We start from the raw sequence: 57,671 nt of genomic DNA, 5'->3' as shown, positions 1-57,671 counted from the left end.
CGGCGGAAATGGCAAACCAAACCGTAACAAAGCGGGCAATGGTCAAGGTGGCAAACCTGCAAGTAACGGCAAGAACCGCCAGCGCGCAGCACAACGCTAATATCGCGAACCGATTGACTTCGCTATCGTAAAAACAAAAGCGCAGCTATTTAGCTGCGCTTTTTTGTGTCTGTTACAAGATAGCCTAACGAGCAAACACCCAATACTGACTAAGCAAATAGTTACTGACCATGCCCACCAAGATGCCAACCGCCATTGCGATAAACACTGCCCCAGTAAATGCAGGCAGCAATTCAGTCATCAACTTAAAGCACAGCAAATTAGGTATCGCCGATATTGATGCAGAGAACATGAACTTTTGCCATTGAATCAGCTTTTCGGACCAATTCCCCTGCCCTTTGAATTCAAAGGTCAACACTCGATTTCCAAACCAGGTTGTCGTTGCTGCAACGATGAAAGAGCCAATTCGAGCACTCATTAACGGCAGCCCAATAACGTAATGCAGCAACGCAAACACGGCACAATCGACAACAAAGCCACCCGACCCCACCATAGCGAATTTAATCATCTTATGATGAGGTTGTAGTTTTTGGTTTAGCACGTCGAACTTGTGGCTAAACAGTCTCGATGACGAGTTAAAATAGAACATCGCCATCACTTCGAATATGGCTCAACGATAGATTTGAGATTTGGTTTGATGTTTTGGCTATGACAACTAAATAGAGCGCGCTTGATCTTCACCGTCGGCTCTAAAATACAGGTCAACGCATTGTCTTTAATCTTGGTTTCCACTTCCGCTCTTTTACCAATCAGATAGAACTTGTCGATACCATCTAACTGTTTAACATCAAGTAGCTTTTTCGCTTGTCCATGACTGTAAAATTGCCCAGAGAACGGTCGTTTACCGATGTAAAAGCTCGGCGCTTCATCCGTGATCTGCTCGAAGATAATACGGTCACTTTTCTCGTTCGCTTTGCCTAGGTTGAGGTAGACCATCGCAATCATTAACAGCACAGGTAGCACCAAAGCCACACTCGAGAACCACTTCTTATCTTTTTCTACCACAAGCGTTGCCACCAGCAAGCCAAGGGCTGGAATACCCGGTAGGACGTAAGCTGGAAGAATATTACCCGCCATAGTGAAAAGAATTAGAGGAGAGACCAACCAACACACAAGGAATGAAAACAACCCACTATGTTCAGCGTTAACTTCTGCGATTTTCTTACGACGGGCGAAAGTCAAAATAGGCAACACAATCGACCACGGCGCAGCCGCTTGAATCCAGAAAATCCAAATCATGCCTCTTGCTTGGTCATGGGCAGAACCGTATAAATCGCCCTCCCAACCACTCACAACAAAACGCTTAAAGTGCTCGCCAACAATAAAGTAATCAATAAAACCCGGTGTTGCCATTTCAGCCATGATGTACCACGGCAAAGCAATCGCTAGCATCACGCCTAAGCCTGACAACAGTGGAAAGCGTTGCCATAACACTTTAAAAGCGCCAAAAAATCCATGTTGCAATACTAACCAAGGGAAAACGGCGATACCCATAATCACAATCGCTACCGGCCCTTTTGCCAGCAAGCCTAGTGCTAAGCCAATGAAACCGACATAGCCCCAAGACCGATTAGTCTTCGCGCTCCCTTCTCCCTTCGAACCCTCTCCTCCTAACCAACATAGGTAGAAACCTAACATGGCTATGGTCATCGCTAACGTTAATGCCATGTCAGTCATAACAGCACCCGCCGCGATAGAGAAAATCCCACATGTCGCCAATACCACGGCCGCCACCAAGGCACTTTGTCCGGTGCGCTTAGCCATGTACGCAACCAACAAAATCGTCGCAAAACCTGCTAACCAGTGTGGCGCACGCACAGCAAACTCACTCAAACCAAACAGCTCAATGCCAATCGCGCTCATCCAGGTAAACATCGGAGGCTTACCCCAGAAAGGGATGCCGTAATCAAATTGAGGGGTTAACCAATTGCCGGTTTCTACCATCAAGCGAGCCATCTCACCGTAGCGCGCTTCCGTAGTGTCCATTAAAGGGTATGTCGCCAGAGATAAGAGCCTTAGAACCAATGCAAAAGCCAACAAATACCATAGGTGCGTTCGGTTCAGGCTCATGCTGACTCCTCTAATTTAAAATGCGTTTTTAATGCAGGGGTATCGACCACCGATTGGATCAGATACAAAGGACGGTTCTTGGTTTCGATGAAAATACGACCTATGTATTCCCCCATTAAACCAATACTCAGAAGTTGAATGCCGCCAAGGGCAAGTTGAACCACCATCATTGACGGGTAGCCCGTAATAGGCTCACCAAACATCATGGTTTTGAACACGATGAAGACGCCATACACGAAAGCAGTAAGCGCCACTAATCCACCAACGGCCGTCGCAATACGCAGTGGGCGGATAGAAAATGATGTGATGCCATCCATCGCCAATCCGATGAGTTTCAGGTAGTTCCACTTGGTCTCGCCACAGAAGCGAGCGTCGCGCTTAAACTGAATCGTTGCTTGTCTAAAACCTGGCCATGAAAAGATGCCTTTCATGTAACGGTTACGTTCAGGCAGTTGGTTGATATGGTCGACAACCTCTCGGCTTAACAGTCGGAAATCACCCACATTTTCTGGAACATCGATCTTCGCTGCCACGTTCATGACTTTGTAAAAGCTTGCTGCTGAAAACTTCTTAAACCACGTTTCACCATCACGTTGGCTACGCTGCATATTGACGACGTCATAACCTTCGCGCCATTTGGCAATCATTTGAGGAATCAGCTCGGGTGGGTCTTGTAGATCGGCATCGAGCAAGATCACAGCTTGTCCTCGGCAGTGTTCGAGGCCAGCACTCATCGCTGATTCTTTACCAAAGTTACGGCTTAAACCGATCACAGAAATTGAGCTATTGATTGAAGTGAATGAACTCACCAAATCCAAGCTGTTGTCTTTGCTGCCATCATCGACATAAACAATTTCACTGGTGATGGGTAAGCTATCCAGTACCTTGGTTAAGCGAGAATGAAACTCTTCTAACACCTCTTGTTCATCGTAAAACGGCACAATGATCGATAGTGAAACGGCGGGATTGATCCGTGATGTGGAGACTTTAGGTCGGCTAATATGAAGTTCAGACATAATACGTTCTTCTATTTTTTAATCTGAATCCAATCTACCCCCTCATAAGTGAAAGTTATGTTATTGACATATTTTTCACGCTCACTCAGGATAATGTTACCGTCTATTTCTGTATGAGAATCAAAATGAAACGAGTTCTATTAGTCGAAGATAACCGTGAAATCGCAGGCGTATTATTTGATTATTTTGAGTGCATTGGGATGGAGCTCGATTACGCGGACAACGGTGAGCTTGGCTTGCAACTCGCGATGGATAACTCTTTTGATATCATCATATTAGATCTGATGCTGCCAAGAATGGACGGCCTAACGGTTTGTAACAAGCTAAGAGACCAAGGCAACACAACCCCGATCCTGATGCTTACCGCGCTTGATAGCCGTGAAGACATGTTGAAAGGGTTTGACCACGGTGCCGATGATTACCTAACCAAGCCTTTCGATTTGGATATTTTAGAAGCGAGAATGAACGCACTGGTTCGTCGTTACCGCGGAAAAGTCGCCTCTTCAAAACTTCAGTTCGATGAACTCACCATCGACCAAAAAACCCGTAAAGCTTACCGCCAAGATAAACTACTAGCGCTCAACCCAACCACTTACACCATACTTGAGATGCTGTGCCAAAGCGCACCTGAAGTAGTCACTCGTGAAGCTATTTCCTACAAGTTATGGGAAGAAAACGAGCCCAACAATGATGTGTTGCGCAGTCACATTTATCAGTTACGTAATCAACTCGACAAGCCTTTCGACACTCAGATGTTAATTACGGTGCCTAAAGTTGGCTTCCGATTGGAGCCATCGAATTGATTTCAAATGTTCTTACAAGCACAAAAACCCTAACGGGCCGCTTAGCGGTTTTCTTTGGGTTAATGGCCGTAATTGTGTCGGCATTTGTCTATGTGGTATTTATCACAGCCCTGTACTTGTCGGAAGACCGCGTGGGTGAAAGACGCATCCTAATTGACCGCAACTATGCAGTCGGGTTATTCCAGTCAGGTGAAAGTGGAGAGCTTCGTATTGATGACCTGACTATCGCTTACAACGATCTTTCCTATCTACCGAAAAAGTATTTAAAGTATATTGAAGGCAAAGAAAATTTCATTGGTGAGGTCGGTGAAGATCCAGAATCTCGCATGGTCTATGTAGGCGAGTATACTCATGAAGGTAGAACTCACCCTATTGTTCTGCTTTCTGAAATAGACCGTGTCGAGCTTAGTGTCTTTGAGCTCGTTTATGCCACCACATTTGTATTAGCCCTTCTCTCTATTCTAATATTCAGCTTCGGAGCTCTGCTCTATCGGTTGTCTAAACGGCTGATTGAGCCCTTCAACTCCCTGTCTGAACAGCTTGAATCCAATAAGCTCAATCTAAACGAAGAATTTGGAGTGAATGGCGATGCGGCGGTGGAGTTTCGTCAGTTGACGGATCAACTCAATCAATACAGAAGAGAAATCAATTCTCTAGTAAAACGCGAGCAAGCTTTCGCACGCTACTCAAGTCATGAACTAAGAACTCCGTTGACTGTTGCTCGTGGTGCCAACAAACTGTTACTGAGAAGCGAAACAACCGAATTTCAATCTCGTCAGGTTGAACGTATTGATGAAGCCATTGTTCAAATGTCTGAAATGGTCGATGCACTGCTTGGTCTCGTTCGCTATGAAAGAAACAGTGACGATGCACCGCTACGTTTATTCAGCCAGCAAGAGCTAGAGACTATCGTTTCTAAAAATTCGTTGCAGGCTGACGAGAAGGAAGTCGCGATAACCTTACAAGTTCAATCAGAACCCACAATTCAAGCCACCAGCGCGATAATGAACATGTTGGTCGGAAACTTGTTGAGAAATGCCATTGCAGCGACCAATAGTGGCACCGTAACGGTCACTCTGTCCCACGAGAGTGTTGTGATTGAAGACCAAGGAGAAGGCCTCCAAGAACAATACAATCCAAATGGGCATGGGTTAGGTTTATTGATTGTCGAGGACTTATGTCAACGCTTCCAATGGGGCTTTGAATTGGTCAATCGCAGCTGTGGTGGATGTACCGCTAAGATCACCTTTCAAACCGATCTATCCGCATCCACCCCAGAGTAAATGAGTTCATAGTTCGAAGCTCAATATCGAACGAAAACTTGATTTAGTTGGTTTACAGCGGTCCCTAGCTACTAGATACTCGTCAGTCCTATTTGAACTATAAATGCTGGCTCTGAGTCAGCATTTTGTCTAAGTGCGATGAAACTAAATAATAGCCCTGTAACTCAACATCAATACAACGAGCACACCTTTTTCTTAAAGCGTGACGATCAGCTTCACTCCCACTTTTGCGGCAACAAAGCCAGAAAGTTCATGAAGCTACTGGAAGACGATAGCCCAAACACCACCACTCTAATAAGCTATGGTTCCGCTCAGGCTAACTCCTTGTTCTCACTCGCCGCACTTGCGAAAATCAAAGGCTGGACGCTTGAGTTTTACGTCGACCACCTGCCTCAATGGCTACAAGAACGCCCACTCGGCAACTACCGTGGCGCTATCGATCTCGGGGCTAAGGTTATTTCAGTCAAAGAAACAGGCTCTGAGCTTCATCCACAAGAGTATATTGAGCAAGTAAGACAACCTGACTCACAATGCATTGTGTTACCAGAAGGTGGACGCTCTCAGCTTTCTGAATACGGCGTGAAGCAACTGGCGATTGAAATACTCAGCTGGACGCGTTTCGAAAACAAACACGATTTCGTGGTAGCACTTCCAGCAGGCACAGGCAGCACAGCTCTGTATCTGCATAAGCATTTAAAAATGCACAACATCCCAGTGTTAACTTGCGCTTGTGTTGGCGGCAGTGATTACCTAACACAGCAGTTCAATGAACTCGGCGAAACCGATCACCCGCAGATATTACCACTTAAAGCCAAACACCACTTTGGTAAGCTTTACCAGCAGGACTATCAAACTTGGTTGGATCTGCAAGAACAGACGGATATTGAATTCGACCTGCTCTACGACCCATTGATGTGGCAATGCCTAGAGCAATGGCAAGAAGAGAACCCAACAAAAACCGTCATCTATATCCACCAAGGCGGCATCTTAGGTAATGAGTCGATGTTGCCGCGCTATCAACGTAAGTACCCAGAACTTCGAAGTAGTCACACCGCTGATAACGCTACTTGGTAGTAATCCGTTCTTTTCTACTCTAATACCCCCCGCGTTTCTGCGGACCTGAGAATTTCTCAGCACATCATGAACAGCCATCGCACTCCCTTTCGATGGCTGTTTATCAGTAATCGCCACCTGCTATCCCTGCCATACATTTCAAGTTAGAGACATAAATCTGGCGAGAATCATCGCGTTATCTATACTTTCGATTGGAACGTCAATTGTCATCGAAAGGAATTACGCATGCGAAAACTCACTACGCTCGGCCTGTTTTCAGTTTTACTGCCCTTCTCTGCGATATCAGGAGAAAACGTCACTTACCAAGTCGATGGGATGGATTACGAAGGTTATTGGAGTGAAGCCAGTGACCAAGCGCCTTTGGTACTGCTAATACACGATTGGGATGGCTTAACCGATTACGAGAAGAAACGTTCTGAGATGCTCAACGAACTAGGTTACAACGTGTTCGCCATCGACCTATTTGGTAAAGGCATTCGCCCTACCGAAGTGAAAGATAAAAAGCAACATACAGGCGAGCTGTATAAAGACAGAGAAAAAATGCGTACGTTGCTCAACGCTGGTGCCATGGAAGCGAAAAGACTTGGCGGCAACTTAGATAACAACGTAATGATGGGATACTGTTTCGGCGGAGCCGCTGTATTGGAAGCCGCTCGTGCGGGCATTCCTTCGAAGGCTTATGTCACCTTCCATGGCGGTTTATCAACACCAAAAGGCCAAGACTACTCGCAGACTAAAGCTCCCGTAGTCGTGTTCCACGGCACGGCTGATGCCATGATTTCAATGCACGACTTTGGAAGCCTCGCCGCTCAACTTGAATCAACCAAAGTTCCGCATGAGATGATCACTTATAGTGGTGCGCCACACGCCTTCACAGTATTCGGATCGAATAACTATCAACATGAAGCTGACCAAAAATCTTGGGATAGATTTACCCATGTGCTAGAAACCACGACCAGATAATCTTCTCCCTCAGAACCCACAACCCCATTCGAAAACTTAAGAATGGGGTTGTTTAATTATCACTGCATCATCTCGCTACAAATAGCGGTGGATACTTAAGTCATCAGTTTTAATATCACTAGCTGAGCCACTGACCACGCTTGCCAAGATCTTTCCTGAGCCACATGCCATTGTCCAACCTAATGTCCCATGTCCAGTATTTGTAAATAGGTTCTTGATAGGCGTCTTACCGATAATAGGCGTACCATCCGGCGTCATTGGTCTTAACCCAGTCCAGTATTCAGCCTTAGAAAAGTCACCCGCTTGTGGGAAAAGATCTTTAATCACCATATCAATCGTGGCTTTGCGTTTTTCAGGGATAAGGTAATTAAACCCCGCAAGTTCTGCCGTCCCTGCAATGCGAATACGATCATCAAATCGCGTCATCGCTACCTTGTAAGTTTCATCCATCACAGTCGAGGTTGGTGACTTATCTGCATTCACGATCGGCAGTGTTAGCGAATAGCCTTTCACTGGATAAACCGGGATCGACAAATCGACTTGCTTCAACAGTTCTCGAGAATAGCTTCCTGAAGCGACCACGTAAGCATCCGCTTTGAACTCGCCTTGAGTCGTTGTAATACTCTCAATGGTTTGATTCTGATGATTGAGCCTAACCACTTCGGTATTAAACACGAACTGAACGCCGAGTTGCTTGGCTTTTTCGGTCAAGGTTAAACAGAACTGATGACAATCACCGGTTTCATCGTGTGGTAAATACAGGCCGCCCACCAGCTTGTCTTTAACGTCTGCTAAACCAGACTCCACTGACAGACACTGTTCAACATCAAACAGCGAGTGTTCGATTCCACTCTCTGTTAATAGCTTCATATCCTGCTGAATAGCGTCCAATTGTTTTTCGCTTCTGAATACTTGCAAGGTGCCTTTCTGCCGGCCCTCATAAGCCAGTTGTTCACTGGTTCTTAGATGAGTGAGACACTCTCGGCTGTAGTTAGCGACTCGCAACATGCGCGATTTGTTTTGTGCGTATTTGGCTTCATTGCAGTTGGCGAGCATCTTAGTCGCCCAAGAAACCAATTCAGGAGAAAGTGAAGGCTTAACTTTTAAAGGGGCATGCTCTTGGGTTAACCATTTCATCGCTTTCAATGGAATACCAGGCGCCGCCCATGGTGAAGAATAACCGTAAGAGATTTGCCCAGCATTCGCAAAACTGGTTTCTTTGCCACTGCTATCTTGACGATCAATAACCGTGACCGAGTGACCTTCTTTTGCCAAGTACCATGCGCTGGTCAATCCAATAACACCACTGCCAATTACAATAACTTCCATTCTCTTCCCCTAATGCCTGACAAAGCCAAATCTGTCGAACACAGCTGTCAGTCTAAAACTCGTTTCGTTAATAATTTGTAACTTATTCCGCATGTGTTGACTTAACAATAGAGAGAGCGTTGACAAAAACTCAATTCGACTTAAAAACGAATTCGGCAGTTTGAAAGTGTGATATTGGCGGTATTTGAAAGCTTAGGTAGGAGTCGCTAAGTAAATCAACTAAGCCTAGATATTGTAAGCGTCATGGCTTAAGAAAGTGGCGTTCTCGAGTAAGAAATCCAACAAGGTTTCGGCTTGTAGCGTAAGTGCACGGCCTTTCAAAGATTGAACCTTAACCGTCGCCTTCGATAGCATCTCCAACTCGGTCGCAACCACTTCAATCTGCCCTGACTTTATTTCATCGATCACAGTGAGCTTAGGCATAAAGGTGACGCCCAACCCTGCTGAAACGAAGTTAGTCAGTGCCGTGACTGAGTTAGTTTGAAGTTTTGGCTGCAAGGTAAGATGGGAAATTTGTTCAGCCTGCTTTACTAGCCTCCCCATACCGGTCGAGTTATCGATCAAGGCGAGAGAAGCGTCTTGAATATCTTGCATTACCACTGGTGCTTCTTTCATCGTAAGGAAGTGCCCCTTCGGAGCAATCAATTCGAGCGGATGGCTGCGTTCAACGTGGGAGTGCAGTTTAGGGTGCGGTGCAGACGCATAGGTTATCGCAAAGTCTATCTGTTGATCTTCCAACATCTTGACTGCATCCAATGCCCCAGCGATCTCAATAGAAAGATTGATATCAGGATAACGAGTCATGAAGGTTTGCATCGGTTTAGAGACCAAGTTGGTGATGAACCCTTCCCCAATCGCGATGCTAACATTACCGCCCTTGAGGTTTTTAAGCTTGGTTAGTCGAGCAAGCACTGCCGCCTCTCCACGAACAATGGAGCGATAGTAGTTCAACAGTTCGTTCCCCGCCTCAGTCAGCAGAGATTGGCGGTTGTTGCGCTCCCATACTTTCATTTCCGCTTGCGCTTCTAACTGTGTCAGCATTCGACTCATCGCGGCAGGGTCAACGTTCATCATCTTAGATGCCTTACGTAACGACCTGTATTTTGATAACGCGTTTAAGTACTCGAGAGCACGGATATTAAAGTGGTGCATTCAACTTCCTTGTAATTCAACTGACACTTAATCAAGCGTCTCACAAATTTGCTGCGAACATATATCCCAATTTATCAAGATCGTAATTGCTCTTACTAACTTGTGCACCGAGTCACTTCAAGGCATTACATCAAAGGTTGATATACGTGTATTTTTTGCTGTAGATAACACAAAGGCGACAACTTTCGTCATCGCCTTTGTGGTCATTATCCCGATGTAAACCTCAAGCAGTCAATAACTGGTCACTTCACTACAGACCAACAAAGAAACTGATCACCAATGCGTTGATCAAATCAACAAAGAAACCACATACTAATGGCACCACAATGAATGCTTGTGGGCTTGCGCCATATCGATGAGTTACTGCGGTCATGTTCACAATTGCTGTTGCGGTCGAGCCTAGAGTGATACCACCGAAGCCTGAACATATCACCACAGAATCGTAGTTTCTTCCCATCAAGTAATAAACGACAAACACAGTAAACAACAGGGAAAGCAAGATCTGGATACTCATGACAACAGAGATATAGCCAAACAGTCCATCGAGATCCCAGATACGCAACCCCATCAATGCCATGGTCAAGAACATGCCTAAACAAATATCAGAGATCATCGCTAAGCCTTTGCGGCCTTGAGCGATTTTCTCTTGTGTACGACGTTTCTTAAACAGTGCGCGACCAACGTTTCCGATTAGGATACCTGCGATCAAACAGCTAACGAATAACGGCAGTTTCAAACCCATTGAGTCGATAACTTCACTCAAGCTGTAACCCAGCATCAGTGTTAAGTTAAGAATCAACCATGCCCACAGAACGCCGTAGTGGCTTAGCTCTGTTTTTGTTTCACTCTCTTGGAATGCACCAACCGTAACCTCTTCTTCATTAGAAGGGCTTACTTTGTGTTTATTGAGCAGGTAGTTGGCAATCGGGCCACCAATCACACACGCTGCAATTAAACCAACCGTGTTTGAAGCGACACCAAGTTCGAGCGCGTTAGCAATACCAAACTCTTCCACAAACATTGGTGCCCACGCTAACGTTGTTCCTACGCCGCCTATCAAACTAACAGACCCAGATAGCAAGCCTGCTTTAGGATCCATTCCAAAGCCAGAAGCGACTGCCATTCCGACTACGTTTTGCAACACGATAAAAATGGCAGCAAGACACAGTAGGATGAACAACGGTCGCCCACCTTTAATCAGTGTTTTAATATCCGCTTGTAGCCCGATGCCAGCAAAAAAGTAGAGAAGCAAAAAGTCTCTGACATCTAGGCTAAAGGTGATTTGGATTTCAAAAATATAGTAAAGCGCCGCTACGGTCGCTGCGCAGACAAAGCCACCAATCACAGGCTCTGGCAGTGAATACTTTCTTAATACTTCAGATCGCTCAATCAAACCTTTACCGATAAACAGTAATGAAATCGCGATCGTAAAAGAGAGCATTGGAGAAACTAGGGTTTCTGTCATGAGGCTATGGGTTCCTAATAGTTAGATTATTCATAATATTGCGTACTATTAATAATCTAGATTCAGGCCAAAAAATCAAGCGATTATCGATGATAAAAACATCTAATATGGTTAATTCTGCGACGGTATTAATAGAGGTAATAACTATAAAGAAATGATTAAAGGAACGGATACTAGGGAGATATACAGATGAGGTGGAATATAGGGGCTCTAAAACGAGAAAACCCCAGCATTTCTGCTAGGGTTTTGAATAGTGGTGGAAGGATGGGGATTTGAACCCCAGATACGCTATAAACGTATACTCGCTTTCCAGGCGAGCGCCTTAAGCCACTCAGCCATCCTTCCACTAATTGTGTGTTGAGCATGTCACTCAACGAGGCGCTACTTTATTGATTCTGCTTGCTTTGGTCAAGGGGCATTCTCAAAAAAAGTGCCTTTTTCGGTTTGTTCGATTACAAATTAACTCATTAGATCAAAAACAAACCAAATTTCATTCTTTCGCTGCACTTACGCTTGTTGCTTTTCTTAAGCTTGTTGATAGTAGCCAGGAACTCGAAACCATTTACGACACATATCGAGGAAGTAGCCGTAAAGTACGCCCATACCGCACGAGATAACTGCATTACTGGTGACAGCCGTAACGATCTGGTCGCCTGAAGCACCCACTGCCAACAAAATACCCGCATACACTGGAGACTGGAATAACACGTATGCCATCAAATCAGACAAGTTTTTCATCAATGAGCTTTCTGAAAGTTTTGCACCATTGCGTAAGAACCAATCACGAAAAACGCCATAAGGCCAAGCGATAGCAATGTTTACAGGAATAGATAACGTTCGAGAAGCAAGAGATTGCTCAAACGTCATACCAGAAATAAACACTTCTACGATCATGCCAGAAATAAAACAGAAAACGACCATAGCAAATGTATCCGCAGCTGCGTTTCGAATACAAAATGGACCACGAGACTTCATTGACGACAAACCTAAAATATATCACTGCTTAATTAGTGATTTAGTAACATATAAACAAGGCACATTTGCACCTCACCAGATAATGTCGCTATTAAATCACAAGATTAGTAGTCATACACTCCAAATTAAAAATCAAGTTGTAAATTAACAACCAAAAACCACTTTAAAAGCAGTCACTTTCACCAAAAAATCCAACCAAGGTCAAATATTGGACAGTTCGTCATTTACTTACCGTAATTAAACAACATTTAAGCCATAGGTAGATTTACAGTAATGATATTAATGACATCTTGTGTAGGTGGTGATCCTAAAGCAACCTGCTCTAACGCTTTATCGACTTGTTCAGTAAGTTCCGCGTTGTTCATAGCTTCAACGTGGACACGTAGGCTCTCTAGTGCAAATTGAATCAGTTCTAGGTTGTTGTCTTCTAGCGCCACATACAACGTCACTAACAGCTCTTCAGTGTTATCTTTGTTGCGAAGATCAGGTTTAGGCAGTGACTCGCTTTTACTTTTCGAATCGTGTGGTTTTACGTCTTGGCTTTCGAGCTCATCCGCTTTTACTTCATGGTATTGATAAAGCTTATTTGAATAGCGGAACAAGGCATCATCCAGTTCACGCTCGTCAATCGGCTTAGCAATAATATAATCCACACCTGCCCCCAACATACGCTCACGAGTCTCTTTAAAGACATCAGCCGTACAACCAAACACCAATACCGATGACACATCGCCTATCAAAGCACGAATAGCAGTGGTTGATTCAACGCCATCCATCACAGGCATATGGTTATCCATGAGCACCAAATCAAAGCGCTCAGCAACCACGGCTTGTATCGCAAGTTCACCGTTTTCGACGCTCTTACAGGTAAAGCCTTTACTGCTCATGAAGGCTTCAATGATCACCGTGTTAGTTCGGTTGTCCTCGACGATCAGTACCTTTAAGCCAGAGTAGTCCAACTTCTTATGTGGCAAACTCTCGATTTCTCCTGGCTGACATGGCTGAATCTTCAAGCGAACATCAAAACTCGTGCCTATCCCTTCTTCACTGGTGACGGTAATACTGCCATCCATCAACTGGGCAATTTTCTTCACAATCGCGAGGCCAAGGCCAGTTCCGCCAAAACGCCTTGTGGTCGAAGACTCCGCTTGTTCAAACGGTTTAAAAATACGCTTCTGAGCTTCTTTAGAAATACCAATTCCGGTATCACGAACTCGAATGCTCAGATAGGTGTCACTCCCCTCTACAACTTCTTTCAGGTACACCTCAACAAAGCCTCTGGAGGTGAACTTCACCGCGTTGTTCAATAGATTAAACAAAATTTGGCGAAGGCGAGCTTTATCTGAGAAGTACCAACGACCCGAAGTCACCTCAGAGTACACTTTGAATTGAAGCCCTTTCTCGGAAGACAATGTGTAGTAAACACTGTTAATACTGCCGATGATCGAATCAAGCGGGAAACGCGTTTCATCAAGATCCAACCTGCCCTGCTCGATCTTCGAGAAGTCTAAGATCTCGTTGAGTAGAGTCATCATATGATCGCCGGACTCATACAAGCTCTTAAGATGCTTCTCTTGTTCAGAATTTAGAGGCGTTTTTAATAGGATTTGAGCGGTACCCAATACCCCATTCATCGGAGTGCGAATTTCATGTGACAAGGTCGCAAGGAAAGCGGTTTTTGCATTGGTGGATGCCTGAGCTTTAACCTTTTCCGCTTCGAGATAAATGGTCTTTTCGTTGAAGGTTTTAATCAAATGGCCGATTTCGTCATCACTCGGGTAATCCACATCAATGATTTCGCCGGCTTTCGAGCTATCAACCTGTGCTGCAATCCTTGTGATTGGACTAATCAAATAACGGTTCAATAAGTAATACCCCGCCATGACACAAAGTAGCAATAGCGGAACAATACCGCCTTCGATGCTCATCACCTGACGAAACACTTCGTCTTCTACTCGTGATTTGGAGTTCACCACATCCACTTGCCAGCCGAAATCACCAAATTGATTGCTACTGATGTAAATGCCTTCAACGAGATTAAAGTTATGCGAAACCAACACTTGGTTAAGCTTATCTCTGAGCGTAATGCCAAGGTTGTATTCTTCGGCGTGGTTCTTGATAAAACCAAGCAGCTCTTCGAGCGAGAGATCCACCGTGGCAACACCGGCAAAAGTACCGTCGTAATAATAAGGGGAAGACGCCGTAATCATTCGAACGTGTGTGTATGGGTCGATATACACATCGCTCCAAGAGATCGTTCCTTGTTTTTTGTTGACGACAGAGGTGTACCAATACTCTTCTTGATAAGGGGCATTTTTGGGGTTGTTGTAAGAATATATCTGATCGATTCTTCCATCGTCGGCTTTATTAAAAAAGTAACTGTTGAGAAGCTTTTTAGAATCGAGCGCATAAGGTTCAGGCCAAATACCGGCACTGACAATTGTATCGTCGCTCGCCGCCAACATGGACTTAAATAGCGGAATAACATCATCACCGTTACGATGCGCTTGAGCAAACCCAACGAGACTGTCTACGAAGCCTCGAGAACTACTGAGTGGCTCTGTAATCAATGCGGATAACAGTTGCGTACGCAAGTCGAGGTTTTGTTGTAATTTGGCGCGCACAGGGGATTCTACGACGTAATACGTCACACTACCGACAATGGCAATAAACATCGCAAGGTATAATCCAAGCGCTACCATGCTTTTTTTCTTTAAAGACGACCGTATCTGCATAATTCTTTTATTGTTTTCTTTTCTGTTAAACCTAGTGTTTATCATCCATGACATCAAGCCTTTTTAGATTGAAGCTTGATTGGCACAAGTTCATTGGTACTATAAGCGCAAATATGTTCCCTTTTACGGTACCTCACTTTGACTTTACAAGATATTCTTGCGCTTCCAGAGTTGGAAGGAAAGCTAATCACAGAACACAAAACAATGGGCTTTGTCACTGCAATGGCAGCGGCACCGAATGTGTTAACCCCGCATGAGTGGCTACCGTTCTTATGGGGTGGCGAAGAAGTCGCACCTTTTACGGATGGTGAACAGCTAGAAAGCTACATTGAAGTTATCATCGAGCTTTGGAATAAAACCCGCCCAGAACTGATTGAAGGGACTTGGGTTTGGCCTGAAGCTTGTCAATTAGACGACGAAGAAGTGGTGAACACTGCCGCTCGTGATTTTTGTGAAGGCTTTCTTCAAGGCTGGCAGATTGCTCGCGACGATTGGGAAACACTAATGCCTGAAGAGAGCGAAGATAACGCACTCGTTGGCGGTGTCCTGCTGTCACTGAGCATGCTTTACGATCCAGAAACGTCAATTGCTACGATTGCAGAGCAAGGCATCGAAGGCCTAGAGCAGTTCGAAGAGATCTTTAACGCTGTTCCTGTGATGCTTTGCGGACTAACGCAGCGTGGCATTGCACTGGCTGAAGCTCAATAACAGTTAGCTTTATACAAGCCAAAAGGCCTCATTATGAGGCCTTTTTTAGTTTTCAGACGAAATAAAATAGTCGCTTTAGAAGCCTTTCCAATCGAAGTCATCAATTCGCTCATCAGCAATATAAAACAGCTTAGTGCCACTGCTGACCACTTGATCTAACTCTGGGTTGAGTTCAATACCGCTCCCCGTATCAATGGCGATCAGAGTTGCTTGATACTTCTCTTTAAACACTGAGAAAATAGGCGCGACGGTGACAGACTCAGCGTCTTCAGGGAAATACGTTGAATACTGTGTCATGCCTCTTGTTGAGCTCAATAATTCTTGGTGAAGCGCACTGGAACCTGGGTCTACCGCAGCCTTTGCTAGCATCTCAGCACCCACCGCTGGAATACATTCTGAGTTAGGGCAATGCTTGTGTAACAAATCGCTCAGCGCTTCATCTTTAAAGTAAACAAGAAGGTGCGCTTTAGGGTTTCGGTTGGCACAGTAAAGCGCCGCAGATAACGTAATGTCGTCTTCTGGGTTATCAATCAGGATGCAACTTGCAGACTCAATGCCCGTTTTCTCCATCTCTTTGCCATCGGTGTAGCTGTTTACTTTGACGAAATTGATTTCACCGGGTAACGGGTTCTCGATATCTGAACGCGTACATAGCACGATTGGTCGTTTACCCGTTTCTTCGTGTTGTAGCATGCGGATGAGATGAATGGTTCTTTGCTCATTCCACCCCAACATCAAAATGTGGTTGTCCACTCTAACTCTCCTTTTTCCTAGCAAGCCCGCTCGCCAATATTCAACACCTTCTGTCGCCACTTTACCGAGCAACGCGGCAAAAAGGCTCAACCCGCCTGGAATCACAAATAGAATAACGATCCACTGCCCCGCTACCGTGGTCGGTGATAAATCACCATAACCAACCGTAGAAGCCGTCACCACCAAGTAGTAAGCGAATACGGTAACCGAACTGGTTAAATCTGTTTCACCCGCCAAATACAGCATCGACCACGATAAAGCGATGTAGCCAAGAAAAGTGAACAGTAAGTTTTTGCCATTCAAAACAAAGATGTTTGCTTTGATCCAGCGTTTGAGTTGTAACCAGATTATCATTCGAGCCTCTAATCTTTTCCTCTTACTTACATGCTAGAAAAAATACGCGATATCAACAAGATGTATCATCAGAAAAAGATACATGACCACAAGATTGATATTGGCGGCCTATACGCAGATGCAAAAAAACCAGCACTATTGGCTGGTTTTTTTATTGGTTAGATAAAAGAACGACTTACGCGTTACCTTTTACCTGCACATTTAACTGCTCTGCAAAATCTAGCATGCGGTTCAATGGAATAAGAGACTTCACGCGTAATTCGTCAGAAACGAAGATTTCGTGTTGCTCACCACCATTCTCAAGCGCGTTTTCAATCGCTTCAAGGCCGTTCATTGCCATCCAAGGACAGTGTGCGCAGCTACGACACGTTGCACCAGCACCCGCTGTCGGCGCTTCAATCAGCTCTTTTTCAGGAACCAATTGCTGCATCTTGAAGAAGATGCCTTTGTCTGTCGCAACAATCATCTGTGGATGAGGCAGCTCTTTTGCTTTCTTGATCAGTTGGCTTGTTGAGCCTACAGCATCAGCCAGTTCAACCACGCTTGCTGGTGATTCTGGGTGAACCAAGATAGCCGCTTCTGGGTATACCGATTTCATTTTCTTCAAAGCATCAGCTGAGAACTCATCATGAACGATACACTCACCTTGCCAAAGCAACATGTCAGCGCCAGTTTGATTTGCGATGTAAGAACCTAGGTGACGGTCTGGCCCCCAAATAATGGATTTGCCTTCAGCGTCTAGGCTTTCAACGATTTCTAAAGCGATGCTCGACGTAACTACCCAGTCTGCACGAGCTTTAACAGCTGCAGAGGTGTTCGCGTATACAACCACAGTGTGGTCAGGGTGAGCATCACAAAATTCTGTAAATTTGTCAGCTGGGCAGCCAAGATCAAGCGAACATTCAGCTTCAAGTGTTGGCATTAAAATGCGTTTTTCAGGAGTAAGAATCTTTGCAGACTCACCCATGAAACGAACACCAGCGATGATCAAAGTGCTTGCTGAGTGACGGTTACCGAACTTAGCCATCTCTAATGAATCGCCAACGAAACCACCAGTTTCTTCTGCCAGAGCCTGAATTTCAGGATCGGTGTAGTAGTGTGCAATTAGAACTGCATCTTTTTCTTGAAGTAGTTTTTTGATGTTTGCGATGTGGGCCTGTTTCTGAGCGTCGCTCAATGGAACTGGCTTAGGCGGAAACGGGTAAACTGTATCGATTTTATCTAGTATATGACTCATTGCTCTTGCTCTACGCAACTTCTTCCGAGAATCCGAGTATTCTACACAGGACAGCGATTGGGATCAAAAAGGATTGGTTGCAAGCGGTGACTAGCTAATGCTTAAAACGCATAAACAAGGCGATGTGTTGTCATCACTAGCAAGAGAAGTAAACACTAAACGGAAGTGAACAGGTATAAAAAAGAGGCGCCTAAGCACCCCTATTTTGGTTATAAGTGGGTTTTGGCCACTTTAGCCGAAGCACTGTTTGGGTGCTCGGTTACGACTTGTTGGTAATATTTCTTAGCTTGCGTCGCGTTGTTGTTGCGCGCTGCTATGTCACCAAGCTTAACCAGTGCATCTGCTCGCTTATTTGAGTCTTTGTAAGATACAACAGCGGCAAAACTTTTCACGGCTTCTTTATCTTGCTTCTTAGCAAAATAAAGCTGACCTAACCAGTAATGAGAATTAGGCGTGAAGGTAGAATCTGGGAAGTCTTTTTGAAACTTTTGGAATGCAGCGATAGCACCCGTGTAGTCTCGTTGCTTTAGAATCATATCTACAGCATTTTGATAAGCAGTTTGCTCATCCACATCAGTACTGAACGTACCAGAAGCGTCTTTAGAGCCTTCGCTCGCCGCCACTGCTACCGTTGCTGTTCCTGCTGCTTTCACCTCGCCTCTTACGCGATCCAGTTCAATGAACAGTTCACGCTGACGCTCTAGCATTTGCTTCATATCGTAGCTGTTTCGTTCCAGCTCACCACGAAGTTCACTGATCTCCAGTGCCATGTCGTCGATTTGCTGTTGCATTTGAAGCTGAACGAGATTGCGATTTTGAAGCAGGCGCTCTAAACGCTCAATATCTGATTCGTTAGATGCTGATCGAGAGGAAGATGATGAATTGGTTGCGGTGCTATTGAGATCGGATACTGGAGCTGGTGCAGCGAACGCGGTGTTCGCTGCACTTGCCAGTAACGAAAGCAAAATGACTCGCTTTGTGTTACTGAACATGAGGCAATTCCTCAATTATATAGTCTACTAAAATTAGTAAACTAGTACTGCGCGACGGTTTTTAGCGTACACATCTTCAGATTGACCTAGAAGAAGTGGCTTCTCTTCACCGTAGCTTACGATAGAGATTTGGTCAGCTTGAACACCTAGAGCTTGTAGGTATTTCGCTACAGCTTGTGCACGACGCTCGCCAAGTGCGATGTTGTACTCAGGAGTACCGCGCTCATCAGCGTGACCTTCGATAGTAACGTTCATGTCAACGTTCTTAACTAGGTATGCTGCGTGAGCTGCTAGCATTTCTTCGTAATCGCCAGCGATAGTAGAGTTATCGAATGCGAAGTAGATTGTTTGAGTTTCACGTAGCGCTTGCTCTTTAAGCTCTTGCTCAGACAGTTGACCGCTAGCGTCAATTGGCGTTACAACAGTTGTGTCTACATTGCCTTCTGAACCTGAAGTTGTTTGGTTGCTTTCAGTACCAGATGTTGCAGATGTTGCTTCATCAGTTGAGCTACATGCCGTTACTGCCATCACTGGTAGTGCAATCATCAAGCCTTTAAGAACTTTGTTAAGTTGCATCTTTTTTTCCTTACGTTATCAAACTTAGTTTCTACAGCGACTAAGAGTGCTATAGATAGTTAAATGCCACAATAGTTAACACTATCAATAGCTAAAAGAATATGTAATTTTCCCTAGAGGAACGGTGACCATGCAGGCGCTCTTACGCGTCCGTTAGTTGCCGGTAATCTAGCTTTAAAACGTCCATCGATAGAAACCATCGATAGTACATTTGTTTTGTTGTAAATAGAGCTATAGATAACCATACCTCCATTCGGTGCAATACTTGGAGACTCATCTAACAATGTTTTTGTTAGTACCTGAACCGCACCGGTTTCCAAATCTTGCTTAGCCAAGTTAAAACCTGAGTTGCTGCGATTCACCATGATCATGAATCGACCATCAGGAGTGATCTGGCCACCTAAGTTTTGGCTACCTTGCCAAGTAATACGAGAAGTCGAATTATTGGACAAATTTACATTATAAATCTGTGGTTTACCACCACGATCCGATGTGAAAATAAGAGACTTGCCATCTGGGTGCCAGAATGGTTCAGTATTATTCGAACGGCCGCGGGTAATTTGAGTCAGCTTACGGCTAGCAAGGTCAAGTGTGTACACCTGAAGGCTGCCCGTTTTCGACAATACCAATGCCAATGTTTTACCATCTGGCGAGAATCTTGGCGCACCATTGTGACGAGGGTATGACGTCACTTTCTCACGTTCACCCGTGTAAATATTCATGATGAATATTTCAGCTTGGCCATTCTGGAAGCTCACATAAGCTAGCTTTTTGCCGTCTGGTGACCATGCTGGAGACATGAGAGGCTGCTTAGAACGAAGTACTAAACGCTCGTTAAAGCCATCGTAGTCAGCAACACGAAGTTGATACGGGTACTTGTCTTTATCGTTCACTACCACGTAAGAGATACGAGTTAAGAACGCGCCTTTCTCACCAGTTAGCTCTTCATACACTAGGTCTGAGATACGGTGTGCGTACTCTCTCAAGCGATTACCAGGAACCGTAGCCTTCTTATTGAATAGAACGTGATCTTTAGAAAGCACTAATTGGCCTTCATCACTCAGCGCACGACTTTGTCCTTTGGTCAGTTGACCACGAACAATATCGATCAATTGGTAATTCACCACATACTGCCCTTCGGCATTTTTAGTGATACTACCGGTAAGCAATGAGTCAACACCTAGGTTAGTCCAAGCATCAAAGTTAACCTCAGTTTCGCTGTAAGGCGTTTGAGGCATTTTGCTTGTCGCAACTGGGCTGAATTTACCACTGCGCTGTAAGTCAGAAGCGATAACCGCTGATACATCGTGTGGCAATGGCTCTGAGCCTTCCCAACGGAAAGGTACAATAGCGATAGGTCTTGCAGAGTTAATACCGTCTGTAATAACCAGCTCCAGCGCTGCATGTGCAAACTGGCTGCTTGTAGCTATTAAGAAAACAAAACTCAGTAATAGTTTCTTTAACACAAGTTCGTCCTTTTACTCTGGTGATACAGTTAAGTTAATGTCTTTCAGTGAGTTCACAATGTCTGGGTCTTTAGGCAACGGGTAAGATTGTACTTGTGCCACCGCACGCTTGGTTGCTGCACATAAACGGCTATCGCCATCTAAGATACTCAAACTACCCAATATCGCGTTAGAGCCCGTTGGAATCAGCTTAAGGTTCACTCGACATGAGCGTCCTCGATAGCTGTCTTCTAACAACAGGTTCTGTTGAATCAGTTGGGTATAGATAGCCCCGTAACGTTGCGCTTCATCAGTGATAAATTGTTGTCTTGCTGAAGAGTTTTGAGTCGCTTCAGTTTCAAGCCCAGCAAAGATATCGTTCAATGCGGCTTCTTGTTGTTTACGCTCTTTTTCTGCTTTTGCTGCAGCTTCTTTTGCCTTACGGGCTTTCTCTGCTGCGGCTGCCGCTTCTTTCTCTTTCGCTATGCGTTGCTTTTCCGCGAGTTCAGCGGCTTCTTTCTCTTTACGAGCTTTGTCTGCTGCCTCTTTCGCTGCTTTTTCTTTTGCCACGCGTTCTTGTTCAGCTTTTGCGATTGCCGCTTCTTTGGCTTTACGCTCGTTCTCGGCTTTCACTAACGCAGCTTCTTTTAGCTTACGGTCAGCTTCGGCTTTAGCGGCTTTCTTTTGCTCTTGCTGTAAACGCGCTTCTTCAGCTTTGCGTTGTTTCTCTTTCTCAACTCGACGCTTTTCAGCTTCACGAGTTGCTTTAGCTTCTTTCGCTTGCTGTTCTTTTAGCTTGCGAATATTTTCTTCTTCAGCTTTACGATTCTTTTCAAGTCGTTCGCTTTCACGTCTGAGTTTGTCAAGACGCTCTTGCTCTTTCTTGCTTGCCGCTTCTCTTTGTTGACGAATCTGTTGAGCTTGCTGGCGAACCAACTGAGGATCAATCACCACTGCTTGAACCATCTGCCCTGTAGGCTTTGGCTCTGACATCGTGAAATCCGCCCCCCAAATGAGCGCAACGAATAAAATGACGTGCAGCCCAAGAGAAATAAGAAGCGGTGATCTGAAATTATTGGATTTTTTATTATTCGCTTTCATGAATGCTACGGAGCTATTCCCTTATATCCGTTAAAAGGCCAACCTTTGGCACACCTGCACGGCTTAATTCATCAAGTAATAAAACCACTTCAGCGTATGGCGTTGCGGCATCACCACCAACCGCCACTGGAGAGTTTGGCTTCAGAGACAACTCGGCTTTCACACGGACGATAATATCTTCCATTGATAAGCCACGCTGTACTTCTTCGTCATTAACGCTCAAGCCAAGTTCACCGTCTTTGTTCACTTCAACGATGATGAAACTTGCGTTGTCGTCACCCAGTAGGTCTTGTGCCGATTTAGCCGTTGAAGCCTGAGGCAATTCAACGTCAACGCCTTGAGTAACAAACGGCGAAGTCACCATAAAAATGATCAGCAAAACAAGCATAACGTCGATGTAAGGTACAACGTTAATCTCTGCTGTCATTTTGCGTTTTTTAGGTTGGTATCCAGCCATCTATTATTCCCTGCCAGCCATCGCTTGACGGTGAAGAATACTGTGAAACTCTTCAGAGAAAGTCGCGTAGTTGTGTTCTAGCTTGCCTACTCGGCTGCTGAAGCGGTTGTACGCCATTACCGCTGGAATCGCAGCGAATAGACCCATTGCTGTTGCGATCAGTGCTTCTGCAATACCAGGAGCAACCATTGCGAGCGTCGCTTGCTTCACTTCACCTAATGCGATGAATGAGTGCATGATGCCCCAAACCGTACCAAATAGGCCGATGTAAGGACTGATAGAACCGACTGTCGCTAAGAAAGGTAAGTTCGTTTCAAGTTCGTCTACTTCGCGAGCTACTGCAACGCGCATTGCACGGCCAGTACCTTCCATGATGAAGTCAGGAGACGTTGCGTTTGATTTACGAAGGCGAGCAAATTCAGTGAAGCCTGCATAGAAAATCTCTTCGGTACCAGAAAGCTCATCTTTGCGCTTATTGCTCTCTTGGTACAATTTAGCCAGATCAACACCAGACCAGAACTTATCTTCAAACACTTCAGTTTGTTTAGAAGCTTGAGATAACACTTTACTTCTTTTTATGATCATCGCCCAAGACACAACAGACATGCCCATAAGAGTCAGCATGACCATCTTCACTAGTAAACTAGCTTCTAAAATTAGGCCTAAGATTGAGATTTCAGCAGTCACTATTCGTTAGCTCCGTAAGAATAAATGTTGGCATTGCCTTTGGTTTCATTTTTTGATTGTCGATACATGCTACCTTAACCATTGCTTTACACAATGCTTTGCCATCAGGATTTACGATCTCTTGACAGAAGACCAAGGTAGCTCGCTTCAACTCGTAAATATTTGTAATGACTTGTAAAGAATCATCAAGGCGCGCGCCTTGAATAAAATCTATGTCCATATGTCGGACTACAAAACCGATGTTTTGTTCTAATAATATCTGCTGAGAAACGCCAATTGAGCGCAACATCTCAGTTCGAGCGCGTTCAAAAAACTTGAGATAGTTAGAATGGTACACCACGCCACCGGCATCGGTGTCTTCGTAATATACGGTTACTGGCCACGTAAACGGCTTAGATAATCCCTGCAAATTGATTCCACAACCCTAAAACGGTAAAGAGATTACTATAACCTAACTCCTTATCATTAATAGTATATCGCTGTGAATTTTTTGAGTTTGGAGACGAAAAAAAAGGCCATCTGTATAAGATGACCTCTTTTTGACTAAAAACCCAACAGTTACTCAGGTTTACTTTGTTATAAACCTAATTCACAACCTTATTTAGATAAGGCGCAACACCGTTAGGTAGAGCAAAATTGTGAGCGAAACGTACGGGCTAAACAGCAGCTGCCACATCCAAGCTCTTGGCTTAAATCCGATACCGTAAACCATGCTTGAGCATACTGCCCAGATAAACATTGGCCCGATGATCGCGTTAAAGCCACCGATGCTTGTCGCATACGCTTCAGGATCCCACATTACCAAACCGACATGCATGAAACCCAATATTAAGGATAAAGCTCTTAACAGAGTCTTATCCATTGGTTGATGCAGCTTAGCAACTTGCTCTGCGAGATTACTCACTGTCTTTGTCCATCATTTCAGAATGCTCAAGCCATAGAGCATTGATGATGCCGAATGCACATGCTAGAAGTACACCCAAAATCCATGCGAAATACCACATAAAATTTCTCCTAAGTTATTTCACTTCTAGCTTAGTAAGCTGAAACGTCGTTATCTTCGATGTGTTTCTTATCTAGACGACCGAACATTTTGTAGTATGTCCAAGTTGTGTAGCCAAGAATCACAGGAACCATTACCGCCGCAACGACAGTCATAAGACCAAGCGTTAGCTCACTCGCTGTTGAATCCCACATAGTCAAACTATGGTCAGGGTTCAGGCTTGATGGCATTACGAATGGGAACATTGCAAAACCAGCCGTTAAAATCACACCAGCGTTAGATAGGCTCGAGAATAAGAAAGCGAAACCACCGCGCTCAAGACGAGATGCAATCACAGCGAATAGTGGCATAACCACACCAAGAATCGGTGCTGCCCACATTGCTGGGTACGTCTCGAAGTTTGTCATCCACGCGCCAACTTGAAGTGATACTTCTTTGTTTAGCGGGTTAGAGTCTGCGAACGTGTCAATCGTGCTTGTAATGACATAGCCTTCGATAGATTGAACCCAGAACCCACCAATAACAAACAGAACAATTGAGATTAGGCCTGTGATCTGAGCAACGTTACGAGCACGAGCGTGCAGCGCTTCTGTTGTCTTCATTTGTAGCCATGTTGCGCCTTGCGTCACGAACAACATCAGAGCCAACACACCACATAGCAATGCAAACGGATTTAGCAGAGCGAAGAATGTGCCGTGGTACTTAGACATCATTAGATCGTTAAGGTCAAATGGAACACCTTGTAGTAGGTTACCAAATGCTACACCGAAGATGATTGGCGGAACTGTGCCACTAAAGCAAAGTGCGTAGTCCCACGTTTTACGCCATTTTGGGTCTTCGATTTTAGAACGGTAATCAAGTGCAAGTGGTCGTAACCAAAGCGCTGCTAACGTCGCGTACATTGCGAAGTAGAAGCCAGAAAACGACGTTGCGTAAACCAGTGGCCAAGCTGCGAACAGTGCACCACCCGCAGTGATAAGCCAAACTTGGTTACCATCCCAGTGAGGGGCAATCGTATTCAGCATGATACGACGTTCAGTGTCACTCTTACCGATAACCGGTGAAAGTGCTGCAACACCCATATCAAAGCCATCTGTTACTGCGAAACCTACCAGTAATACACCAATTAGGATCCACCAGATGAGTCGTAAGCTTTCGTAATCAAACATTAATATTCCCTCACTTATACTTCAACTGAACGGCTAACTTTGTCTTCAACAGAGTTATCGTTTTGTTCGAAGTGGTAACGGCCTGTCTTCAAGCTACTTGGACCTTTACGTGCGAATTTCAGCATTAGGTAAACTTCTGCAATCAGGAACACTGTGTACAGTGCCAGGATAGCGAATAGAGAAGTCCATAGCTGTTCAATAGTTAGTGCTGATGCAGCAACGTTAACCGGTAGGATTTCACCAACCGCCCATGGTTGACGACCAAACTCAGCAACGAACCAACCTGCTTCAATCGCAATCCAAGGTAGTGGGATTGAGAATAGTGCTGCTTTAAGTACCCATGGTTTCTGTTCGATCTTCTGACGACACGTTTGAACAAACGCCGCACCGAATACAAACAGCATGATGAAGCCACAAGCAACCATCAGACGGAATGACCAGAATAGAGGCCAAACTGTTGGGATAGAATCATCCGCAGCCATTTGGATTTGATCTTCTGTTGCGTCAACAACGTTGTCTGTGTAGCGCTTAAGAAGTAGACCGTAACCTAGGTCACCTTTCACTTCGTCGAACGCTGCCATGTTTTCTTCAGACTTATCGCCTGCACGTAGTTTTTCTAGAAGTTCGTAAGCGTACATACCAGTACGGATACGATCAACGTGATCATCACGTAGGTCACGCAAGCCCGTTACTTCTTTATCAAGAGAACGCGTCGCAATGATACCCATTACGTAAGGGATCTTAATTGCGTAGTCAGTATCCATTGTTTCTTGGTTAGGAATACCAAAAACAGTAAATGCTGCTGGTGCTTCTTCCGTGTGCCACTCTGCTTCTACCGCAGCGAGCTTCACTTTCTGAACTTCACCAAGCTCGTAACCAGATTCATCACCTAGTACGATTACTGACAAGATCGCCGCCATACCGAAAGACGCTGCAATCGCGAAAGAACGACGAGCAAAGGCAAGGTCACGACCTTTAAGAATGTAGTATGAGCTGATACCAAGGATGAACATCGCACCCGTTGTGTAACCAGACGCTACTGTGTGTACGAATTTAACTTGCGCTACTGGGTTTAGTACAACTTCAGCGAAGCTCACCATTTCCATACGCATGGTTTCAAAGTTAAATTCCGCACCCACTGGGTTTTGCATCCAGCCGTTTGCTACCAAGATCCAAAGCGCAGAGAAGTTAGAGCCTAGTGCTACTAACCAAGTTACCGCTAAGTGTTGACGCTTTGACAGTCTGTCCCAACCGAAGAAGAAAAGGCCAACAAAAGTAGACTCTAGGAAGAATGCAACAAGCGCTTCGATAGCTAGCGGAGCACCAAAGATGTCGCCAACATAGTGAGAATAGTACGACCAGTTAGTACCAAACTGGAACTCCATGGTTAAGCCTGTCGCTACACCAAGAGCAAAGTTAATACCAAACAATTTACCCCAGAACTTGGTCATGTCCTTGTAAATTTGCTTGCCAGTCATTACATAAACAGACTCCATGATGGCAAGTAGAAATGCCATACCTAAAGTCAGTGGAACAAATAGGAAGTGATACATCGCTGTAAATGCAAACTGCAATCGCGACAGATCAACAACATCAATCATGGTAACTCCTTTGTGTCGGCTGAATGACACTTGTGTGATTATTCACCTCAAAAATCCATGTTAAAACAATTTGTAGAATTGTTATTACAACTTGAAATTTGTAGCAAAAACGTACCGTTATAGTTAGATTATTGTTAAGCATGAGCTAATATAGCTGGCGCTAATATTACTGGTAAAATCAGTATGTTTCAAAAGGTTTATGGGAGAACCCTGCGTTGATTTGTATCAAATTTATTCGTGCAAAATAGGGTTAATTTTGTACAATTATGATTAAAATCACACCAATTCGGCTTGTCTTAATAACACTGCATGATAGCTGTGACAAAACCTCAGCACACCATCAACATTCAAGTCACAACTACCCATAAAGTATTAACAAGAAATATGACAACTTATTTCAATTTTTGTTAGCCAAATCAAACCTGAAATCAAAGTTTTCATTTTTGAACAGCCCTATTTGAGTTTTATAGCGACTCGCGCAAAGAGTTGTTATTCAGTAAAATGCAAAAACCCCAGTGCTTATGCAACTGGGATCTTTAAAAATGAATAAATTAGCGATTGGAGGGTTTATCTATTCCAAAGTGTAAATACGCTCTGTCAGTGGTGATTCGACCTCTTGGCGTTCTTTGTAGATAACCTTGCTGTATCAAATAAGGCTCTAACACATCTTCAATGGTGTCTCTCTCTTCACCAATCGCGGCTGCCATGTTATCGATACCCACTGGACCGCCACCAAACTTCTCCATAATTGCGAGTAGAAGCTTTCTATCCATGTAGTCGAAACCTTTAGCATCGACATCCAACATGTTTAGCGCTTTGTCAGCAACCTCCGGACAAATATGCCCGTCGCCTTTTACTTCCGCATAATCACGAACACGGCGCAGTAGACGGTTAGCAATACGTGGCGTACCACGAGCTCGGCGAGCAACTTCTAGCGCCCCTTCGGACTCCATAGAAAGACCAAGGCAATCTGCACTGCGCTGAACGATGTTTTGTAGATCTTCAACCTTGTAGTACTCAAGACGCTGAGTAATACCAAAACGGTCACGTAACGGCGATGTCAGTGAGCCAGCACGAGTGGTTGCGCCAATCAAAGTAAAAGGAGGAAGGTCAATCTTGATAGAGCGTGCCGCTGGGCCTTCACCAATCATGATATCTAATTGGTAGTCTTCCATTGCAGGGTACAACACCTCTTCAACCACAGGGCTTAAACGGTGAATCTCATCAATGAACAGGACATCATTTTCTTCGAGATTGGTCAGTAACGCCGCTAGGTCGCCTGCTTTTTCTAGAACAGGGCCTGAAGTCGTACGAATGTTGACATCCATCTCATTGGCAACAATGTTCGCCAACGTGGTTTTACCCAAGCCTGGAGGGCCAAATATCAACAGATGGTCGAGCGCCTCGTTACGCAGTTGTGCCGCTTTGATGAAAATCTCCATCTGGCCACGAACGTGATCCTGACCTTGATAGTCAGCCAGTGCTTTAGGGCGTATTGCACGATCAATGACATCTTCATCTTTGAATACTGGGTTATCCGGTGCAATAAGGCGATCGGCTTCAATCATAAATTCTGCTATTCCTAACTATGCTCTTGTTGACTCTGCGCTTCTTGACTCTGTGTAAAGGCAAAGTGAATGAGTCTATTTTGTCGAACAAGTATATTGGGTATTAAACCATCGATTTCAGAGCTTCGCGAATCAACTGTTCGCTGGTCATGCCATCTTTAGCCACTTGAGAAACCACCTTGGAAGCTTGAGTCGGCTTGTAGCCTAATGCAAGTAGCGCACTTACCGCTTCTTCTTCCGCGTCGTGAACGGTTGGCATAGAATCAATCGGAGCTGCATCTGTCGCTGGAGTAAACAAGTCACCCGCGCCCCACCCTTTCAGGCGGTCTTTCATTTCAACAACCAGACGTTCAGCGGTTTTCTTACCCACACCCGGAAGTTTAACCAGCGTCGAGATGTCTTCACGTTCAACACTTTGAACAAACTGGCTAGCCGTCATGCCTGAAAGAATGCCAAGGCCTAGCTTAGGGCCCACACCGTTCGCTTTGATCACTTCACGGAACAGCGCACGCTCTTTAACCGTGTTAAAACCATAAAGTAGCTGCGCATCTTCACGTACAACAAAGTGCGTGTAGATGATTGCCTCTTCGCCCACGTTTGGTAATTCGTAAAAACAGCTCATTGGCATTTGAACTTCATAGCCAACGCCACTCACTTCGATTAGTAATTCTGGTGGCTGTTTTTCTATTAATGTACCGCGTAGACGTCCGATCACAATTCACTCTCTTGATGGAATATAATTTGAGGGACAGAATATAAAAGAACTGGATGCTTATCCAGTTCTTTGTGTTTATTAGGATGATTTATTTAAGCTTGCTTAGCTTGGGAAACCACGCTGTTTAAGCTTTCGACCAGTTCTTTTACTGAGGTGACATGCCCGGTCAGTTCAGAACCATAATTAGCGACTAAACTTGACACGGATTTGGTTTCTGCAACGCTCTGCGCCACTTCTGAACTGGCGAGATCGAGTTCTTTCAATGAGCTCATCTGCATCGCCATAATATTGGTGAGCTGATTAACATCGGTCGAGATGGTTTGCACCTCAGAGATAATGCCGTTCATTTCATTGGCCGTAGTTTCAATGATGGCTCTGCCATGTTCCACTTCTTCTTTACTTCGGTCTAATAAGGTTCGAATTTCTATCGCGGAATGGCTGCTTTTCGCCGATAGCTCTCTCACTTGGTCTGCAACTACCGCAAAACCTCGTCCTTGCTCACCGGCACGAGCCGCTTCTATAGCTGCATTGAGTGCTAATAGGTTGGTTTGCTCGGCAACCGAGGTAATCAAATCAGCGACTTTCATGATTTCTTGATTACTTTGAATGATCTGGCTGATTGCACTGGTTGAGGCTTCTAGTGATTCTGAGCTCTTTTGCGCTTTCATTCCGACCGCTTCGCTGCGCTCTTTTAGCTCACCCACAAATGAATTAGATTCTTCGATGCCTTGAGTCATTTGATGCAGTTGTTGGCTCATCTGTTCTGCTGCACTCGCCTGAGATTCGCAATTGATGTTCAACACTTCAACTTGAGCATGCAGGTCTTGAGACTGCTGATCTAAATGGACAGATACGCCCTGTAAGCTTTCAGAGTTTGAGTTAGCTTGGTCTAGGACAATAGAAAGTCGACCTTCACTTTGCGTCGCTTGATTGGCAATCTGTTGGCTTTCCGAGATCGCATCTTCTGCCATTTCAATCGCCACCTCTTTTTGCTTAGCGGTAAACGCTTGAGCAATGCAAATCACCACCAGCGGCATGATCACACCAGACCATGTTTCAACCACCACCGCTTCCGGAGTAAGTACTAACTGCGGAAATTCAAAGCCATCAAGATGAGCTGAAGTCATCACCAAAGAAACGCCAATCACTAACCCACTCCATACAAGGGCGACAATTCGAGTTCCCGACAAGAAAAAAGCGACCACTAACAAAGGCACCCAATAAGCCTGTGTTGACGCCACCACACCACCGCTTTGGTAGATGATGTTCAACGCGTGTACTGCCATCCCGACAAAACCAAAGCTAAGTGCAAGGCTGGGTTTACTGGTAACACGCAACAGCAGTGCGGAGATCAGTTCAAACACGATAAGGAATACAGATGTGGTGATCAGAAGTTGCTCTTCGTGCTTTGTCCATTTAATTAAGCTGTAGACACCCACAAAGAAGGCGATAAAGGTAAAGAGTAATAAGATATCGGCTTGTCTGACTTGGTTGTTACTCCACCCATTACTTTTGGGTAGAAACAACGCGCGCCACAGCTTGATAGGGTTCATCAGTGATCATCCTTGATTAACTTGTTAGACCTCTGACCAATGTTAATAACATGTTAAATGATGCGCAATGTTATTATTTGGTTTGTGTTCGAAAGATCTCATTTCATCAAGGATTTAGGGGCGTATTGTTTTGAACTGAGCCAAACGAGGCGTAAGGCTCATGTAATGCAAGCTATTAGAAAATAGAGGGATGGGATTAACGGTAGCGCCCTTTTCTCGCGCCTGTCGCTTTACCAGCAAGAGCTACCAAAGTTTTATTGGTGTTGGCGTGAGTGATCGCTACGCCTAGAGCATCGGCAGCATCGGCCTGTGGTTTAGCGGGTAACTTAAGCATGCTCATCACCATGTTCTGAACCATAGACTTGTCCGCACCACCATTACCCGTCACCGCTTGCTTAATTAAACGAGCCGCGTATTCATGAACGGGGAGATCAGCATTTACCGCTGCCACTATCGCACTGCCACGCGCTTGTCCCAGCTTAAGTGCAGAATCCGCATTCTTCGCCATGAAGACCTGTTCTATCGCAAACACATCCGGTTGAAACTGAGTGATGATTTCGCTCACACCGGCGTAGATTTGTTTGAGTCGGCCCGGCAGTTCTTTTTCAGAGGTGCGAATACAACCGCTACCTAAGTAATATAGATGGCGACCATTTTGACGAATCACGCCATAGCCGGTAATACGCGAGCCAGGGTCAATTCCTAAGATAATAGACATAACTTCAATACTGATTATTTATACATGCTTTATGAGCTTAGTATATCGAACGCAAAAAAAAATGCCCGTCAAATTAACGGGCATTCTCTAATTTACTGGCAAGTCTTGGCTAATTAATTGAGAGCTCTCTATCAACTAGGATCTCTTCATCAACAAGAAAAGATAACAGGCTTACGCTTGCTCTTTTTTCTCTGCCAATTTAACTGCGATTGCTAGCTCTTCCAGTGATGCTGGGTTCGCTAGGCTTGGCGCGTCTGTCAGTAGACATGCTGCAGCTGTTGTTTTCGGAAATGCGATAACGTCACGGATGTTCTCAGTACCACAAAGCAGCATTGCTAGACGGTCAAGACCGAATGCTAGACCAGCGTGCGGTGGCGTGCCGTACTTAAGCGCTTCAAGTAGGAAGCCGAACTTCTCTTGTTGCTCTTGTGCTTCGATACCTAGGATACCAAATACCGCTGTTTGCATTTCTGCGTTGTGGATACGTACAGAACCGCCGCCTACTTCGTAGCCGTTGATTACCATGTCGTATGCATCAGAATTTGCTGCTGCTGGGTTCGCTTTTAGCTCTTCCGCGTTCACACCTAGTGGTGATGTGAATGGGTGGTGCATTGCGTGTAGGTTACCTTCGCCGTCTTCTTCGAACATTGGGAAGTCAACAACCCACAGTGGAGCCCATGCAGATGTGTCTGTTAGCTCTAGATCCGTACCTAGTTTAAGACGAAGTGCGCCCATTGCTTCAGCAACGATGCCCGCTTTGTCTGCGCCGAACAGAATGATATCGCCAGATTCAGCTTGAGTACGATCTAGAATACCGTTGATTACGTCTTCGCTTAGGAATTTAGCAACTGGAGATTGAATACCTTCCATGCCTGCAGCACGGTCGTTAACCTTCATCCAAGCTAGGCCTTTCGCGCCGTAGATGTTTACGTGTTCAGCGTAGCCGTCGATTTGCTTACGAGTTAGCTTAGCACCACCTGGAACACGGATAACTGCTACGCGACCTTTTTCGTCGTTAGCTGGGCCAGAGAATACCTTGAATTCAACATCTTTAACCAAGTCAGCAACGTCCACTAGCTCTAGTGGGTTACGTAGATCTGGCTTATCAGAACCGAAACGACGAATCGCTTCAGAGAAAGGCATTACTGGGAATTGACCTAGTTCAACATCTAGAAGTTCTTTCCACATATCGTGAACAAGCTTCTCAGTCACGTTACGTACTTCTTGAGAAGTCATGAAAGATGTTTCGATATCGATTTGAGTAAATTCAGGCTGACGGTCAGCACGTAAATCTTCATCACGGAAACATTTAACGATTTGGTAGTAACGGTCAAAACCAGACATCATCAGCAGTTGCTTGAAAAGCTGAGGAGATTGAGGAAGTGCGTAGAAGCTACCTTTGTGAACACGGCTTGGTACTAGGTAGTCACGAGCACCTTCTGGTGTCGCTTTCGTTAGTACTGGCGTTTCGATGTCTAGGAATAAGTTCTCATCTAGGAAACGACGAACGAAGCTAGAAGCACGTGCACGAAGCTTAATACGGTCGCTCATTTCTGGACGACGAAGATCGATGTAACGGTACTTAAGACGCTGCTCTTCAGAGTTCGTTTGGTTGAAGTCTAGTGGAAGCGCTTCTGAACGGTTAATGATCTCTAGACCCGTCGCGTAAAGTTCTACTTCACCAGTAGCCATGTCTTTATTTACTTGGCTGTCCGGACGAACTCGTACTTCACCAGTAAACTTGATACAGAATTCATTACGCAGTTGGTTAGCGATCGGGAAGATATCTTTCATATCTGGATCGACAACAACCTGAACGATGCCTTCACGATCACGCATATCAATAAAGATAAGACCGCCTAAATCACGGCGACGGTTTACCCAGCCGCACAATTCTACAGTTTGTCCCGCCAGGGACTTGTTCAGGTTACCACAGTAATGGGTACGCATAATGAATTTCCCAATCTCTTAATTATTTACTAATTTCCAAGCTGTCAGTGGTCATTCCACACAACAGAGCAAAGGAACATTTATACGCGGAAACTCGCTTAAAATCGACCTTCCACATTCGAATTTATTGTGTTTTATCTGGCTTTGCTGCTTTTTAGCCCATCAAGTGCGCAAAGATTCATCAAAACCGAAAAAATTGCGATAATTATATCTCGAAAGTACCTTAATCAGCAAAACTCTCGTAAAGTAGATTTTCGTTTCAACCCAAAAACTTTTTGTAATGACTGATGGCGTGATGGATAACGGTGTAATAGATGGATAATCGTGTAATAACAACAGAAACTTTACCTCTAAGACTTGGATTAACTATGTGGTCTCATTCTGAGTGGCAAAGTCAGTTCTACGGTAAAGGCACCAAGCCTGCCGAACGCTTGGAAAAATACACCCAAGTTTTCCATACCGTTGAGGGCAACACCACCTTTTACGCTACGCCAAGTATGTCTACCGTTCACAATTGGAAAGCCGCCAGTCACGATGATTTCAAGTTCACCTTCAAATTGCCCAAATTCATCACCCACCAGCAACAACTGAGACACTGCCAAGCCGAACTCAAAGAGTTCTTGATGACGATGTCGCCACTGCATGACCGTATTGGTCAATGGACGATTCAGCTGCCGCACAGTTTTGAGCCCAGCATGCTGCCTGCCCTACAAAAGTTTTGCACCTTATTCCCAAAAGATATGCAGCTTGGCGTCGAAGTTCGACACTTAGGTTTCTTTGATAAGGGCGATGCGGAAAAACGCTTCAACCAATGGCTGGTTGAGGAAGGCATCAATCGCATCATTATGGACAGCCGCCCCGTTTTCTCTGCGCCACCCACCACAGAAGCGGTGATCGATGCGCATCAGAAAAAACCGCGTGTTCCTGTTCATGCAATTGCTACCGCCAATAACCCGATGATTCGATTTATTGGTCACCCAGACCAAGAACCTAATATTGAGTTTTTTAAGCCTTGGTTTGCCAAAATCCCAAACTGGCTTAATGAAGACAAGCAGCCCTATTTAATGATCCACACCCCAGACAATAACCACGCACCTGAACTTGCGATTGCTATTTATAAGAGGCTACAAAAGCAAGTCTCTGAAAATACATCATTATTACTGCCCGAACTGGCTCAGTTTCCAGCTCAAAAAGGCAATCACCAAATCTCGATGTTTTAACCTCTCACTTGTAAGTAGCTTCGAACCTTGAGCTAAATCTCAGTTTTCGTGACAGTGGCGTTTTTTTTACGTAAAATACGCCCCCTTTTATTTGGTACGAATTTTGTGCCAATTACGCTGACTGTCGAGAGAAAATGCTATGAGCAACACAGACAATATCTTTTCCGCTCCTATTGATAAAATTGGAGACTTCACCTTTGATGCAAGGGTTGCTGAAGTATTTCCGGATATGATTCAACGTTCAGTGCCTGGCTATAGCAATATCATCTCTGCAATCGGCATGCTGGCTGAGCGCTTTGTAAAGCCACACTCAAATATTTACGACCTTGGCTGCTCGCTTGGTGCTGCGACACTTTCTATGCGTCGTCACATTCAGCAAGAAGGCTGCACGATTTTCGCGATCGATAATTCAGAAGCCATGGTTGAGCGCTGCAAATTGCACGTTAATGCTTACCGCAGTGACACACCGGTAGAAGTGATTGAAGCCGACATCCGTGAAGTGGAAATCAAAGACGCTTCTGTTGTGGTGCTTAACTTTACGCTGCAATTTCTTTCTCCAGACGATCGATACGCTCTGCTTGAGAAAATTCATGCTGGCTTGCGCCCAGGCGGGATCTTAATCCTGTCAGAAAAATACGTATTCGAAGATGAAAGCTCAAATGAACTGCTTATCGACCTGCACCATGATTTCAAACGTGCTAACGGGTACAGCGAGCTAGAAGTAAGTCAGAAACGTAGCGCAATTGAAAACGTGATGCGCCCGGATTCGATCCCTGTTCACAGAGAGCGATTTGATAAGATTGGCTTCTCAAGCAGCGAAGTCTGGTTCCAATGTTTCAACTTTGGTTCAATGTTCGCGATAAAGTAAACATTTTAGATTACGTAACCGTCGCGACACCGTTAGCACGTACTAAAATGTCATCCTCAAGAGCGAGGAACAAACGAATTGGGGATCTCTTATCAAACACGATAAACGAGATTCCCTAGCATGTTTGTCCACACTCTTAATGGAGTGACAAATTTAATTTCTACACCACCAACTCAGTGAAAACCTATGTTTAATTTTGCCAATTTTTATCAACTTATTGCCCAAGATACTCGCCTTCAGCCGTGGCTAAATGTCCTGCCACAGCAACTGACCGATTGGCAAAATGCAGAGCACGGTGACTTTGACCGCTGGCTACGTGCACTAAACAAGATTCCACAAGACGTGCCAGATCAAGTTGACCTGAAAAATTCAGTGACGATTGGTAGTTCTACGCCATACCACACAGGCGAACTGAAAAAGCTAGAAAGCTTATTGAAGACTTTCCACCCGTGGAGAAAAGGTCCTTATACGGTTCACGACATCCATATCGATACAGAGTGGCGCAGTGACTGGAAATGGGATCGTGTGCTTCCACATATATCTCCATTAAAAAACCGTTCGGTTCTCGATGTAGGTTGTGGCAATGGTTACCACATGTGGCGCATGCTGGGTGAAGGTGCTCGCTTAACGGTTGGTATCGATCCTTCCCACCTATTCTTGGTTCAGTTTGAAGCAATTCGTAAGTTGATGGGCGATGACCAACGAGCTCACCTATTACCTCTAGGTATTGAGCAGCTCCCAAAGCTAGAAGCCTACGACACGGTATTCAGCATGGGTGTGCTTTACCATCGTCGTTCACCACTGGACCACTTGATTCAACTGAAAGACCAATTGGTGTCTGGCGGTGAACTGGTTCTTGAAACCTTGGTGATTGAAGGCGATGAGAACGCAGTATTAGTTCCGGTTGACCGTTACGCGCAAATGAGAAACGTCTACTTCTTCCCTTCAGCTCGCGCACTGAAACGCTGGCTAAAACAAGTTGGTTTTGAAGACGTACGAATCGTTGACGAAAATGTCACGACAATTGGTGAACAACGCACCACAGAATGGATGACACACAACTCTCTTCCAGATTACCTCGATCCGAACGATCCAAGTAAAACGGTTGAAGGTCACCCTGCACCGAGACGTGCGATTCTGGTAGCAACAAAGCCATAGATTTACTGCCCACAAAGCAGTGGCATATTGAGTAAATAAAGCACAAGCCTATTAAGGCAGCAAAACAATTGCTTGCATGGTCAAAAAGCCACTGTTAATTTCGCGGTGAACCTTGCTTCCTTAGCTTAAGAATTGAACAAAAATTGACTTGTGTTTAATAAGTGAGCTATTCCAAATAGCAATAATTGGCGTAGCGCTCACATTGCGATTCAATATGACCAGACTCTTACAATAGGATGCTTCACGCATCCTTTTTTGTGGGCTAAACTTCTAAATAGTCTGAACTATTCTCTAATTCTCAAAGGTTTTTTTATGTTTAAGCGATTATCGCCTATTGTGGCGGTTGGTTTGCTCTCTGGTTGTACTCTTACAAATGGTGCTACCTACCACCAAGAAACTCTCGACGCTATTGCCCGCTCAGAGACAAACATCGCAAATAAGGTTCAAAATCTTGAACTGCAACTAAGCAATCAAAGTGACTATATTGAAAGCTTAGAAGACGAAATTACTACCCTTTCTAGTCAATTAGATACCCATCTAACGAGCATGGAACACAAGGTTATTGAAGAGCTAGAGGAAGAGGAACCGGTCGCTATTGCCGTTGCTCCTATCGCTCCTATATCACAACCGACTATCCTTGGCGGCATCGAAAAAGTGTTTATCGACTCTATCAAGCAAAGCTTTGATGCTCGTGTTGATACAGGTGCAACCACCTCTTCTTTAAACGCTGTCGATATCAAAGAATTCGAACGTAACGGCAAGAACTGGGTTAAATTTCACCTAGACGACAAAGCCCAAGCTAAAGAAGACCAGAAATGGATTGAAGCGCCTGTTGTACGTTATGTAAAAATCCGTCAATCAACCAATGATCAAGCAGAACGTCGAGCTGTGATCGAATTATGGGTGAAAGTTGGAAAAATCCATGAAAAAGCGCAATTTACATTGGCGGATCGCTCTCAAATGAGTCACCCTGTGTTACTAGGGCGCGAATTTATCAAAGACATAGCGCTAGTAGATGTAAGTAAAAAGTACGTACAAACGGAAGTTAAATAACAATAGTAGGGTAAGCTATGACGTCAAGAATTCCATTTTATATCTCTATATTCCTGCTTATTGTGGCAGGTATAACACTGAGTATGTTCAGACATACGACCTACGGTGTACCTTGGACTCCAGGGGAAACCAGACAGGTTTGGGACGTTGAAGCTCGCATCGAGTTCAACGCAGTAGGCAAAGAAGCAAAAGTTTCCTTAGCGGCTCCTCATACTCAGTCTAACTACACACTTATCGGCGAATCGGCTTCATCGCCGGGTTACGGTATCTCTTACTTGAATACCGAATCAGGTCGCCGCGCAGAGTGGTCTATTCGATACGCAGATGGCCCTCAAACCATCTACTACAAAACACAATTCCTAGTCGACAACCAAGCAAAAGTTGATGCTATCGCACCAGAAGGTGAAGTCTCGCAACCAAGCTTCGACGGCCCTGAAGAAGCGGCTTCTCTTGCATTGATTGATAGAGCGACGAAACGTTCTGCAGACAATATCACTTTTACCCGTGAGCTCATCAAAACACTTAATGATCCAGACAGCCAAAACTCAGCGCTGATTCTGAACAACATGACCAAAGTGGAAGCGACACACAAGCTACTTTCAGCGGCGAAAATACACAACAAAGTGGTTGGTGTTATCGAGCTAGAAGATGGTCGTCGTCGTCAGTCGATTCAAAACATGATTCAGATCTGGGATAACGACGAGTGGGTTCTATTCTCTCCTGAATCAAGCGAACAACAAGTTCAACCAAACCTACTCATCTGGGACGAATCAAACGTTTCTCTACTGGATGTTGTTGGCGGTCAGAACAGTAAAGTTCACTTCTCTATGATTGCTCAAGAGGTTTCACCAACGGAAGCAACCAATAGTAAAGTCTCTGCTGATCAACTGTTAAACCTTTCAATTCACAGCCTACCGTTAGAAGAGCAAGCGATGTTTAAAACCATCATGCTGATTCCTATCGGTGCTCTGATTGTTGTGTTCCTACGTGTCATCATCGGCCTGAAAACGTCTGGTACGTTCATGCCAGTACTGATTGCGGTAGCCTTTGTACAAACACAACTGGTAACGGGTATTGTTGGCTTCCTGCTTATTGTAGGTACGGGTCTGATTATTCGAAGTTACTTGTCCAAACTCAACTTGCTCTTGGTAGCCAGGATATCCGCCGTAATCATCACGGTAATCATGATTATCTCTGTGTTTACTGTAGTCGCGTTTAAAGTGGGTCTGACTGAAGGTCTATCTATTACGTTCTTCCCTATGATTATCCTATCTTGGACTATCGAACGTATGTCTATCCTATGGGAAGAAGAAGGCGCGAAAGAAGTAATGCTGCAAGGTGGTGGTTCTCTATTCACTGCGGTTCTTGTTTACTTAGGCATGACTAACCCGTTCATTCAGCACTTAACGTTTAACTTTATTGGTTTACAACTTGTTATTCTAGCGACCATCTTGCTACTAGGTAACTACACAGGATACCGTCTAACCGAGCTTCGTCGCTTTAAACCGCTAGCGGAGGACTAAGTTATGTTTGATCAGTTTACTTCACCGTTTAGGTTGAAAGACAAAGGCATAATGGGAATGAACAAGCGTAACCATAGTTATATTGGTCGCTACAATGATCGTTCCAAGTATCCACTCGTTGATGACAAGCTTAAGACGAAGATCATTGCTGAACAGGCTGGTGCTACTGTACCAAAACTGATTGGCGTGATTGGTCATCAAGCTGAAGTAAAAACAATCCACAAGATGGTAAAAGAGTGGCCGGGTTTCGTAATCAAGCCAGCTCAAGGCAGTGGTGGTAAAGGTATCCTTGTTGTGACTTCTCACAAGGACGGCGTTTACACCAAGCCATCGGGTTCGACTATCAATGAAGAAGACGTAGAGCGCCACATCAGTAACGCTCTCGCGGGTCTTTTCTCACTCGGTGGTAAGAACGATGTTGCTGTAGTTGAAAACCTCATCAAGTTTGACGAGTGTTTTGACGGCTTCAGTTACGAGGGTGTACCAGATGTACGAATCATTGTATTCAAGGGCTACCCTGTAATGGCGATGATGCGTCTATCGACTTCGGCTTCTGATGGTAAAGCTAACTTGCACCAAGGTGCTGTGGGCGTAGGTATTTGTATCGCTACGGGTAAAGCCGTTCGTGCGGTTCAATTTGACCACCCAGTGACTCACCACCCAGATACGGGTAAAGAGTTGGCGCTACTACAAGTACCCCATTGGGAAAAGCTGCTGACACTTGCATCAAGTGCTTGGGAAATGACAGGCCTTGGTTACATGGGTACGGACATGGTTTTAGACCAAGAAGAAGGCCCGATGGTACTGGAGCTAAACGCTCGCCCTGGATTAGCAATACAGATTGCAAACGGCGCAGGTTTATTACCTCGCTTGCATCATATTGAAAACCTGGGCACACCGGCTGAATACCCAAAACCAGCAGAGCGCGTTGCCTACGCTGCTAAGCAATTTGGTGTTCACGGTAGCGAAATTGTTCCAAACTAAGCTCATCTAAATTAAAGCGAAACGACTCAGTTATTGATACTGAATCTAGCTCGATAAAAAGGCCGCATAACTCTGAGAGTTACGCGGCTTTTTAATGCCAGCCGTCTTCACCGAGCTAATATGATTAAGCCTCTGTTACTTCACTCTCAGGCTCACGAATAGGATCAATACGCACAGCCGCCACCTTAAATTCAGGGATCTTCGCGTGTGGATCAGTCGCTGTGGTAGTCAAACGGTTAACTGGTGATTCAACAAAATGGAATGGAATAAATACCACACCCTTTTGCATTCGTTTAGTCACAAAGGCCGCGATTTCGATTTCACCACGACGTGTTGAGACCTTAAGCATCTGACCATTCGAGATACCTAGCGCTTCAGCATCATGAACACTCACCATGGCACGCGGCCCTGCTAAGTTATCCAACCCTTTTGTTTTACGTGTCATGGTTCCGGTGTGGAACTGTTCTAGAATACGGCCTGTCGTTAATACTAACGGGTATTCCGCATCCGGTAGCTCAGCAGCGTATCTAAACGGAATCGCCTCCATTTGACCACGCCCACGCGTAAATTGGGTCTGGTGCATGATACGTGTGCCATCAAGGTTGTTCTTATTACTTGGCCATTGCACGCCGTTCACCGTAATGTTCTCCCAACGTAAACCACCATACTGTGGCGTGACACGCGCTATCTCATTGGTGATATCAGCAACCGAGTCATATTCCCAATTGCCGCCCATCGCATTAGCCAACATTTGGATAATCACCCAATCTTCTTTCGCTTCACCTGGAGGCAATACCGCCGGGTTAATACGCTGAACACGACGCTCGGTATTAGTAAAATGACCAGACTTCTCAGCAAACGAGCAAGACGGTAGCACCACATCGGCATATTGAGCGGTTTCGGTTAAGAAAATATCTTGAACCACGAGGAAATCTAACGCTTCAAGACCTTCAATCACATGCGCTTGGTTCGGGTCACTCAGCACTGGGTTCTCGCCCATTACGTACAGACCACGAACATCTCGATGACACGCTCCATCAATAATTTCGGTGAGCGTTAACCCCGCTTCCGCTGGTAAGTCAGAAACACCCCACTCCATCGCGAATTTTTGACGAACCATTGGGTTGTACACTTTCTGATAACCCGGAAGGTTATTTGGCAATGCGCCCATGTCACACGCACCCTGAACATTGGATTGACCACGTAATGGGTTGATACCGCCGCCTTCAATTCCGATATTGCCACACAAGAGCTGTAGGTTAGCGATTGATCGAACGTTATCGTGACCAGTGGTATGTTGCGTAATGCCCATCGAGTAGTACACCGCTGTACGCTCTGCAGTACCAATCAATCGCGCCATTGCGAAGATGTCTTCCGCTTTAACGCCAGTTACCAGCTCCACTTTGTCTAGTGAATAACTTGGTGACATTACCTCTTGAAGCAAGGTATCAAAGCCATCCACACGGTCTTCGATATACTCTTGGTCGTACCAACCGTGTTTGATGATTTGCTGCATCACACCATTGATCAACATTACATCAGTACCCGGTCGGTGCGCTAAATAAAGTTCAGCATGGTCAGCAATATCGATTCGTTTTGGATCGGCAACGATCAATCTCGCTCCACCATGTCTCACAGCTTGCTTGATATGCGAGCCAATAATTGGGTGTGCTGACGTGGTGTCGGAGCCAATAATAAAGATCACATCTGAGTGCTTGATGCTTGGAATATCATTGGTCATCGCCCCGCTACCTAGCGAAGCCTCTAAACCAGTAACAGTAGATGCGTGACAAAGGCGCGCACAGTGATCGACGTTATTGGTACCGAGTTCACGACGTATGAATTTTTGGAAGGCATAGTTATCTTCATTGGTGGTTTTCGCCGACGAGAACCCCGCTAAAGCGTTACTGCCAAAGCCTTGCTTAATCGCAGTAAACTTCTCGGCAATAAGCTTAACTGCCTCATCCCAACTTGCAGGTTGCAACCAGCCATCTTTACGAATTAATGGTGTGGTTAAACGCGCATCGCTGCCCACAAAATCGAAGCCAAATCGTCCCTTAACACACAACATGCCTTCATTAACCGGAGAGTCTCCGCCTTCGATATAGCGAATTTTGTTTTTCTGCTCATCGATATGCATGGTTAACTTACAACCCACACCGCAATAAGTGCAGATGGTATCGACTTTCTTGAGTACGTCTGTGTCTCCCTGCTTTCTGTCGCGAGCATCGACCATTGCACCGGTTGGACACGCCTGAATACACGATCCGCATTGAACGCAGTTTGAGTCGCCCATTAAGGTCTTGTCCGCCCCAAAGTTAGGACGACATTCTGGTCTTGATGCAGGTTTGCCATCCGATTGGTTCATGAAGCTTAGAACGCCATGAACATTCTGTTCTCGACACGCTTGGATACACTGGCCACAACTAATACAGCGGTTAGCGTCAAAGATAATGAACTCAGAACTGTCATCGACCGAAAATTTTTGTCTTGTTAACCCGACCTTCGCTTCTTCAGCACGAATCGCCTGCCAACTCTCATTCGAAGCCACATCGATTTTGTATTCAGGATGGGTTTGCGTTGCTTTGTATTCAGTCGAGTAGTCTCGTAGGTCGCAATCTGTATTAGCTTGGCAGCCACACTCTAGACATCTTGCAGCTTCAGCGATTGCATCGGCATTATCAAACCCTGTTTCTACTTCATCGAAGCTTTGTTCACGCTGTTCGGGCGTTAGCTCAGGCATGATCTTGCGCGCCATGCGTTGTATAGATTTGTATTGCTCAGGATCCACCGCTTTGAGCTGTTTGTGCTTTCTTGAGTTAAACGGTTTAGCCGGAATATTTTCCATATCACCATGGAAGAAGCGATCGATCGCTTGTGCAGCAATACGCCCATCCCCAACCGCTTCGACTGCAGTTGCAGGGCCGCGTCGGAAATCACCAATACTGAAAATATTTCCGGTTCCGGTATGCATGGTTTGTGGATCAGCATCTGCGGTATTCCAACGAGTAAGAGGAATATCAATTGCTTCATTGTCCATAAAACTCAGGTCAGGCTTTTGTGACACGGCAGCAATAACCGTATCAAACGCTTCAACAAAGAACTCGCCAGTTGGTTTAGGGCTGCGGCGGCCTGAAGCATCAGCAGGACCCAAAGCCATTCGTTCTAATCGTATTTCTGATACATGACCATTTTCATCGGCTATGTTTTCTGCAGGGTTGGTTAAGAAGTGGAACTTCACACCCTCATGTTCAGCTTCTTCGATTTCGTAATCTTCTGCTGGCATCTCATCTCGAGTACGACGATAAATCAGCGTAGTATCCGCGCCATCACGAACTGCGGTTCGAGCACAGTCAATCGCTGTATTACCGCCACCGATCACGGCAACCTTTTTACCAGTGACGTACTGCTGATCGGTCACGTAATCTTTCAGATAATCGACACCCAAATAACAACCTCCGAGTTCGCTACCCGGGTAATTCATCTCAACCGCTTGCGATGCACCAACGGCTAAACAAACCGCATCAAAATCGTTACTTAAATCAGACAGTGTAAAATCAACACCGAGTTTTTTACCGCACTCAACCACCATTCCGTTGCGACACATCAACTCGATTTCTTTATCTAGAATCGACTTAGGTAAGCGATATTCAGGGATACCGTAACGCAGCCAACCACCCGCTTGCGGCATCGACTCATAGACACTGACATCATAGCCTTCGTTAGATAGGTAATAACCCGCCGTAAGCCCACCGGGGCCACTACCGACAATTGCAATACTCTTGCCTTTATTCGGTTTCTTAGCTGGCATGTAGCTCTCTTGAGTCGCTAAATCCGCGTCGGCAGCGTGTCGTTTGAGTTGGCGAATCGCAATGGATTCATCAACCAAGTTACGACGACATTCGGTTTCACAGAAAGCAGGACACACACGACCAATTGAAAGCGGCATTGGTAATGTCTTTTTGATCACTTCAATCGCTTTGATGTGATCATTTTGAGCAATATGGTGCAGGTAAGATTGGATGTCGACCCCAGCAGGACAGGCTGTTTGGCATGGCGCCTCACAGTCAGCGTAGTGATCGGTCATAATGCGATTCAACGCTTCTTGTCGATGATTCGTTAACTGTTTTGACTGAGTGGTAATATTCAACCCATTAGACACTTCAAGCTCACAAGAGCGAGTAACACCAACGCCATCAACTTCCACAACACACAAATCACACGGCACTTTATCCGCTGTTTTATTCAAACCACATAAAGATGGGATTTCCAAACCACATGTTTTTGCCGCTTCAAGAACGGTTTGTCCTTGCTCGACGATTCGATATTTCCCATCAATAACGATTTGAATCATACCTAAGTCCTACCTTTACCTTTCGCACACGCGAGTTATCAATAATTAAAATTTAAGTAATACAATATTATTAATATTATTAAATCTATGTCATTACCATACATTATTTGTGGTTTTGTGCGTGTGACCTCAAACAAGTTCCATTGATAATAACTACAAGGTATGAGTGGTCTTATCAGTATCGATAAAAGAATTAGGCGAGAGGAGTTCAGTTGAGGAAATTAGATTCAAGATACAAAAAAGCCCCTATTGATTAGGGGCTTTGTACAAATATCATTGAGTCGCTTTCGAGCTTATAACTCAGTTATCAAGCTTATTGCTCGGCTATCAAGGTTATTGCTCAGCTTCTTCAATAAGCTCTTGAACTGGGGATGCCGGTTTGTTTTGAGCAAAACCGCGCAGGCCAACAACATGTACGTGCTCGTGATCTTTAAAGACCTTACGAACCAGTTTGTAGGTTGTGCCTTTCTCAGGGCTAATGTTCTCTGGTGCTGCAATCAAAAGTTGCATACCTAAACGGTCACACAGTTCGAACAAGGTAGAGATAGATTTCGCATCCAGACGAGCTGCTTCATCAAGGAACAACAAACGACATGGAACGATGTCTTTGCTACGAAGTCGACGAGACTCTTCTTCCCAGCTCTGAACAACCATCAGTAGGATAGACTGACCAGTACCGATCGCTTCACCGGTAGAAAGTGCGCCCGATTCAGCTTGTAACCAACCATCAGAACCACGGTTAACTTCAACACTTAGCTCTAGGTAGTTACGGTAATCCAGTAGCTCTTCACCTAGAACTTGTGGAGAACGTTGACCCATATCGATATGTGGGTTAACACGTTGGAACAACTTCGCCATCGCTTCTGAGAAGGTAAAGCGCGTTGATTCAAACAAGTCTTTGTGTTGCTCTTGCTGAGTCGCTAGACCTGATAGCAAGATCTCGTGACTTTCACGAATCTTAACGTTCAGACGTACGCCCTTAACCTGACCAAAGTAGATGTTCGACAAACCTTGGTTCAGCATACGAATACGGTTCTGCTCGCGCTGAATCGTTTTCTTGATGATGCTTGCTACTGACTCAGAGCTGATCGCCAAGCGGTTTTCACGCTGCGTCAGTTCTTCTGTTAGTCGGGCTAGCTCAACTTCCATCTCTTCGATTGCTTCTACCGGATCATCCGTATGAATGATGTCTTGGCGAATACGCTCGCGAAGATGTTGGTAAACCGCAATATAGAACAGAACCTTACGCTCTGGATGTGCGTTGTCTTCAGATAGACGCAGCGAATCACGTAGATCTTCATTGTCAGCTACAGCTAGACGTAGCGCACCCAGTGATTTATCCGACATAGAGCGAAGCTCGCCCGCCGTTAGGTAAGCCAGTTCACGCTTGTGCAAACGACGTTCAACATCATTTTCACGAGCTAAGCGAAGTACTGAACACCAGCCTGCTTTTGCTGCAACAACGAAAGTACGAAGTTCTGTGTACTCTTTCTGAACTTTCTTAAGACGCTTAGCTAGGGCTTTCATCTCAAGTTCTGTTGACGTAATCGTACGCTCGTATTCGCTCTTACGGCTGCGAGATGTGTGCAGACGCTCTTGAAGCTCGTCACGACGACGTACAGCACGCTCTTCAGCGCCTTCATCAGCGTTTACGCCAAACTCTTGTAGCTCTTGTTTGAACTCTTGAACCGTTTCTTGCTTCGCTTGATGTGAGCTCTTCAGTGCCGCCAATACTTGGTTGTATTGGTTCATCTGTTCGCGAGCTTGCTTCAAACCATCGCGGCCTTTGGTTCTTGCTTGTTCAGCTTGAACCAGTTTCGCTTTTAATTGCTCGCTCAGTTCACTGCTCTTGTTAAGCAAATCAACAGAATCTGCGTAAGCAAAGTAGTGACGACGCTCAATCAGATCAGACAGTGCGAACACTTTGCCTTTTAGCGTTTGTAGCGCGTTATCAGATTGACGATATTCGGCTTCCAAAGCTTCGAACTGCTCTGGGTCAGCGTCTAGTGCAGATACGATCTGTTCTAGAGAAGCAAGCGCCTTGCCGTGCGTATTCAAGTAAGACTTAGCTTCACTCAGACGTTCTAGTTGTGCTTCTAATTCAGCTAAGCGCTCAGCCAATGTTTCGTCTTCTAAAATACGAACCATTGGAGCTAATTTATCTAGCGCACCGAGTGCCTGCTTGCTTTGTAGAAGCTGGCTACGTTGCTGCTGCTCTTTAGAGTTAAGCTCAGCCAGAGAACGAACAATTTGATTACGCTTATCACGAATCGCAGCAAGTGCTTGTTCTGGGTCTGCGTTAAACGCAACGTGCAGGTGCTTCGCAACAAAGCTGTTGAATGCTTGATATAGACGATTCAGCTTTTGAGAGTCAAACGCGGCTTTCGCGTGGTTCTCAACAACAACGTCACGCTCTTCGCGCAATTTCTCTAGACGTTGTTCACGAGCCGCACGGCCAAACAGTGGGATCTCAGGGAAACGTGAGTAACGCATTTGGCGATCGTTCAGCTGAACACATACTGCGCCTTCAAGCTCATCGGCATTAAATGAACTGTCATCAAACGCGTCGACATCGCCTTCTAGGATGTAAAGGTCTTCTGGACAATCATCAAGATCCACCAGCTTCTCTTTAATACCATCAAGATCAGAAACCACAATTGCGTGACGAGCTGGGCCGTACATCGCACTGAAGTACGGCGCATCACCAATCGTGATGTCATCGTAGATCTCAGAAAGCAACACGCCACCAAGCGTATCCGCCAGACCTTTCAAACGAGGATCGTTAGAGCCACCTGGCGAAGCTAAACGCTCAATTTCGTGCTCAAGTTCAGCTCGGCGCGTAGCCAACTGATCTTTTGCTACCGCTTGAGATTTCTCATCTTCAAGCACTTGTTGCATTTGAGTCATCACCGCTTGGCTATCTTCTAGCTCAGCGTCGGTTTGATCTCTTAATGCTTCAAGCGCATCGTTTGCCGTGATCCATGCTGGAGCAATAGACTCAAGTTTTTGAATCTCTTGATCGTGGTTTTGTTGTACACGACGTTGCTCACTCTTCGCTTCACGCAGCTCTTCTTGAGCGTACTCAAGAGACTCGATCTGCATAGCGTGACGTTCACGTTCTTCATCGAAAACCGCTTCGTCAGTCAGTGAGATGTTGTGTTGCTTTTGGTATTCAGTCGCAAGCTCTTTTGCTTGACGCTGCTGAGCCACATCACGAGCCATATCGCGGTGCTGAGCACGCCACTGCTGTTCATTTTCAACAACGTGTTTTGCGTTACGGCCTTTTTCTAAAGCTTGCTTAGCGCTTTGAGACGCTTCTTTACGCTCAACGTCACCCACAATACTTTTAACAAGAGCGAGCGCTTTGTCGAACTGCGCAGAAGCAGCAGAAGACATGTCTAGTTTATGTTTAGTAGACAGCAGCGTTTGAGTGCTTGATTCTTCTTGTGCTTTTAGCTCTGAAACCAGAGTTAGTGCGCTTTCTGCCGTAATCGATTCATCACCAAGCAACTGCTTAGTTTTCTCTAATGCTTGAACCGCTTGCTGGTATTGAAGTGCACGCGTTTGCTGAACATCCAACGCTTGTTGGTAGTCAGCAAGCTGAGTTTTCAGGCTATCCACTTCTTCTTCAGTGATGGTTGCCTGCTCTTCAGCAAGAAGTACTCGCTCTTGCGCTTCTTCAACCACCATCATTTGCTCTTCTAGACGCTCGTTAAGCTCTTCTAGATCTTCGCTGTAGCGAGCAATCTTCTCTTGCTGGCGAAGTGCAGTTTGAACCAATTGAAGATGATCCGAAGCCGCTTGATAATCTTGCTCTAGTGCCGACTCTTGATCGACCAACAGCTCTAATTCTTCTTGAACACGGTTCAACAAGTTGTTTTGATCATGCAAGGTTTCACGCGAACCAAACAGTTCACCACGGAACTTCATGGTTTGATCAAGCTTGTTACGACGGTCGTTGGCATGGCGCATGTAATCTGCTGCCACGTAGTTCGTCGATTCAGTGATCAAGTGTTTGAACAGGTCACGGTCCGACTGAGTTGTCTTGATCGCTTCTAGCGTCATGCGGTTCTCACGCAGTGCTGATTCCATGTCTTGGAATGCTTTCTTCACACCACCGTTTTGCGGTAGAAGATAATCGCGCAGAGAACGCGTAATCGCACTAGAAATACCGCCGTAAAGCGATGCTTCGATCAAACGGTAGAACTTAGAGCGGTCGCTGCTGTTACGCAGTTTCTTAGGTACCACACCGTATTCAAACATTTGCGAGTGGTAATCAACAATCGAAGAGAAGGCTTTAAAATGAGCGCCTTCGTATTGCGCTACCGCCGCTTTCACATCATTCAACTGACATACGCGAGCGTGGCTGTCTGAAACATTCTGAATCAACACATCCGTTGGTTTCACATGGCTTGGAAGGCCTTGGATTACGAACGGTTTGATGTCTACTTTCTTGTCACGACCGGCAACTTGCTGCAGTTTTACTGCAAACAATAGGCGTTGATTACGAGAGTTCACAACATCTAGTGCAGCATAACATGCGCCAGGTTGAAGCTTACCGTAAAGGCCTTTATCACGAGATGACTGCGAGCTACCCGCTTCCGTTGTGTTACGGAAATGCAGAAGGCTTTGGTCAGGGATCAGTGCTGTGATGAATGCCGCCATTGTGGTCGACTTACCCGCACCGTTACCGCCAGAAAGCGTTGTAACCAATCCATCAATATCAAAAGTACGCGCAAAGAAGCCGTTCCAGTTGACCATGGTTAATGATTGATACTTACCTCTTTCAATCATGCTTCACCTTCTACTTTTGTTTGTTCGCCATCGTTTGACTCAAGGTCAAAGTCAGCTTGATCGTTAAAAATGTCTTGTTGACCGTTTTCGTTTACGTCTGCAACTACTTCTGATACAGCTTCCGCTTGTTCTTCATTCAACAAGCTACCTTGGTTAGGCTCTTGGGTATGCACCACAGCTTCACCATCACGGATAAGACGTAATTGCGCTTCTTTCATATCGTCACCAACACGAACGTCAGCGCCAAAGCGGAATACCGCTTCGCTGATACGGAACTTGCCCGTTTCACCAATCGCAATCAGCATGCCGATACGGCGTAAACGACGCAGAGAAGTACGAACTTTTTCGAAGAGCTTTTCTTTATCTAAGTCAGAACCAGATGCACGGTTGGTTGCTAGCTTCATGAGTTTTTTCTCATCCGCTAACGACATCAATTCATCAAACAGTTCTTGATTGGTGAAGATACCTTCATGAGCCAGACGTTCTGGGCTTAGGTATAAGAAACACAACACCTTGCCAACCAACATGTCGAGCTCAGACAACACACTACGACCAATCAGAGACGTAGAACGCGGACGCAGGTAATAGAAACCTTCCGGCGCTTTTACCAGTTCCGTATTGTAGCGTTGATAGAAATGCTGAAGCTCAACTTCAAAATCAGACAGCAACGCGTGGTTATCTAGGTCTTCTGTTGAAACATGCTTACCTGAACGCAGCATGCTATCTAGCGCAGGGAACAGTGGGTTCGCTATCGCTTTTACCAGTTTCTCTGGCATGTAATCATCAGTACTTGTTAATGACATTTGCTTGTACCTTTGCACCGAAATCGTTAATTGCCTGCCAATCTGGCTGAATAGCCTGATAGTCAGACTCTGAGTAACCTAAGCGTACGGCTTGGTCGACAACAATTCTGGCTAAATCAAAATGGTGTGTGCGAGGGTGTGCAGCGAGGTAATCGCGTAACACAAGACCAAGATCAATTGGCGCGCCTTGCTGTTTGTGAGCTTTTAACATCTCTGCAATTCGATCTGAAAGCAGGTCATTTACTTGCTCAAATTCTTCGTACTCTACGTCGATTGGTGCTTGTCCCATCACTTCGTCATCACGAAGCACGAGCGCTTCATCACGAAGATCCGTCAGCTTCTCAGCATCGGCGTAGGTCAATAACCAAGGCGCATCAAAGTAGTCAGTGACTGACTGACGCAAGCGCTGGCTAAAGGCGCGGTTTTTATCCATATCAATCGCGGTACGGATGAACTTGTGAACATGGCGGTCGTAGCCGATCCATAAATCGATGGCTTGTTGGCCCCAACTGGTGATTCGGTCTAGCTTCATCTGCAAGCCGAACAGGGTTTCGCCAACGAACTCGAGTTCATCGTCACCGTAAACAATTTCTTGAATATCGAGGATCTGTGTTTGCAGTTCATCCCCCGCCGCTTGCAAGGTGTCTTGCAATTCTTTTAGTGTGGACGAGGTTTCTGAAAGCAAGGTTTCACAGTTGTTAATCGCCTCTCGCCAATCCTTGTTTAAAAGGTCGGCAATTTGCTGTTTAACGGTTTGCTGCTGCTCATCCATAACACGTTGGTTAAGATCAATCTGATCGAAAATTTCACCAACAGAATACTTGAGCACGCCGTAAACATTCTTTCTCCAATGTCCTGGAGTTCCGCCTTTTTGTGCTGCTTCAATGGCTTTTGCCATCTCGTCCGCAACCATAGAAAGCTGGATAGACAGTTTTAACTTAGAGAACTGACGGTGGCGTAAGTAATAATCTGAAATACCAATCGCCAATGGTGATAAGCGATAAATACTCGCACCATCGGTGATTTCGCTGGTAAAGCGGCTAATCAACTTCTGTTTAACTAACTCGTTGATGGCATTGTTGGCACGAAACGCGGACGCTTCGCCAGTATCTTCAAACAGTCGAGTGACGATGGTAAATGCATCGTGCAGTTCACCCTCGCCCAACTCTTCATCGAACCTTTCATTGCTTAGTACTGCGATAGCAATCAAAAATGCTAAGCGCTCTGGTGGCAAGTTTAATGAAAAATCATGCTGCTTGACCCAGCCCACCAACTCATCAATTGGCTGCTCTTCGGCAGTTTGAGTCATTTCACTCATTGTGGTTCCTGTTACTGTTCTTCGTCATATCGAATGTATTAGATATGACGCTTATTTCTTTATGACGCGGGCTTCTTACGATTGCATAGCGCATGTTGTGGCTTCTTTTACCACATTCACCGCTGTTATTGCGCAGGTTTTTGAGCCCAAACGTGAATATAACGGCCTAGTGACAGATATGGCTCTTGGCGACATAGCTGTTTTTCCAGTTCCAATACATCTTCAAATTGGTAATCGCCCATGTACTCCATATTACCTATGTAGTCACTGAAAGAGCGAATGCCTGATTTACCACAGATTTCTAGACCAGCGTCTTCTATCCATTGATAAACCTCTTCCGGCTTCAAGCCTTTTTGTGGTTGCAGCTTAAACCGTTTTCGATGTGGCATCCCATTCAATACATGAGGAATGTTGCCACAAATCACATTTTTCAGGACTAATCCGTGGTGGTTGTAAAACATTATCGAGGCAACACCACCTGGCTTAACTTGTTCAAGCAATAAATCAAGCGCCTCTTTAGGATCGGCTAACCATTCCATTACGGCATGAAACATCACAAAATCGACTTTCTCATCGAGATGTTCTGCGACTTTTTGTACCGGTGAATGAATAAATCGATATTGCTCTAGCAAACCCGCTTCGCTGATACTTTCTTCGGCGAGCTTCAGCATTTCAGAAGAGAGATCACACAGAGAAACGTTATGCCCAAGCGACGCAATTTTTTGCGACATCTGCGCAAGGCCGCCTCCAGCATCAAGCACATGCAGCGGCGAAGCTGATTGCTCAAACTTGCTCAAAGCTTGTTCTAAATCTTCCCATACGATGATCTGACGGATCTCTCCTTTGTCAGAGCCGTAAATATTTTTTGCAAATTTGTGGGCAATATCGTCGAAATTACGGTCTTCAGTCACGGCTACTTGAGTTATTATGTCCTATCGTGCCTGCTATTCTGTCACAGGAATTTCAGGAATAAAGAGGCGATGTCTCTTTTTACTACTAAGTGATGTTTTTTCGGACTATTCGGATATGTTTGAGCTGAAAAAAGTAGTGTCTTCGCTATTGATGCCACTGCCAGCAATGTTAATTCTCGCTTTTCTGGGTTTAGCCCTAGTGATGTTTACTACCAAAAGGAAGACTGGTTGCCTAATCACCCTCTCAGCCCTATGTGGTATTTTCCTAATCGCTTTCCAGCCAGTTTCTAGTCAACTTTTAATGCCAATGGAAAGGCAACACACCGCATTTTTACCTGTCGATGAAACCGTCGATTACGTGATGGTTCTTGGAAGTGGTCACGTCGTAGACGACCAAATTCCACCGACATCAGAACTTAGCCGCACCGGCCTGATGCGTTTAAGTGAAGGGATTCGTATTCTACGCCTCTACCCTGGTGCAAAACTCATTTTGTCTGGCTATGGCGCAGGCACTGAAGTAAGTAACGCAAGAATGATGGCTAAAGTGGCTTTAGCACTTGGCGTAGCAAAGCCCGACATCATTCTGCTTGAAACCGCAAAAGACACTTGGGAAGAAGCCCGCCAAGCCGCTGCGTTCGTTAAGAATAAAAGAATGGTGTTGGTGACTTCAGCGAGCCATATGACTCGCGCACTGAACGAATTCAATGCTGCTGGAATGAAACCACTGCCGGCACCAACTAACTACCTTGCACAAGAAGGTATAGTTGAGCCGTGGGAAAAGTACATGCCGAAAGCGCTATACCTTGAGCAGACTGAGCGTTACTGGCACGAAACCATGGGATTGGTTTGGCAAAGCCTGCGTGATTGGCTAGATACAAGCAATGACATTGTTGAAGAGCCTGTTATTCCAGAAGCTTCCAGCTTAATTGAAGATGACGGTGACGTTTCTGCGGCTCAGCCTCAATAAGCCCATTGAATCTTTAAACTCATCTTAAGCATACAGAGTCGCCAAGTATTTGTAGATTCTCTGGTCGTTAACAGTAAAAGCTGAGTAATAAAAAAGCCGAGACATCAATGATGTCTCGGCTTTTTACGTTTAAATGTCGTTGTTAATTAATCACTCCCGAAGGAAATCAATCACCAGCGAACATGTAACCTTCACCGTGAACCGTCACAAAGATTTGTGGGTTCTTAGGATCGAACTCCATTTTTGCACGCATACGACGAATCAGCACGTCGATAGTACGGTCATTAGGCGCGTCCACTCGGTGGCTAATCATATTCAAAATACGTTCGCGGCTTAATACTTGATTAGGGTAAGAAGACAAAGCCACTAGCAGTTCGTATTCTGCTTTGGTCAGTTTCACTGGTTCGCCGTTCTTGCTTAACGCACGACGAGGGATATCAAATGTCCACTCACCAAAACGAACCACAGACTCATCTGATGTTTCTTCTACAGCGCCCGCTGCTGTTTTACGAGCAGCAGAGATACGCCAAAGTAGGTTTTTAACTCGAACTAATAACTCGCGAAGTTCGAAGGGTTTAGTAACGTAATCGTCAGCGCCCATTTCAAGGCCTACGATCTTGTCGATGCTATCCGTGCGTCCAGTAACTAAAATAATTCCAATGTCTGATTGACTGCGTAATTCGCGAGTTAGCATCAATCCATCTTCGCCTGGTAAGTTGATGTCCAGCATAATGAGGTCAACGTTGTTTTCTTCTAACACGTTTCTCATTTGAGCGCCGCTTTCTGCTTCGCTCACTGTGTAACCCTCGTTCTGGAAGTATCCAACCAGTTTACTGCGGGTTACCACATCATCTTCTACGACTAATACGTGATAGCTCATCTACACCACTTTTCTTATTTAATAGTTTCAGTGACTATTCTATTCATAACTAGTAACAATTCTAGTGGTACAGAAGATAAAAGCCAGAAACATGGATTTTTTTTGATACAAGACAATCTTAAACCTTGCTATTTATCGTCCATCGCAATTCAATATAGGCATTACTACTAACGAGTAACTTTGCGTTTCGCAAATAACCTTGTTATTCAGCCTTGGTGTGCTTATGCCCAAGTGACTTCAAGATGCATATAAGCAACATCACAAGACTAAGTCAGGATCTAACAAATGAAAGATACGAAAGCGTTCAACGAGCAAAGAGCAGAAATATACTGGTGGCTATCAAGCTTATTTGCCAAAGAGCTCACTCAAGAAGAACTCGATCACTACCACTCTGTTGAAATTCGTTCTTTCCTAACTGGTTTAGGCGAAAATGAGACACTAAAGCCAGCGATTGATAAGTTAGTGGATGCGCTGAACCGCCTACAAACTCGTGAAGATGCTCAGCTAGAACTGTCTGCAGACTTTTGCGATCTTTTCTTAAAGACAGATAAGCACGGCGCTCTTCCTTACGCTTCAATGTATATCGGCGAAACTGGCCTTTTGAATGATAAGCCAGCAAAAGATATGGAAGAGATCATGGCTAAGCACAACTTAGTTGTGAACCAAGATCTAAAAGAGCCAGCAGACCACATTGCTATCGAACTCGATTTCCTTGGTAACTTGATCATTCGTTCAAACGAAACGAATATTGAAGAAGAACTAGAGAATTCATTTGCCGCTCAACAGCAGTTTATCGAACAACAACTGCTGACTTGGTTACCAAAGTTCAACGTGAAATGTCATGACGTTGATGAATTCGGTTTCTACGCCTCCGTCTCATCGTTGCTACTCGCATTCTGTCAATTAGACACTCAATATTTAGCTGGTGAATAGCTTATTGGATGACTCGTTAAATAAATTCAGAAGAATGTGACAATTCACCCGGATTTCCGGGTGAATTTTATTGCGAGTAATTTCTAGTCAGTCTAAAATTGTGACCGCAAACGATAAAATATGAAACATTCACGAAATGCTATGCTTATTATAGTTTTGAGCATTTCGGTGTTAAGACAAGCCGCTCAATAGCGGTTTTTTGTTTTTTAGCACTTTTAGTACCCAAAGAGCCCTACAAATTTAAGCTCTTAGTTAGGTAGCTTAACGGCTACTTTATTCCGTACTTTGGGAAAGTAGCTTCTAATAGGATAAAACCATGGCCACTATAAAAGATGTCGCTCGCTTAGCCGGCGTATCAACAACAACCGTTTCTCACGTAATCAATAAAACTCGCTTTGTTGCAGAAGCAACGCAAGAAAAAGTAAACAAAGCCGTAGATGAACTGAACTATGCACCAAGTGCTGTTGCTCGTAGCTTGAAGTGTAATACAACACGCACCATCGGCATGCTAGTGACTCAATCAACTAATCTATTCTTCTCTGAAGTTATCGATGGTGTTGAGAGCTACTGCTACCGTCAAGGTTACACTTTGATCCTGTGTAATACGGGCGGTATCTATGAGAAGCAACGTGACTACATTCGAATGCTTGCAGAGAAACGTGTAGATGGCATCTTAGTTATGTGTTCTGACCTAACTGAAGAACTAAGAGAGATGTTAGACCGTCACGCTGACATCCCTAAAGTTATTATGGACTGGGGCCCAGAGAGTTCTCAAGCTGATAAGATCATCGATAACTCTGAAGAAGGTGGCTACCTAGCGACCAAATACCTTATTGAACGCGGTCACTCTAAGATTGCATGTTTAAGTGGCCACTTAGACAAAGCAGCATGTGTTGAACGTATTGCCGGTTACAAGCGCGCACTTAACGAAGCTAAAATTTCTGCCGATGACAATATGATCATCGAAGGCAACTTCGAGTGTGATACGGCTGTTCTTGCTGCAGAACAAATCGTTGAGATGGAAGATCGTCCAACGGCGGTATTCTGCTTTAACGACACAATGGCACTCGGCTTAATGAGCCGACTGCAAGAAAAAGGCATCCGCATTCCTGAAGATATCTCAGTGATCGGTTACGACAACATCGAACTCGCTGAATACTTCTCTCCGCCGTTAACGACAGTTCACCAACCAAAACGTCGTGTTGGTAAGAATGCATTCGAAATTCTATTGGAGCGCATCAAAGACAAAGACCACGAAAAACGCGTCTTCGAAATGCACCCTGAAATTGTTGAACGAAGTACAGTTAAGACGTTAAATTAATTGATAATTCGAGTTTAATTTCATCAAGCGCACCTTTAGGTGCGCTTTTTTTATCAGCAACTATAATGAACCCAGACGCACAACGGAAAGATCATTAATTGAAGCAGTATCACATTTTGAAATATCAAGTGTGAGCTTCATTCAACAAAAACTTTATTCTATTCAATCAGTCACGCACAGGGCAAACCACTCGAAAGAGTGAGACGCAAAGCTTCCGGCCTAAACCACTCGTTGGTATGGTAGCGGGGTTACCGATGGCAAAATGCAGTAACTACTAATAATTTAGTAATTTACGGCTTATTGACAATTTAATTGCAACATTTTGCTAATCTCTCGGACCTGCTTATTTGGTGGCGTAGTTCAAATACACCGAGATAAATAACATGGATAAACCGATACTAAAGGACTCGATGAAGTTATTTGAGTCCCTAGGAAAAATAAAATCACGCTCAATGTTTGGTGGCTTCGGTCTTTTTGCTGATGACACTATGTTTGCTCTGGTTGTAAATGACCAGTTGCACATACGCGCAGACAAAGGCACAACGAAACAATTCGAACAACAAGGGTTTCAACCGTACGTCTACAAAAAACGTGGTTTCCCTGTCGTTACTAAATATTTCGCTTTACCTGAAGGCCTCTGGCAAGACCAAGAGAAAATCTTGCAGCTTGCAACCACGTCTCTAGGTTTTGCTAAAGAAGAAAAAGCTGAGCAGTCTTCTGCTAAGCCGACCCGACTCAAAGATCTGCCTAATCTTCGACTCGCTACCGAGCGTATGTTGAAAAAGGCAGGGATCGATTCTGTAGAACGTTTATATGAATCTGGCTCTGTAAACGCATTTAACGCCATCAAAGAATCGCATGCGTCTTCTGTCAGTATTGAACTACTTTGGGCGCTAGAAGGCGCGATTAATGGTACACATTGGTCTGTTATACCGCAGCAGCGTCGCGAAGAGCTTATCAATCGCGTCAATTAACATTGTCAGTGCAATCTATATACATAACTAAGCCGCATTTACTGCTAATGCCGATCAGTTAAAGCCAAAGCGATCGGTTGAAGGATCCTTCAGAGCTG

47 protein-coding genes, 1 tRNA gene, 1 pseudogene and 1 riboswitch (1 of these 50 running past the window's edge) are annotated in these 57,671 nt (G+C 44.9%); of the genes and pseudogenes, 16 read left to right on the top strand and 33 right to left on the bottom strand.

Translation table 11 applies throughout. The features are described from left to right. Window positions 1-100, top strand: partial view of a YgiQ family radical SAM protein gene (locus tag ACED41_RS10920; protein ID WP_371724958.1) — the 3' portion only. 2,291 nt of this gene lie to the left of the window's left edge; the window shows 100 of its 2,391 coding nt (coding positions 2,292-2,391); its start codon lies off the left edge, out of view; its stop codon occupies window positions 98-100. An 84-nt stretch (window positions 101-184) separates the two neighbouring features. Here ACED41_RS10920 and ACED41_RS10915 read toward each other — a convergent pair whose 3' ends face one another. From ACED41_RS10915 to ACED41_RS10905, 3 genes and pseudogenes are all read right to left on the bottom strand, one after another. Next, on the bottom strand, window positions 185-649 hold the full coding sequence (locus tag ACED41_RS10915; RefSeq protein ID WP_371724957.1) for a GtrA family protein: 465 nt from the start codon (window positions 647-649) through the stop codon (window positions 185-187). Further along, window positions 636-2,130 (bottom strand): annotated as a pseudogene (locus ACED41_RS10910) (ArnT family glycosyltransferase). Before ACED41_RS10910 ends, ACED41_RS10915 begins: the two are co-directional and overlap by 14 nt. Beyond that, a complete protein-coding gene (locus ACED41_RS10905; RefSeq protein WP_050634924.1) occupies window positions 2,127-3,146 on the bottom strand; it encodes a glycosyltransferase family 2 protein in 1,020 nt (339 codons plus the stop codon). Before ACED41_RS10905 ends, ACED41_RS10910 begins: the two are co-directional and overlap by 4 nt. 125 nt (window positions 3,147-3,271) lie before the next feature. On the opposite strand from ACED41_RS10905, the gene ACED41_RS10900 reads away from it, so the two are divergent. The 4 genes from ACED41_RS10900 (at window position 3,272) to ACED41_RS10885 (ending at window position 7,269) form a co-directional block, all read left to right on the top strand. Then, on the top strand, window positions 3,272-3,949 hold the full coding sequence (locus ACED41_RS10900) for a response regulator transcription factor (protein ID WP_371720717.1): 678 nt from the start codon (window positions 3,272-3,274) through the stop codon (window positions 3,947-3,949). Next, window positions 3,946-5,232: a sensor histidine kinase gene (locus ACED41_RS10895; RefSeq protein ID WP_371724956.1), complete on the top strand. Its 1,287-nt coding sequence runs from the start codon at window positions 3,946-3,948 to the stop codon at window positions 5,230-5,232. Before ACED41_RS10900 ends, ACED41_RS10895 begins: the two co-directional genes overlap by 4 nt. Window positions 5,233-5,370: 138 nt before the next feature. After that, window positions 5,371-6,306 carry a pyridoxal-phosphate dependent enzyme gene (locus ACED41_RS10890; RefSeq protein WP_229647088.1) on the top strand — a complete coding sequence of 312 codons (936 nt, stop codon included), beginning with the start codon at window positions 5,371-5,373 and terminating at the stop codon, window positions 6,304-6,306. A gap of 225 nt (window positions 6,307-6,531) precedes the next feature. Beyond that, window positions 6,532-7,269: a dienelactone hydrolase family protein gene (locus ACED41_RS10885; RefSeq protein WP_371724955.1), complete on the top strand. Its 738-nt coding sequence runs from the start codon at window positions 6,532-6,534 to the stop codon at window positions 7,267-7,269. 75 nt (window positions 7,270-7,344) lie between these two features. On the opposite strand, the gene ACED41_RS10880 is transcribed toward ACED41_RS10885, so the two are convergent. The 6 genes from ACED41_RS10880 to ACED41_RS10855 form a co-directional block, all read right to left on the bottom strand. Then, window positions 7,345-8,598 (bottom strand): D-amino acid dehydrogenase, encoded by a 1,254-nt coding sequence (locus ACED41_RS10880; RefSeq protein ID WP_065585149.1) that lies wholly within the window; start codon window positions 8,596-8,598, stop codon window positions 7,345-7,347. Window positions 8,599-8,823: 225 nt separating this feature from the next. Next, window positions 8,824-9,750 (bottom strand): LysR family transcriptional regulator, encoded by a 927-nt coding sequence (locus tag ACED41_RS10875; RefSeq protein WP_017063521.1) that lies wholly within the window; start codon window positions 9,748-9,750, stop codon window positions 8,824-8,826. 250 nt (window positions 9,751-10,000) lie between these two features. Then, on the bottom strand, window positions 10,001-11,215 hold the full coding sequence (gene gltS, locus ACED41_RS10870) for a sodium/glutamate symporter (protein WP_017072261.1): 1,215 nt from the start codon (window positions 11,213-11,215) through the stop codon (window positions 10,001-10,003). A gap of 254 nt (window positions 11,216-11,469) precedes the next feature. Then, window positions 11,470-11,560 (bottom strand) — tRNA-Ser (locus ACED41_RS10865). Window positions 11,561-11,740: 180 nt separating this feature from the next. Next, entirely contained in the window at window positions 11,741-12,190 is a 450-nt protein-coding gene (locus tag ACED41_RS10860; RefSeq protein ID WP_017062062.1) for an L-alanine exporter AlaE, read from the bottom strand. A 248-nt stretch (window positions 12,191-12,438) separates the two neighbouring features. After that, window positions 12,439-14,892, bottom strand: a complete 2,454-nt coding sequence (locus ACED41_RS10855) for an ATP-binding protein (protein WP_371724954.1) — start codon at window positions 14,890-14,892, stop codon at window positions 12,439-12,441. 171 nt (window positions 14,893-15,063) lie between these two features. On the opposite strand from ACED41_RS10855, the gene ACED41_RS10850 reads away from it, so the two are divergent. Next, complete coding sequence (locus ACED41_RS10850) at window positions 15,064-15,633, top strand: UPF0149 family protein (RefSeq protein ID WP_371724953.1); 570 nt, start codon at window positions 15,064-15,066, stop codon at window positions 15,631-15,633. A gap of 75 nt (window positions 15,634-15,708) precedes the next feature. Here ACED41_RS10850 and ACED41_RS10845 read toward each other — a convergent pair whose 3' ends face one another. The 18 genes from ACED41_RS10845 to aspS all read right to left on the bottom strand — a co-directional run bounded on the left by ACED41_RS10845 (window position 15,709) and on the right by aspS (window position 33,512). Beyond that, on the bottom strand, window positions 15,709-16,740 hold the full coding sequence (locus ACED41_RS10845; protein WP_017063519.1) for a potassium channel family protein: 1,032 nt from the start codon (window positions 16,738-16,740) through the stop codon (window positions 15,709-15,711). A gap of 175 nt (window positions 16,741-16,915) precedes the next feature. Continuing rightward, on the bottom strand, window positions 16,916-17,977 hold the full coding sequence (gene nadA / locus ACED41_RS10840) for a quinolinate synthase NadA (protein WP_065585133.1): 1,062 nt from the start codon (window positions 17,975-17,977) through the stop codon (window positions 16,916-16,918). A gap of 209 nt (window positions 17,978-18,186) precedes the next feature. After that, window positions 18,187-18,969: a tol-pal system protein YbgF gene (gene ybgF / locus ACED41_RS10835; protein ID WP_017072257.1), complete on the bottom strand. Its 783-nt coding sequence runs from the start codon at window positions 18,967-18,969 to the stop codon at window positions 18,187-18,189. Between the two features lie 33 nt (window positions 18,970-19,002). Further along, a complete protein-coding gene (gene pal / locus ACED41_RS10830; protein WP_065585132.1) occupies window positions 19,003-19,545 on the bottom strand; it encodes a peptidoglycan-associated lipoprotein Pal in 543 nt (180 codons plus the stop codon). 113 nt (window positions 19,546-19,658) lie between these two features. After that, a complete protein-coding gene (tolB, locus tag ACED41_RS10825; RefSeq protein WP_017062070.1) occupies window positions 19,659-21,011 on the bottom strand; it encodes a Tol-Pal system beta propeller repeat protein TolB in 1,353 nt (450 codons plus the stop codon). A 12-nt stretch (window positions 21,012-21,023) separates the two neighbouring features. Continuing rightward, the gene (tolA, locus tag ACED41_RS10820; protein WP_017062071.1) at window positions 21,024-22,091 is read right to left on the bottom strand and encodes a cell envelope integrity protein TolA; all 1,068 of its coding nucleotides are present in this window, start codon (window positions 22,089-22,091) and stop codon (window positions 21,024-21,026) included. Between the two features lie 13 nt (window positions 22,092-22,104). Beyond that, window positions 22,105-22,548 (bottom strand): protein TolR, encoded by a 444-nt coding sequence (gene tolR / locus ACED41_RS10815; protein ID WP_017062072.1) that lies wholly within the window; start codon window positions 22,546-22,548, stop codon window positions 22,105-22,107. A gap of 3 nt (window positions 22,549-22,551) precedes the next feature. Beyond that, entirely contained in the window at window positions 22,552-23,235 is a 684-nt protein-coding gene (tolQ, locus tag ACED41_RS10810) for a protein TolQ (protein ID WP_017062073.1), read from the bottom strand. Beyond that, a complete protein-coding gene (gene ybgC / locus ACED41_RS10805) occupies window positions 23,225-23,644 on the bottom strand; it encodes a tol-pal system-associated acyl-CoA thioesterase (protein ID WP_371724952.1) in 420 nt (139 codons plus the stop codon). Before ybgC ends, tolQ begins: the two co-directional genes overlap by 11 nt. A gap of 192 nt (window positions 23,645-23,836) precedes the next feature. Beyond that, window positions 23,837-24,139 (bottom strand): cyd operon protein YbgE, encoded by a 303-nt coding sequence (ybgE, locus tag ACED41_RS10800; protein WP_261884621.1) that lies wholly within the window; start codon window positions 24,137-24,139, stop codon window positions 23,837-23,839. Continuing rightward, window positions 24,132-24,239, bottom strand: a complete 108-nt coding sequence (cydX, locus tag ACED41_RS10795; protein ID WP_000270284.1) for a cytochrome bd-I oxidase subunit CydX — start codon at window positions 24,237-24,239, stop codon at window positions 24,132-24,134. The genes ybgE and cydX overlap by 8 nt, the downstream gene beginning before the upstream one ends. 31 nt (window positions 24,240-24,270) lie before the next feature. Next, a complete protein-coding gene (gene cydB, locus ACED41_RS10790) occupies window positions 24,271-25,407 on the bottom strand; it encodes a cytochrome d ubiquinol oxidase subunit II (RefSeq protein ID WP_371724951.1) in 1,137 nt (378 codons plus the stop codon). A 14-nt stretch (window positions 25,408-25,421) separates the two neighbouring features. Further along, on the bottom strand, window positions 25,422-27,008 hold the full coding sequence (gene cydA / locus ACED41_RS10785; protein ID WP_061032863.1) for a cytochrome ubiquinol oxidase subunit I: 1,587 nt from the start codon (window positions 27,006-27,008) through the stop codon (window positions 25,422-25,424). 551 nt (window positions 27,009-27,559) lie between these two features. Continuing rightward, window positions 27,560-28,576, bottom strand: a complete 1,017-nt coding sequence (gene ruvB / locus ACED41_RS10780; protein WP_371724950.1) for a Holliday junction branch migration DNA helicase RuvB — start codon at window positions 28,574-28,576, stop codon at window positions 27,560-27,562. A gap of 103 nt (window positions 28,577-28,679) precedes the next feature. Next, window positions 28,680-29,291, bottom strand: coding sequence for a Holliday junction branch migration protein RuvA (gene ruvA / locus ACED41_RS10775; protein ID WP_017062079.1), 612 nt, complete (start codon window positions 29,289-29,291; stop codon window positions 28,680-28,682). A gap of 92 nt (window positions 29,292-29,383) precedes the next feature. Beyond that, window positions 29,384-30,844 carry a methyl-accepting chemotaxis protein gene (locus tag ACED41_RS10770; protein WP_136973579.1) on the bottom strand — a complete coding sequence of 487 codons (1,461 nt, stop codon included), beginning with the start codon at window positions 30,842-30,844 and terminating at the stop codon, window positions 29,384-29,386. A 196-nt stretch (window positions 30,845-31,040) separates the two neighbouring features. Then, window positions 31,041-31,562 carry a crossover junction endodeoxyribonuclease RuvC gene (gene ruvC, locus ACED41_RS10765; protein ID WP_004736470.1) on the bottom strand — a complete coding sequence of 174 codons (522 nt, stop codon included), beginning with the start codon at window positions 31,560-31,562 and terminating at the stop codon, window positions 31,041-31,043. Between the two features lie 171 nt (window positions 31,563-31,733). Further along, the gene (aspS, locus tag ACED41_RS10760) at window positions 31,734-33,512 is read right to left on the bottom strand and encodes an aspartate--tRNA ligase (RefSeq protein WP_017062081.1); all 1,779 of its coding nucleotides are present in this window, start codon (window positions 33,510-33,512) and stop codon (window positions 31,734-31,736) included. A gap of 314 nt (window positions 33,513-33,826) precedes the next feature. On the opposite strand from aspS, the gene ACED41_RS10755 reads away from it, so the two are divergent. The 6 genes from ACED41_RS10755 (at window position 33,827) to ACED41_RS10730 (ending at window position 40,318) form a co-directional block, all read left to right on the top strand. Further along, window positions 33,827-34,732: a DUF72 domain-containing protein gene (locus ACED41_RS10755; RefSeq protein WP_371724949.1), complete on the top strand. Its 906-nt coding sequence runs from the start codon at window positions 33,827-33,829 to the stop codon at window positions 34,730-34,732. Between the two features lie 139 nt (window positions 34,733-34,871). Further along, window positions 34,872-35,600 carry a carboxy-S-adenosyl-L-methionine synthase CmoA gene (gene cmoA, locus ACED41_RS10750; protein ID WP_017062083.1) on the top strand — a complete coding sequence of 243 codons (729 nt, stop codon included), beginning with the start codon at window positions 34,872-34,874 and terminating at the stop codon, window positions 35,598-35,600. A 186-nt stretch (window positions 35,601-35,786) separates the two neighbouring features. Next, window positions 35,787-36,758: a tRNA 5-methoxyuridine(34)/uridine 5-oxyacetic acid(34) synthase CmoB gene (gene cmoB / locus ACED41_RS10745; protein WP_371724948.1), complete on the top strand. Its 972-nt coding sequence runs from the start codon at window positions 35,787-35,789 to the stop codon at window positions 36,756-36,758. Window positions 36,759-37,070: 312 nt separating this feature from the next. Continuing rightward, a complete protein-coding gene (locus tag ACED41_RS10740; RefSeq protein WP_371724947.1) occupies window positions 37,071-37,811 on the top strand; it encodes an ATP-dependent zinc protease in 741 nt (246 codons plus the stop codon). Window positions 37,812-37,828: 17 nt separating this feature from the next. After that, on the top strand, window positions 37,829-39,334 hold the full coding sequence (locus ACED41_RS10735; protein ID WP_029235905.1) for an inactive transglutaminase family protein: 1,506 nt from the start codon (window positions 37,829-37,831) through the stop codon (window positions 39,332-39,334). 3 nt (window positions 39,335-39,337) lie between these two features. Then, a complete protein-coding gene (locus tag ACED41_RS10730) occupies window positions 39,338-40,318 on the top strand; it encodes an alpha-L-glutamate ligase-like protein (RefSeq protein ID WP_029235462.1) in 981 nt (326 codons plus the stop codon). Between the two features lie 124 nt (window positions 40,319-40,442). Here ACED41_RS10730 and fdhF read toward each other — a convergent pair whose 3' ends face one another. The 5 genes from fdhF to cmoM form a co-directional block, all read right to left on the bottom strand. Continuing rightward, window positions 40,443-44,672 (bottom strand): formate dehydrogenase subunit alpha, encoded by a 4,230-nt coding sequence (gene fdhF / locus ACED41_RS10725; RefSeq protein ID WP_371724946.1) that lies wholly within the window; start codon window positions 44,670-44,672, stop codon window positions 40,443-40,445. 333 nt (window positions 44,673-45,005) lie between these two features. Next, entirely contained in the window at window positions 45,006-49,466 is a 4,461-nt protein-coding gene (gene mukB / locus ACED41_RS10720; RefSeq protein ID WP_371724945.1) for a chromosome partition protein MukB, read from the bottom strand. Then, a complete protein-coding gene (gene mukE / locus ACED41_RS10715) occupies window positions 49,463-50,269 on the bottom strand; it encodes a chromosome partition protein MukE (protein WP_102427849.1) in 807 nt (268 codons plus the stop codon). The genes mukB and mukE overlap by 4 nt, the downstream gene beginning before the upstream one ends. Continuing rightward, complete coding sequence (gene mukF / locus ACED41_RS10710) at window positions 50,250-51,587, bottom strand: chromosome partition protein MukF (RefSeq protein WP_017055049.1); 1,338 nt, start codon at window positions 51,585-51,587, stop codon at window positions 50,250-50,252. The genes mukE and mukF overlap by 20 nt, the downstream gene beginning before the upstream one ends. Window positions 51,588-51,712: 125 nt before the next feature. Next, window positions 51,713-52,498, bottom strand: a complete 786-nt coding sequence (gene cmoM / locus ACED41_RS10705; RefSeq protein WP_017063509.1) for a tRNA uridine 5-oxyacetic acid(34) methyltransferase CmoM — start codon at window positions 52,496-52,498, stop codon at window positions 51,713-51,715. A gap of 115 nt (window positions 52,499-52,613) precedes the next feature. Here cmoM and elyC point away from each other — a divergent pair, with 115 nt between their 5' ends. Further along, window positions 52,614-53,465 carry an envelope biogenesis factor ElyC gene (gene elyC, locus ACED41_RS10700; RefSeq protein WP_371724944.1) on the top strand — a complete coding sequence of 284 codons (852 nt, stop codon included), beginning with the start codon at window positions 52,614-52,616 and terminating at the stop codon, window positions 53,463-53,465. A 166-nt stretch (window positions 53,466-53,631) separates the two neighbouring features. Here elyC and torR read toward each other — a convergent pair whose 3' ends face one another. Next, window positions 53,632-54,345: a two-component system response regulator TorR gene (gene torR, locus ACED41_RS10695; RefSeq protein ID WP_017067841.1), complete on the bottom strand. Its 714-nt coding sequence runs from the start codon at window positions 54,343-54,345 to the stop codon at window positions 53,632-53,634. A 285-nt stretch (window positions 54,346-54,630) separates the two neighbouring features. Between torR and torD the strand changes: the two genes are divergently transcribed. The 3 genes from torD to ACED41_RS10680 all read left to right on the top strand — a co-directional run bounded on the left by torD (window position 54,631) and on the right by ACED41_RS10680 (window position 57,573). Continuing rightward, a complete protein-coding gene (gene torD / locus ACED41_RS10690) occupies window positions 54,631-55,278 on the top strand; it encodes a molecular chaperone TorD (RefSeq protein ID WP_017062095.1) in 648 nt (215 codons plus the stop codon). A 316-nt stretch (window positions 55,279-55,594) separates the two neighbouring features. Next, on the top strand, window positions 55,595-56,599 hold the full coding sequence (purR, locus tag ACED41_RS10685) for an HTH-type transcriptional repressor PurR (protein WP_017063507.1): 1,005 nt from the start codon (window positions 55,595-55,597) through the stop codon (window positions 56,597-56,599). 170 nt (window positions 56,600-56,769) lie between these two features. Beyond that, window positions 56,770-56,855: riboswitch (cyclic di-GMP riboswitch) on the top strand. 127 nt (window positions 56,856-56,982) lie between these two features. Next, complete coding sequence (locus ACED41_RS10680; RefSeq protein ID WP_019820997.1) at window positions 56,983-57,573, top strand: TfoX/Sxy family DNA transformation protein; 591 nt, start codon at window positions 56,983-56,985, stop codon at window positions 57,571-57,573. Window positions 57,574-57,671 lie beyond the last annotated feature (98 nt).

Origin of the sequence: Vibrio sp. 1F255 (assembly GCF_041439145.1) — a bacterium.
GTDB lineage: Bacteria > Pseudomonadota > Gammaproteobacteria > Enterobacterales > Vibrionaceae > Vibrio > Vibrio crassostreae_C.
Note: the sequence above shows the minus strand (reverse complement) of the source record. Positions and strands in the feature narration are given on the sequence as shown.

Coding starts and splice junctions, on each gene's coding strand:
- ACED41_RS10915 (WP_371724957.1), bottom strand. CDS start 649: ATGTTCTATTTTAACTCGTCATCGAGACTGTTTAGCCACAAGTTCGAC.
- ACED41_RS10905 (WP_050634924.1), bottom strand. CDS start 3,146: ATGTCTGAACTTCATATTAGCCGACCTAAAGTCTCCACATCACGGATC.
- ACED41_RS10900 (WP_371720717.1), top strand. CDS start 3,272: ATGAAACGAGTTCTATTAGTCGAAGATAACCGTGAAATCGCAGGCGTA.
- ACED41_RS10890 (WP_229647088.1), top strand. CDS start 5,371: ATGAAACTAAATAATAGCCCTGTAACTCAACATCAATACAACGAGCAC.
- ACED41_RS10885 (WP_371724955.1), top strand. CDS start 6,532: ATGCGAAAACTCACTACGCTCGGCCTGTTTTCAGTTTTACTGCCCTTC.
- ACED41_RS10880 (WP_065585149.1), bottom strand. CDS start 8,598: ATGGAAGTTATTGTAATTGGCAGTGGTGTTATTGGATTGACCAGCGCA.
- ACED41_RS10875 (WP_017063521.1), bottom strand. CDS start 9,750: ATGCACCACTTTAATATCCGTGCTCTCGAGTACTTAAACGCGTTATCA.
- gltS (WP_017072261.1), bottom strand. CDS start 11,215: ATGACAGAAACCCTAGTTTCTCCAATGCTCTCTTTTACGATCGCGATT.
- ACED41_RS10860 (WP_017062062.1), bottom strand. CDS start 12,190: ATGAAGTCTCGTGGTCCATTTTGTATTCGAAACGCAGCTGCGGATACA.
- ACED41_RS10855 (WP_371724954.1), bottom strand. CDS start 14,892: ATGGTAGCGCTTGGATTATACCTTGCGATGTTTATTGCCATTGTCGGT.
- ACED41_RS10845 (WP_017063519.1), bottom strand. CDS start 16,740: ATGATAATCTGGTTACAACTCAAACGCTGGATCAAAGCAAACATCTTT.
- nadA (WP_065585133.1), bottom strand. CDS start 17,977: ATGAGTCATATACTAGATAAAATCGATACAGTTTACCCGTTTCCGCCT.
- ybgF (WP_017072257.1), bottom strand. CDS start 18,969: ATGTTCAGTAACACAAAGCGAGTCATTTTGCTTTCGTTACTGGCAAGT.
- pal (WP_065585132.1), bottom strand. CDS start 19,545: ATGCAACTTAACAAAGTTCTTAAAGGCTTGATGATTGCACTACCAGTG.
- tolA (WP_017062071.1), bottom strand. CDS start 22,091: ATGAAAGCGAATAATAAAAAATCCAATAATTTCAGATCACCGCTTCTT.
- tolR (WP_017062072.1), bottom strand. CDS start 22,548: ATGGCTGGATACCAACCTAAAAAACGCAAAATGACAGCAGAGATTAAC.
- cydX (WP_000270284.1), bottom strand. CDS start 24,239: ATGTGGTATTTCGCATGGATTTTGGGTGTACTTCTAGCATGTGCATTC.
- cydB (WP_371724951.1), bottom strand. CDS start 25,407: ATGTTTGATTACGAAAGCTTACGACTCATCTGGTGGATCCTAATTGGT.
- cydA (WP_061032863.1), bottom strand. CDS start 27,008: ATGATTGATGTTGTTGATCTGTCGCGATTGCAGTTTGCATTTACAGCG.
- ruvB (WP_371724950.1), bottom strand. CDS start 28,576: ATGATTGAAGCCGATCGCCTTATTGCACCGGATAACCCAGTATTCAAA.
- ACED41_RS10770 (WP_136973579.1), bottom strand. CDS start 30,844: ATGAACCCTATCAAGCTGTGGCGCGCGTTGTTTCTACCCAAAAGTAAT.
- ruvC (WP_004736470.1), bottom strand. CDS start 31,562: ATGTCTATTATCTTAGGAATTGACCCTGGCTCGCGTATTACCGGCTAT.
- aspS (WP_017062081.1), bottom strand. CDS start 33,512: ATGCGTACCCATTACTGTGGTAACCTGAACAAGTCCCTGGCGGGACAA.
- ACED41_RS10755 (WP_371724949.1), top strand. CDS start 33,827: ATGGATAATCGTGTAATAACAACAGAAACTTTACCTCTAAGACTTGGA.
- cmoA (WP_017062083.1), top strand. CDS start 34,872: ATGAGCAACACAGACAATATCTTTTCCGCTCCTATTGATAAAATTGGA.
- cmoB (WP_371724948.1), top strand. CDS start 35,787: ATGTTTAATTTTGCCAATTTTTATCAACTTATTGCCCAAGATACTCGC.
- ACED41_RS10740 (WP_371724947.1), top strand. CDS start 37,071: ATGTTTAAGCGATTATCGCCTATTGTGGCGGTTGGTTTGCTCTCTGGT.
- ACED41_RS10735 (WP_029235905.1), top strand. CDS start 37,829: ATGACGTCAAGAATTCCATTTTATATCTCTATATTCCTGCTTATTGTG.
- ACED41_RS10730 (WP_029235462.1), top strand. CDS start 39,338: ATGTTTGATCAGTTTACTTCACCGTTTAGGTTGAAAGACAAAGGCATA.
- fdhF (WP_371724946.1), bottom strand. CDS start 44,672: ATGATTCAAATCGTTATTGATGGGAAATATCGAATCGTCGAGCAAGGA.
- mukB (WP_371724945.1), bottom strand. CDS start 49,466: ATGATTGAAAGAGGTAAGTATCAATCATTAACCATGGTCAACTGGAAC.
- mukE (WP_102427849.1), bottom strand. CDS start 50,269: ATGTCATTAACAAGTACTGATGATTACATGCCAGAGAAACTGGTAAAA.
- mukF (WP_017055049.1), bottom strand. CDS start 51,587: ATGAGTGAAATGACTCAAACTGCCGAAGAGCAGCCAATTGATGAGTTG.
- elyC (WP_371724944.1), top strand. CDS start 52,614: ATGTTTGAGCTGAAAAAAGTAGTGTCTTCGCTATTGATGCCACTGCCA.
- torR (WP_017067841.1), bottom strand. CDS start 54,345: ATGAGCTATCACGTATTAGTCGTAGAAGATGATGTGGTAACCCGCAGT.
- torD (WP_017062095.1), top strand. CDS start 54,631: ATGAAAGATACGAAAGCGTTCAACGAGCAAAGAGCAGAAATATACTGG.
- purR (WP_017063507.1), top strand. CDS start 55,595: ATGGCCACTATAAAAGATGTCGCTCGCTTAGCCGGCGTATCAACAACA.
- ACED41_RS10680 (WP_019820997.1), top strand. CDS start 56,983: ATGGATAAACCGATACTAAAGGACTCGATGAAGTTATTTGAGTCCCTA.